We start from the raw sequence: 55,992 nt of genomic DNA on the forward strand, positions 1-55,992 counted from the left end.
CGACGAAGTCCTCGCCGGAGTCGTACACGGCGACGATCGCGTGGTGGTTGAGACCGGCCACCGACTGCGCCTCGCGCGTGAAGCGCGCCTTGGACACCGGGTCCTCGGCGAGGTCGGAGCGGAGCAGCTTGACGGCCACGGTGCGTCCGAGGCGGACGTCCTCGGCTGCGAACACCTCGGCCATGCCGCCCCGGCCGAGTCTGTGGGTCAGCCGGTACCGGCCGTCCCCGACCAGCCCGCCGTTCCCCCAGGACTCCGGCGCGTCCGACATACCGCTGCCAGCCGCCTCGGGGTCGGACGGGCCCTGAGCGCGCTGCTGCTGTGCCATCAGTCCTCGCCGTCGTTTCTGCCCGCGGTGCGCGCGGTGTTGTTACGGTCTCCGTCGGCCACGCTACAGCCTCCGCGCAAGCCTCCGGTCCGGGAAGGGGTGCCCGGACCGGCACGAGACGGACCGGCCATGAAACCTTCACTCCGTACTGTCGTGCAAATTCTGTGTTCCGGCCGTACGCCCGCTGTAACGCTTCCGCGACGCTTCTTTCGCGTACGGTCACGGAACGGGCACCGAGCTTGACGTGTCGGTGCCCTGGGGCAGACTTGGCCGGGAATGACGGTTTGGATCAACGACGAATCAGCGGCGGTCGGCGGCGCCCGCAGGCGCTACGGGGGACACGGAACATGAGCCAGGACGGCGCACAGGGCCAGTACACGGGGCGGGCGCTCGCCAGTGGCCGCTATCAGCTGCGCGACCTCCTCGGCCAGGGCGGCATGGCCTCGGTGCACCTCGCGTACGACAGCGTGCTCGACCGTCAGGTCGCCATCAAGACACTGCACACGGAGCTCGGTCGGGAACAGGCCTTCCGCGAGCGGTTCCGCCGTGAGGCCCAGTCCGTGGCCAAGCTCACGCACACCAACATCGTCTCCGTCTTCGACACCGGCGAGGACACCCTCGACGGCATGACGACCCCCTACATCGTCATGGAGTACGTCGAGGGCCGTCCGCTCGGCTCGGTCCTCGACGAGGACGTGCGGCAGCAGGGCGCGATGCCCGCCGACAAGGCCCTGAAGATCACCGCGGACGTGCTGGCCGCGCTGGAGATCAGCCACGAGATGGGCCTGGTCCACCGCGACATCAAGCCGGGCAACGTGATGATGACCAAGCGCGGCGTGGTCAAGGTCATGGACTTCGGCATCGCCCGGGCCATGCAGTCGGGTGTGACGTCGATGACGCAGACCGGCATGGTCGTCGGCACCCCGCAGTACCTCTCGCCCGAGCAGGCCCTCGGCCGCGGTGTGGACGCCCGCTCCGACCTGTACTCGGTCGGCATCATGCTGTTCCAGCTCGTCACCGGGCGGCTGCCGTTCGACGCCGACTCGCCGCTGGCCATCGCCTACGCGCACGTGCAGGAGGAGCCGCCGGTCGCGTCCTCGATCAACCGCTCGCTGCCCCCGGCCGTGGACGCGCTGATCGCCCGGGCGCTGAAGAAGAACCCCAACGAGCGCTTCCCGAGCGCCGAGGCCATGCGCGACGAGTGCCTGCGCGTGGCGGCGTCCGTCCAGAGCGCGCCGCCGAGCATCGTCCCGGGCACGCAGGCGCCGAGCGGCGCGGGTGTCGGCTCGGCCGTGTTCCCGCCGGTCGACCAGGCCACCCCGGCCCCCTCGGGCCAGGTTCAGACGCCGTACCAGCCGACCCCGCCCCCGAACCCGTACGGCACGCCCGCCCCGACGGGTCCGTCCCCGGCGTACGGCTATCCGCAGCAGGGCGGCTACCAGACGCCGTCCCCGGCCGCCTACTCCCCGCAGCCCGGCCCGTCGACTCCGCCGCCGTACAACCTGACCCCGCAGAACGCCCCGGCCTCCTCCGGCGGTGGCCGGACCAACCGACCGGTGATCATCGGCGCGATCATCGTGTCCGTCGTCGCGGTCGGCGGCCTCGTCACGGCGCTGCTGATGAACGGCGGCGGTGACGACGACAAGGGCGGTGGCGGCGGCGCGAGTGCCTCGGCCTCCGCGGAGAAGAAGCCCGGCTACCGCGGACCGGACACCTCGAAGACGATCGAGACCGAGGAGTGCACGGAGCCGCGGGAGTCCTACAACGACCCCGACAAGATCCAGATCCCGGACTTCAAGTTCAAGAACATCAAGTCCGTCAAGGCCTGTCTCCAGGCGGCGGGCTGGGAAGTGAACGAGAAGAAGGTCGACGAGAACACCTACGGCGACGGCACGGTGATGAACCAGTTCCCGTCCGCCGACACCGACGTCGACCCCAAGGAGATGCCCGAGATCGAGCTCAGCGTCTCGACGGGCAACCCGCCCTCCTGACCTCACCCGACGCGCGAGGGCCCGGCGGCTTCGGCCGCCGGGCCCTGTGGTCTTCGAGGCCGGTGGGCGTCTACAGGTAGGGGCCGCCGGACCGGCCGCCCGGGTGCTGCTCGTCGAGGCCGTCGCCGACGCCCGGCGGGAGGGCCCGGCGCATCTGCTCCAGCTGGGCGCGGGCCGCCATCTGCTGGGCGAACAGCGTCGTCTGGATCCCGTGGAAGAGCCCCTCCAGCCAGCCGACGAGCTGGGCCTGTGCGATGCGCAGCTCCGCGTCGCTCGGGGTCCCCTCGTCCGTGAAGGGCAGGGAGAGCCGCTCCAGCTCCTCGACCAGCTCGGGCGCCAGACCGTCCTCCAGCTCCTTCACCGAGCTGGCGTGGATGTCCTTGAGCCGGACCCGGCTCGCCTCGTCCAGAGGAGCCGCGCGCACTTCCTCAAGCAGCTGCTTGATCATGCTGCCGATCCGCATGACCTTCGCGGGCTGCTCCACCTGCTCCGTGACCGGGGTCTCGCGGGAGTCCTCGTCTGCGCTGCCGCCCCCGAGCGCCATGCCGTCCTGGCCCACGACCAGGATCTGCGGGTTCTCCGGCGACCTTTCGTTCCTCGGCATCTCCATGCCGCCATTCTCTCGCACGCCTGTACCTCACCTCCGTGGTGCCCCCACGCGAGGCTGATCCACCACGACGGAGGAGACGAGTTCGTCAGGCTTCGGGTTGCTCCCGCCCGGGCGGTTCCTCCTCGTGGGTGAGACGGAGCAGCCGGGCCTCGCAGTGGTCCAGCCAGCGGACCTCGGCCTCCGCGTGGAAGACGAGCTGCTCGAGGACCAGCAGCCGGGCCATCTCCCCGGGGTGTTCCGCCGCCCGGGCCAGGGCCTCCGCCCGCTGCCGCACATGGTCGTGCAGCGCCCGCGTCACGTGCCGGCGCTGGGCCTCGACGACCTCCCGTACGTCGACGCCGTCCGCGCCGAGCGCCATCACGAGTTTGATCGCCAGCTCGTCGCGCGGCGGGCCGGTCCGGCGCACCGGGCGGTCGTACCAGGCGCGCAGCTCGGCCCGGCCGGCCCCGGTGAGCGCGTACAGCGTCCGTCCGGCCGCGTCGACGTCGTCCCGGGCGACCATGCCGTCCCGTTCCAGGCGGCCCAGGGTCGTGTAGACCTGCCCGATGTTCAGCGGCCAGGTCCCGCCGGTGCGTCTCTCGAAGTCGGTGCGCAGCCGGGAGCCGTAGCGGGGTCCGGCCGCCAGGAGCGCCAGCAGCCCGTGACGTATCGACATAACGGGATTGTGCAGCGATTCCACCGGTCGGCCGAGCCCCGCGTGCCGCACTTTCGGAGCAGTGTGAGGCTGATTGCCTCGATATGACCGAACTTGCCGTTTCTGCCCTACCGGGCGCGGCGGGAGGGGGTCACCCACGTGACTCCATGGCTACGCGCACTGCGGGCGGCGGGACTGACGCTCGCCCTGGGGGCCGGCGCGGTCGTCTCACCCTACGGATCCGTCCCGTCCCACGGGGCCGTCCTCACGCACGAGCAGGAGGCGCGACGGGCGGGAGAGCCCGGGGCCGTCACGGCCGGGCCGTCGCTGCCCCGCCCCTCGGCCCGGGCCATGCTGTCCGCCCGGGCGGCGCCGACTCTCCCACCGGCTCCGGCGGCTTCGTCGGGCCCGGCCGCTTCCTCGGGCCCGTCGGCCCCGGCGGTCTCGCCGCCGCCGTCGGACCGGGCCGCTTCCTCGGGCCCTCCGGCCCGGGCGACGTCATCGGCCCGGGCGGTCTCTTCGGAGCGGGCGGCTTCGCCGGTCCCGTCGCCCCGGGCGGCCTCGTCGGCCTCGCCGGCCCTGGCGGCTCCCTCCGCGGCCGGTGAGCCCTCGCGGGCGGGCAGCAGGGCCGGGGAGGGCCGGGCGCGTCCGGGACGCCTCGAGGACGCGGGGGAGAAGCCGGGCCTCGCCGACGCCACGCCCCTTCCCGAGGCGCCCCTGGACCTCGCCCCGCCGCCGTCGGCCCCGGCGGAGCAGCCGGTACGGCAGGCCGCGACCGCCGAACGCCCCGCCGGCCCGGTCCTGCGCATCCTGCCCCTGGGCAGCGGGCTGGTGCTGATCGGCCTGGGCCTGGCCCTGGCGTTCGTGGCACTGCGGCTGCGGCGGGTGTAGGGACGAGCCCGCCCGAGCCGGGGCCGCCGCTCCGCCTCGCCGCGCCGCCGGGCCGGGCCCGGATCGATCCGGGTCCGGCCCGGCGGTGCGAACGTCAGGCCTCCTGGGGGCCGGTGACCAGCAGGACCTTGCCGATGTGGCCGCTCTCCTCCACGACCCGGTGCGCGGCGGCGGCCTCCCGCATCGGGAGTTCGCGGTCGACGACCGGGCGCAGGTGGCCGCCGGCGAACAGGGGCCAGACGTGTTCGCGTACGGCCGCGACGATGGCCGCCTTCTCCTCCAGGGGCCGGGCCCGCAGGGACGTCGCGCTGATGGCGGCGCGCTTGGCCAGCAGGGCGCCGATGTTGAGCTCGCCCTTCACACCGCCCTGCATGCCGATGATCGCGAGCCGGCCGTTGACGGCGAGGGCCCTGACGTTGCGCTCCAGGTACTTGGCGCCCATGTTGTCGAGGATGACGTCGGCACCGGCACCGTCCGTCGCCTTCCTGACCTCCTCGACGAAGTCCTGCTCGCGGTAGTTGACCAGGATGTCGGCACCCAGCTCGGCGCACCGCCGGAGCTTCTTCTCCGTACCGGCCGTCACGGCCACCCGCGCACCGACGGCCTTGGCCAGCTGGATGGCCATCGTGCCGATGCCGCTGGAGCCGCCGTGCACGAGGAGCGTCTCACCGGGGCGCAGGTGGGCGACCATGAAGACGTTGGACCAGACGGTGCAGGCCACCTCGGGCAGTGCCGCGGCCTGCGTCAGACCGACCCCCTCGGGGACGGGCAGCAGCTGCCCGGCCGGCACGGTCACCTTCTCGGCGTAACCGCCGCCGGAGAGCAGCGCGCACACCTCGTCGCCCACGTTCCAGCCGGAGACGCCGGTGCCGATCGCGGCGATCCGCCCGGAGCACTCCAGGCCGGGGTAGGGGGACGCGCCGGGCGGCGGTTCGTAGAAGCCCTGCCGTTGCAGGATGTCGGCCCGGTTGACGGCACCGGCCGCCACCTCGACCAGGACCTCGCCCTCGCCGGGTACGGGGTCCGGGACCTCGTCCCAGACCAGCGCCTCGGGCCCACCAGGTTCGGGAATCGTGATCGCATGCATGCAAAGGACCGTACCCGCCGGTCCCGTGACCGAGTCGGCTCCGTCCCCACGTCCCGCGCTCCTCCGCCCTGGGACCGGTCCCGCCGAAAACCCGTGTGCGCCACCGATGAGTTTGCGCGACCGTGAAGGTCTCCCCATGCGTAGCCCAAGCACGCGGAAGGACCCGAAGCATGAGCACGCAGACGTCCGGCCTGGCGATCGAGACCGCGGGCCTGGTGAAGACGTTCGGCGAGACGAGGGCCGTCGACGGAGTCGACCTGTCCGTGCCCGCGGGCACGGTTTACGGCGTCCTCGGCCCGAACGGCGCCGGCAAGACCACCACCGTGAAGATGCTCGCCACACTCCTGCGGCCGGACGGCGGCGAAGCCCATGTCTTCGGCCACGACATCGTCCGCGAGGCGGACGAGGTGCGCGGCCGGGTGAGCCTCACCGGCCAGTACGCGTCGGTGGACGAGGACCTCACCGGCACCGAGAACCTGGTCCTGCTTGGCCGGCTGCTCGGCCACCACAAGAAGGCCGCCCGCACCCGCGCCGCCCAGCTCCTGGAGGCCTTCGGACTCACTGAGGCCGCCTCGAAGCAGGTCAAGCACTACTCGGGCGGCATGCGGCGCCGTATCGACATCGCCGCGTCCATCCTCAACACCCCGGACCTGCTGTTCCTGGACGAGCCCACGACCGGCCTGGACCCGCGCAGCCGCAACCAGGTCTGGGACATCGTGCGGGCCGTCGTCGCCCAGGGCACCACCGTGCTGCTGACCACGCAGTACCTGGACGAGGCCGACCAGCTGGCGTCCCGGATCGCCGTCATCGACCGCGGCAAGGTGATCGCCGAGGGCACCAAGGGCGAGCTGAAGTCGTCCGTCGGCGCCGGATCCGTCCATCTGCGCCTGCGCGATCCCGAGCAGCGCGACCTCGCGGCCGAGCTGCTGCACCGCGCCCTCGGCGCGCGGGTGCAACCGGAGCCCGACCCGGTGGCCCTCACCGCCCGCCTCGGTACGGCGGCGAGCGACGACTCCGCCGCCGAGCAGGCCGCCCGCGCCCTGAACGAGCTGGCCCGCGCCGGGATCACCGTCGACAACTTCTCCCTGGGCCAGCCCAGCCTGGACGAGGTGTTCCTCGCCCTCACCGGCCACGACACGCACGACTCCGCCGAGCACTCCGACGACCCGAAGGACGAGGTGGCGGCATGAGCACCGCGACGCCCACCGAGAGCAAGGACCTCGCCCCGGTCAGCGCCGAGTCCCTCGCCGCGCTGCTCGTCTCGAAGGAGCGTCCGCCGCGGCCGAGCGCCTGGTCGGCGTCGATGACCTTCGGCTGGCGGGCGATCCTCAAGATCAAGCACGTGCCGGAGCAGCTCTTCGACGTCACGGCGTTCCCGATCATGATGGTGCTGATGTACACGTACCTGTTCGGCGGGGCGCTGGCCGGCTCGCCGAAGGAGTACATCCAGTTCCTGCTGCCGGGCATCCTCGTCATGTCGGTCGTGATGATCACGATGTACACGGGTGTCTCCGTGAACACCGACATCGAGAAGGGCGTGTTCGACCGGTTCCGCAGCCTGCCGATCTGGCGGCCCTCGACGATGGTCGGCTATCTGCTCGGTGACGCCCTGCGGTACACGATCGCGTCGGTCGTGATGCTCACCGTCGGCATCGTCCTGGGCTACCGGCCGGACGGCGGGGTCGCCGGTGTGCTCGCCGGGATCGCCCTGCTGGTGGCCTTCTCGTTCGCCTTCTCTTGGATCTGGACGATGTTCGGGCTGATGCTGCGCACCGAGAAGTCGGTGATGGGCGTCAGCATGATGGTGATCTTCCCGCTCACGTTCCTGTCCAACGTGTTCGTGGACCCGAAGACCATGCCGGGCTGGCTCCAGGCGTTCGTGAACAACAGCCCCATCACGCATCTGGCCTCGGCGGTGCGCGGGCTGATGGGCGGCGACTGGCCGGCCGACGAGGTCGCCTGGTCGCTGGGCTGGGCGGCGCTGTTCGTGCTGGTCTTCGGGCCGGTCACGATGCGGCTGTACAACCGGAAGTAGCCCACGCCGCCCGGACCACGGCTCTCGGGCCCACGGCTCCCGGGCCCACGGCTCCCGGCCCCACGGCTCCCGGGCCCACGGCTCCCGGCCCCACGTCTCTCGGGCTCAGGCTCCCGGGCCCGCGGCCGGCCGTCGCGCGCCTCAGGGGCGCGGGGCGGCCGGCCGTTCGCTCGGTTCGTCAGGTGTTGCGGGGCATCGGGGGCATCGGGCGGATGTCCGGGGCCACCTGGGTGGCGGGAGTCTTGCGGACGATCGTGATGAGCCGGTCGGTCAACTCCAGCCGCCCGACGGACGGATCGTCGTACCCGAGCACCCGGTGACCGCGTATGACGCTCACCACCAGGTCGGCGATCTCCCGCGGAGTCTTGCCCACCTCGGCCTTGACGACCGGCCGTTCGACGATGTCGAGGCCGCTGCCCTGCTGGATGAGGTCCTCCATCACCATGCCGGCCGACGGGCTGAGCACGGACAGGCCGAGCAGCCGGCCGGCGGCACTGGCGCTGGTGACCACCGCGTCGGCGCCCGACTGCTTGAGCAGCGGTGCGTTCTCCTCTTCCCGGACCGTGGCCACGATCTTCGCCCCGCGGTTGAGCTGGCGGGCCGTCAGCGCCACCAGGACCGCGGTGTCGTCGCGCTGGGTCGCGATGATGATCTGACGCGCCCGGTGCACCTCGGCCTGCTTCAGCACCTCGCTGCGGGTCGCGTCCCCGACGATTCCGGCGTAGCCCTCGGCGGTCGCGGCGTCGATGACCTTTGAGCTGGGGTCGACCACGACGACCTGCTCCTTCCTCAGACCCGTCGCGCAGACGGTCCGGATCGCCGACCTGCCCTTCGTGCCGAACCCGATGACGACGGTGTGATCGCGCAACGTGGACCTCCAGCGGGTCAGTCGCCACTCCTCCCGAGTGCGTTCGGTGAGGGCTTCGAGCGTGGTGCCGACCAGGATGATCAGGAACAGCACGCGCAGGGGCGTGACGACGAGAATGTTCGTGAGCCGGGCGCTGTCGCTGGCCGGGGTGATGTCACCGTAGCCGGTGGTGGAGAGCGTGACGGTCGCGTAGTAGAACGCGTCGAGGAGGCTGAGGCCACCGCCCGCGTTGTCGTTGTATCCGGCGCGGTCGGCATAGACGATCACCGCGGTCACGACGAGGACCAGCAGTGCCATGGACAGCCGCTTGACGACCTGGCGGATCGGGTGCTCCACCACTTTCCTCGGGAGTTTCACCCGGTAGGTCACCAGATGCTCGTCGGCCTGGCGGGCGATCGCGTCCTGGCCCGGAAGTTTCACGTGAAACACACCCCGACTCCTCCGGACGCCCAGGGCAGGTCGAGCAGTTCCGCCTCCTGACCCGGGCGGGCGCCGCCCGGGTGTACGACGGCCAGCGCGTCGGCCGCCGCGATGCCGCGGAGCATGGCGGGGCCGTTGTAGTGCAGCGGCACGGCCTCGTCGCCGCGCAGGACGACGGGGACGAGCCGGGTGTCGTGGGGGTGCCCGTGCACCGCGTCCCGCAGGGGCAGGGTGTACGGCTCCGGGGCCGGGCGGGCCGCGAGGATCCGCAGCAGCGGCTCGGCGAGCGTCAGCAGGCCGGAGACGGCGGCGAGCGGGTTGCCGGGCAGGCCCACGAGGTGCTGGGTCTCCCTGATGCGGGCCAGCAGCATCGGGTGGCCCGGGCGGACCTTGACGCCGTCGACGAGAAGTTCGGCGCCGATCCGGCTCAGGGTGGGGTGGACGTGGTCGAGGGGGCCCGCCGCGGTGCCGCCGGTGGTGAGGATGACGTCGGCGTCGGAGGCGCCGAGGGCCCGGTGCAGGGCGTCGGCGTCGTCGCGGATGCGCCGGACGGCGATGACCTCGGCGCCGAGCGCCCGCAGCCAGGGCGGCAGCATCGGGCCGAGCGCGTCCCGGATCAGCCCGTCGTGCGGCAGGCCCTGGGTGAGCAACTCGTCGCCCAGCACGAGGACTTCGACGCGAGCCCGGGGGACGGCGGTGACGGTGTCGTATCCGGCCGCCGCGGCCAGCCCGAGGACGGCCGGGGTGACGAGCGTGCCGGCGGCGAGGAGCTGGTCGCCGGTGCGGCACTCCTGGCCGCGCGGGCGGATGTCCTGGCCGGGGATGACGTCCTTGGTCGCGTGGAGGCGGCCCTTGTCGTCGGTGCGGCCGTGCTCGCTGCGAAGGACGGCGGTGGCGTCCGGGGGAATGCGGGCGCCGGTGGCGATCCGGACGGCCTCGCCGTCGGTCAGGGCCGGCGGCGCGGCGTGCCCGGCGAGCACGCCCTCGTCCCGCACGTGCCAGGGGGCGGGGCCGCAGACCGCCCAGCCGTCCATCGCGGAGGTGTCGAAGGAGGGCAGGTCGGTGAGCGCGTCGAGCGGGGCGGCCAGGGTCAGGCCCAGGGCGGTGTCGAGGGGCGCGGAGACGGGGGCACGGCGGGCGGCCCGGGCGGCGTCGCGGCCGGCGCGTTCGGCGAGGGCGCGTGCCTCGGGCCAGGGGGTGGCGCGGTGGTGGGGGTCTGGCCGGGCGGAGGAGCCGGGCCCGTGGGGGGCGGGAGCACCGTCCGTGCCGCCGCGGGCCGCGGGGTCGGGCAGGTGGTTGCCGTTGCTGTTCTTCACGAGGGCGAGCACCTCCTCGATGTCGAGGTCCTCGGCGTCCTCTCCGGCACGGGCGCCGTGCGGGGTCATCCGGCGTCCGGTCGGGTGTCGGGCGTGGCGTCGGGGGCCACGTCGCCCTGGGAGGCCTGCGGGGCGCTGCCGGACGGCTGGGCCTCGGAGGTGGTCTCCTCCTCCCAGCGCACGGCGAGGGCCGCGGCCTTGCGGGCGGCTTCGGCGACCGCCTCGGGGCCACCACCCGCCCGCGCGGCCGCGTAGCCGACGAGGAAGGTGGTCAGCGGGGCCGCGGGCCGGGCCACTCCGTGGGCGGCGTCGCGGGCGAGGTCGAGCAGGCCGCGGGTGTCGACATCGAGGTCGATGCCCAGTTCGTCCTTGACGGCGGAAATCCATTCATCCAACACGTGCCCATGCTCCCTGATACGTGCCCTGGCGGTGGCGATGTCGTCCCAGGTGTCGCAGTCGAAGGACGCGACGGGGTCGAAGACGCGGGTGAGGTTCAGCTCGGCGGTCAGACGCCGCAGGGGGAGACCGGCGAGGGCGCCGTGCCGGCCGGCGAGGCGCCCGAGCTCCTCGCGCAGGCGCGGCGCCCGGTAGGCGGCCACGAGCGGCTGGTCGCGGCCGCCGGAATCGGTCAGCAGCGCGCCGTCGCAGCCGCTCGCCCGCAGCGCGTCCAGCAGACGGCCGACGGTCCGCCGGCGGAGGAACGGCAGGTCGGCGGAGAGCACCACGACGTGCTCGGCCGTGGTGTGGCGCAGTCCGGCGTCCAGCGCGGCGAGCGGTCCGCCCCCGGGCGGGTCCTCCCGGGCCCAGGTCACGGGCCGTGCGGTCGGCCGTGGCGCGGCGACGACGACGGCGGTCCGGGCACCGCCGCACGCGGCGAGCACCCGGTCGAGCAGGGCCCTTCCGCCCACGCGCACACCGGGTTTGTCGGTGCCGCCCAGGCGCCGGGCGGCACCGCCGGCGAGCACGACGGCGTCGTACCCGGCGGAGTCCGCCCCTGGGGCGGGGCCGGTGCCGGCGCCGGGTTCACCGGGGGGCTCGTAGGCGGTCACCCCCCGAGTATGCGTGCCCCCGCGATCACAGGGAACGCGGGGGAAACCGCCACGATCACGGGTCCCGCCCGGCGAGCCGGACAGGAATCAGGGCGTCCGCACGGCGGTGGACCGAAGCCCGGCGGCCGGACGGGATCAGAGCGTCCGCAGCAGCACCGCCGGCTGTTCCACGCAGTCCGCCACGTAGCGCAGGAACCCGCCCGCCACACCGCCGTCGCACACCCGGTGGTCGAAGGTGAGGGACAGCTGGACGACCTGCCGCACCGCCAACTCGCCCTCGTGCACCCACGGCTTGGGGACGATGCGGCCGACGCCGAGCATGGCGGCCTCGGGGTGGTTGATGATCGGGGTGGAGCCGTCGACACCGAAGACGCCGTAGTTGTTCAACGTGAAGGTGCCGCCGGTGAGTTCGCCGGGGGTGAGGGTGCCCGTCCGGCCCGCCTCGGTCAGCCGGGCGAACTCCGCGGTCAGCGCCTCGGCGTCCCGCGCGTGCGCGTCCCGGACGACCGGGACGACGAGGCCCCTCTCGGTCTGCGCCGCGAAGCCCAGGTGCACGTGGTCGAACCGGACGATCTCCCTGGCCTGCGCGTCCACCGTGGAGTTGAGCTCGGGGAAGCGGGCGAGGGCGGCCGTGCAGATCCGGGCGAGCAGGGCCAGGAGGGAGATCTTCGGTCCGCCGGCCGCGTTCATGGCCGTGCGCGCCCGCATGAGCTCCGTGGCGTCGGCGTCCACCCAGCAGGTGGCGTCCGGGATCTCGCGACGGCTGCGCGCCAGCTTGTCGGCGACGGCGCCCCGGATGCCCTTGAGCGGGGTGCGGGTCTCGCCCGCGGCCACCGCGGAGGAGGTCACCGACGGCGGGGGCGCGGAGGGCTGCGGCTCCGCCGGGGGCGTCACGGTCAGGCCCGGCCCGGTGGCCCGCAGGGCGTACTCCACGTCCGCCCGCAGGATCAGCCCGTCCGGGCCGGACCCGGTCAGTTCGCGCAGGTCCAGGCCGTTCTGCCGCGCCAGCCGGCGCACCAGGGGCGAGATCACGGGGACGGGGCCGTCCTCCGTGGCGAGGCCGCCGCCCCGTCCGCCGGCCGTCGTGGCATGACCACCGGCCGCCCGGTCCCCCGTCGGCACCGGGCCCGCGGCTCGCGCGTCCCCCGCCCGGGCGGGGGACGCGGTGTGCGGGTTCACCTCGGTCGCAGCGCCTGCGGCCCGTCCGCCGACCGCCCCGGCGGCACCGGTCCGCCCGTTCACCGCACCGGCGGCACCGGTCTGTCCGGCGCTCGCGGACGTGCCGGGCACGAGCGGGTCCCGGCGGACCCGGCGGCGCCGCGCGGGTGCCTCGGAGGTGCCGTAGCCCACCAGCACGTTGCCCGAGCCCTCGGGACCGGTCCCCTCGGCGCCGGTGCCCCCGGCGCCGGAGGCGGGCCGCTCCCCCACGGCCACCGTGATCAGCGGTGCGCCGACGGGCAGTTCCGTGCCCTCCTCGCCGAAGCGGGCCGTGACCACACCGCCGTAGGGGCAGGGCACCTCGACCATCGCCTTGGCCGTCTCGACCTCGACGACCGGCTGGTCGATGGCGACCACGTCACCGACCTCGACCAGCCAGCGCACGATCTCCGCCTCGGTGAGCCCCTCACCGAGGTCGGGCAGCTTGAACTCCAGCACCTGTGCCATCAGCTCTCGGCCTCCCACTGAAGACGCCCCACGGCGTCCAGGATCCGGTCCACACCGGGCAGGTGGTGGCGCTCCAGCATCGGCGGCGGGTACGGCACGTCGAACCCGGCCACACGCAGCACAGGCGCCTCCAGGTGGTGGAAGCAGCGCTCGGTGACCCGGGAGGCGATCTCCCCGCCCGGGCCGCCGTAGGAGCTCGACTCGTGGACGACGACCGCGCGTCCCGTCCGCCGCACCGAGGCGCACACCGTCTCGTCGTCGAACGGCACCAGGGAGCGCAGATCGACGACCTCGAGGTCCCAGCCCTCGGCCCGGGCCGCCTCGGCGGCCTCCATGCAGACGGGCACGGACGGCCCGTAGGTGATGAGCGTGGCGCTGCGGCCGGGGCGCCGCACCACCGCGCGCCCGATGGGCTCGACGGGCGCCGGCTCCTCGGGGTTCCAGGAGTCCTTCGACCAGTACAGCCGCTTCGGCTCCAGGAAGACGACCGGGTCGTCGGAGGCGATGGACGCGCGCAGCAGCCCGTAGGCGTCGGCGACGGTGGCGGGGGTGACGACATGGAGCCCCGGGGTCGCCGTGTAGTACGCCTCGGAGGAGTCGCTGTGGTGCTCGACGCCGCCGATGCCGCCGCCGTAGGGGACGCGGATAGTGATCGGCAGGGGCATCGCGCCGCGGGTGCGGTTGCGCATCTTCGCCACGTGCGAGACGAGCTGCTCGAAGGCCGGGTAGGCGAACGCGTCGAACTGCATCTCCACCACCGGCCTCAGGCCGTACATGGCCATGCCGACGGCGGTGCCGAGGATGCCGGCCTCGGCGAGGGGGGTGTCGGTGCAGCGGTCCTCGCCGAACTCCTTGGCGAGTCCGTCGGTGACGCGGAAGACACCGCCGAGGGTGCCGACGTCCTCGCCCATGACGTGCACGGCGGGGTCGGCGGCCATGGCGTCGCGCAGCGCGCGCGTGAGGGCCTGCGCCATGGTGGCCGGCTTGACGGCGACGGTGGTCATCGGTGCGTGTCCTCCTCCGGCTCGGCCTCGGCCTCCAGCTCGGCCCGCAGCTGGTCCCGCTGCTCCAGCAACTGGGGCGTGGGCTCGGCGTAGACGTGGCCGAACAGGTCCATGGGGTCGAGGACCGGGTCCTGGTTCATCTGCTCGCGCAGGGCGGCGGCCATGGTCTCGGCGTCCTGGCGGGCGGCCTCGATGCCGGCCTCGTCGAGCAGGCCGCGCTCGGTCAGCTCGCGCTCCAGCAGCCGGATCGGGTCGTGCTCGCGCCAGGTCTCGACCTCGGCGTCGCCGCGGTAGCGGGTGGCGTCGTCGGCGTTGGTGTGGGCGTCGACGCGGTAGGTGATCGCCTCGACGAGCGTGGGGCCGCCGCCCGCGCGGGCGCGGCGCACGGCGTCGGAGAGCACCTCGTGCACGGCGGCGGCGTCGTTGCCGTCGACCAGGCGGCCGGGCATGCCGTAGCCGACGGCCTTGTGGGCCAGCGACGGGGCCGCGGTCTGCTTGGCGAGCGGGACGGAGATCGCGAAGCCGTTGTTCTGCACGAAGAAGACGACCGGGGCCTGCCAGACGGCGGCGAAGTTCAGCGCCTCGTGGAAGTCGCCCTCGCTGGTGCCGCCGTCACCGACCATGGCCAGCGCGACCACGTCGTCGCCCTTGAGGCGGGCGGCGTGCGCGAGGCCGACGGCGTGCGGCAACTGGGTGGCGAGCGGGGTGCACAGGGGGGCGACCCGCTGTTCTCGGGGGTCGTAGCCGGTGTGCCAGTCGCCGCGCAGGAGAGTGAGCGCCTGGACCGGGTCCACCCCGCGGGCGACCACGGCGAGGGTGTCGCGGTAGCTGGGGAAGAGCCAGTCCTGTTCCTTCAGCACGAGCGCGGCGGCGACCTCGCAGGCCTCCTGACCGGTGGTGGAGGGGTAGACCGCGAGACGGCCCTGCTTGGTGAGGGCGGTGGCCTGCGCGTTGTAGCGGCGGCCCTTCACCAGCTGGGCGTACAGCGTCCGCAGCAGCTCGGGATCGGCCTCGGCGGCCGCCTCGGTGCCGAGGACGCGGTACGGCTCCGCGTCGGGCAGCAGCGGCGCGGGATCCGTGCGCGGCTGCCAGGCGGGCGGCGGGGTCGGCCGGTAAGCGCCCCGCTGCTCCATGACCGTCATGACGGCACCTCCTCGTGGGAGCGGCATGTCAGGCGCGTCGGCTGTGACCCGCCTCACCTACCGATTGTTCGGTCGCCGGCACAATTTGGCTATGGGTGGCCCCAGGCTGTGGACAAACGGTTCTCCACAACCTGAGATGGACGCAGTACGTCCATGGCGGAAAGGCGGGGGCGGGTGGCATCTGAACAAATGGCCGACGGACAGGACGACAGCGGCGTGCTGCCGCCGGCGCGGCCCCTGGACGCCATCGATCAGGACATCCTGCGCATGCTCCAGGCGGACGGCCGCTCCTCGATACGGTCCGTCGCCGATCGGGTCCACGTCTCGCGCGCCAACGCCTACGCCCGCATCAACCGCCTCGTCGAGGACGGTGTCATCCGCGGCTTCGGCGCCCGCGTCAACCACGAGCGGGCGGGCCAGGGCACGTCCGCGTACATCACGCTGAAGATCGTCCAGAACTCCTGGCGCACCGTGCGCGAGGAGCTCAGACAGCTGCCCGGCGCCTCCCACATCGCCCTGGTGGGCGGGGACTTCGACGTGCTGCTGCTGGTCCACGTGTCCGACAACCGGGCGCTGCGCGAACTGGTGCTGACCCGGCTCCAGGCGATTCCGCAGGTGCTCAGCAGCCGCACGCTGCTGGTGTTCGAGGAGGAGGACCTGGAACCCCAGGGGTGAGGGCAGGAACGCGCCCGTCAGCTCGCGGCCACCGCGGCGCCGAGCAGCACCGCGAACGTCACCGGGAGCAGCGCGCATCCGAGCCCGGTGCCGGCCGCCGCGAGCCGCAGTCCGCGCAGGGACCGGCGGTGCGGCAGCACCCAGGCGAGCGCGAGCAGGCCGGCCGCCCAGAACAGCACGCCCGAGAAGGCGCCGGGGCCGTCCTGGGCGGCGAACCAGCGGTACTCCAGCACGAGGAGCGGCAGGCCGGGCAGGGTGGCCACGAGCGGGGCGCGCCACCAGGTCGGGTGGGCGGCGCGGGGAGGCGGCGTGTCATGTCCGGGCATGCGCCCCACCCCATCACCGCGGGGTGTCCGGGACATCGTCCCGCGTACTCATCCGCCCCCCGCACGGCTACTCACCGCCAGGGGGCCGGGGTCAGGCGGCTCTGCGCAGGCCCGCGAAGGCCAGCTGCACCACCGCGTCGGCCACCTCGCGCTCGCTCATGCCGCGGCCGTCCGGCCGGTACCACTCGACGATCGAGTTGATCATGCCGAAGACCAGCCGGGTCACCAGCCGGACCTCTATGTCCCCGCGTACGTCCCCCTCCGCCGCGGCCGCCTTGAGCAGGTCGGACACCCGGTGGTCGAAGTCGCGGCGCCGCTCCAGAGCCCACCGCTCGGTGTCGGTGTTGCCCCGCACCCGCAGCAGGAGGGTCACGTACGGCAGTTCGGTGATGAGCACCTCGACCATGCGCCGGACGACGTGCTCCAGGCGGTCGGCGGCGCGCCCCACGCGCGCGTGCTCCTCGTCGAGGATGCCGAAGAGACCGTCCAGGGCCCTGCTCACGGCCCGGCGCAGCAGCTCCTCCTTGCCGGCGACATGGTGGTAGATCGACGACTTGGAGATGCCGGCCGCCTTGGAGAGGTGCTCCATGGAGGTGCCGTCGTAGCCGCGCTCGATGAACACCTGGACGGCGACGGACAGCAGTGTGTCCGGGGTGTAGGTGTCGCGTTTGGCGGTGGTCATGAGGCGGTGCCCTCCCGCGGGTCGAAGGCGTGGGCGTGGCGGTACAGCGCCAGGGACGGCGCGTAGCGCCCCGAGGGGTCGCAGCGGTGGAGGTCGTCCAGGAGCGCGTAGGCCCAGGAGCGGCCCAGCCGGCGGCTCCACTCGAAGGGGCCCAGGGGGTAGTTGACGCCCAGGCGCATCGCGGTGTCGATGTCCTCCTCGGTGGCCACGCCCTTGGCGACCGCGTCGTGTGCCAGGTCGATGATCCGCGCGACCGTGCGGGCGATGATCATGCCGGGCACGTCGCCGATGAAGCTGACCTTCTTGCCCAGTGCCTGGAAGAGACCGGTGGCCTCGGCGAGGGTCTGTGCGGCGGTGTCCTGGGAGGCGGACAGGGCGATCCGGGTCGCCTTGCGGTAGTCCAGGGCCAGGTCGAAGTAGACGACGTCCCGGTACTCCACGGAGGTCTGCCCGTCGGCCAGGACGAGCCGCCCGCCGCCCGGGAGCAGCAGACAGGCCCCCTGGTCCTCGTCGTCGTCCTCGTCGCGGACCGGGATGCCCGCCTCGCGGATCAGGGCGAGCAGCTCGGCGGCCGGGCCCAGGTCACCGGCGACGACGTACGCGGGCGGCTGCCGCCGCTCGGCGGTGTCCGGTTCGGGGCGCTCGGCGCCGTCCCGGTGGTCGTACCAGCCCTGGCCGGTCTTGCGGCCCAGCCGGCCGGACTCGACCAGGCGCCGCTGGGCCAGGGACGGTGTGAAGCGCACGTCCTGGAAGAAGGCCTGCCAGACCGAGTGCGTGACGGACTCGTTGACGTCCTGGCCGATCAGGTCGGTCAGCTCGAACGCGCCCATCCTGAAGCCGCCCGACTCGCGCAGCACGGCGTCGATGGTGGCCGGGTCGGCGCCCTGCGCCTCGTACACCGCGAAGGCCTCGGCGTAGAAGGGCCGGGCGATGCGGTTGACGATGAAGCCCGGGGTGTCCGCGCAGGCGACCGGCGTCTTGCCCCAGGCGCGGGCGGTCTCGTACGCGCGCGTGGCGTGGGTGACGTCGGTGGCGAAGCCGGAGACCACCTCGACCAGCGGCAGCAGCGGCGCGGGGTTGAAGAAGTGCAGGCCGACGAACCGGCCGGGGACGCGCAGGGCGCCGCCGATGGCCGTGACGGACAGCGACGAGGTGTTGGTGGCGAGCAGGCAGTCGTCGGCGACGATGCCCTCCAGCTCGCGGAACAGCTCCTGCTTGACGTCCAGCCGCTCCAGGACCGCCTCGACGACCAGGGCGCAGTCGGCGAGCTCGGCGAGGTCCTCGGCGGGCAGCAGCCGGGCCCGGGCGGCGTCCCGATCGGCGCCGGTGAGCCGCTCCTTCTCCACGAGCCGGTCCAGACGGGCACCGATCGCGTCGGCCGCCTTCCGGGCCCGCCCGGGGACGGTGTCGTACAGCCGTACGGGATGGCCCGCGACCAGCGCGACCTGGGCGATTCCCTGGCCCATCGTGCCGGTGCCGACGACGGCCACCGGGCTGCTGAGGTCGAGTGCTGTCATGTGCGCGATCCTCCCGCACGGGGTTTTCCACAGATGCGGCGGACCCCCTTGAACCGACCGATCGTTCGGTTACTCTAGCTCTGTCCGAGTGTTCCTGCCCAGGTTTCTGCCCAGGTCATGAACTCGACGAGGAGTTCTTGAGACGAGGAGTTGGTCACCCATGACCGCCGCACTCTCGGCGCACGAGCTGATCGCCCGGCACCGGTCCACCCTCGACCAGGCGCTGGAAGCGATCCGCACGCGCGCCTACTGGTCCCCGCACCCCGAGCACCCCAAGGCCTACGGGGAGAACGGCAGCCTGGACGCGGCGGCGGGCAAGGCCGCCTTCGACGCCCTGCTCGGCTCCCGCCTCGACCTCGGCCAGCCGGGGACGGACGACTGGGTGGGCGGTGAGACGTCCCCGTACGGCGTCGACCTGGGCGTGACGTACCCGCACGCGGACCTCGACGTGCTGCTGCCCGCCATGAAGGCCGGGCAGCGGGCCTGGCGCGACGCGGGCGCCGAGCAGCGCGCGGTGGTCTGCCTGGAGATCCTCAAGCGCATCAGCGACCGGACGCACGAGTTCGCCCACGCGGTCATGCACACCTCCGGCCAGGCCTTCATGATGGCGTTCCAGGCGGGCGGGCCGCACGCCCAGGACCGCGGCCTGGAAGCGGTGGCATACGCGTACGTGGAGCAGACGCGCACCCCCGACCACGCCGAGTGGACCAAGCCGCAGGGCAAGCGCGACCCGCTGGCCATGACCAAGCAGTTCACGCCCGTCCCGCGCGGCATCGGCCTGGTGATCGGCTGCAACACCTTCCCGACGTGGAACGGCTACCCGGGCCTGTTCGCCTCCCTCGCCACCGGCAACGCGGTCCTGGTCAAGCCGCACCCGCGCGCGGTGCTGCCGCTCGCGCTCACCGTCCAGGTCGCCCGCGAGGTGCTCGCCGAGGCCGGTTTCGACCCGAACCTGGTGGCGCTGGCCGCCGAGCGCCCCGGCGAGGGCATCGCCAAGACCCTCGCCCTGCGCCCCGAGATCCGCATCATCGACTACACGGGCTCGACCGAGTTCGGCGACTGGCTGGAGGCCAACGCCCGCCAGGCGCAGGTCTACACGGAGAAGGCCGGCGTCAACACGGTCGTCGTGCACTCCACGTCCGACTACAAGGGCATGCTCTCCAACCTGGCGTTCTCGCTGTCCCTGTACAGCGGCCAGATGTGCACCACCCCGCAGAACCTGCTGGTCCCCCGCGAGGGCATCGCCACCGACCAGGGCCCCAAGTCCTACGACGAGGTGGTCGCCGACCTCGCCCGGTCGGTCGACGGGCTCCTCGGCGACGACGCCCGGGCCAACGCCCTGCTCGGCGCGATCGTCAACCCGGACGTGAAGTCCCGCCTGGAGTCCGCTGCGGGCCTCGGTGAAGTGGCCCTGGCCTCCCGGGAGATCACCAACCCGGACTTCCCGGGGGCGGTCGTCCGCACCCCGGTGATCGTCAAGCTGGACGGGGCCAAGCCGGACGACGAGGCCGCGTACATGAGCGAGTGCTTCGGGCCGGTGTCCTTCGCCGTCGCCGTCGACTCGGCGCCGGACGCGGTGGAGTTGCTGCGGCGCACCGTGCGGGACAAGGGCGCGATGACCGTCGGGGCCTACACCACGGACCCGGAGGTCGAGCAGGCCGTGCGGGAGGTCTGCCTGGAGGAGGCGGCGCAGCTGTCGCTGAACCTCACGGGCGGGGTGTACGTGAACCAGACGGCCGCGTTCTCCGACTTCCACGGCTCGGGCGGCAACCCGGCCGCGAGTGCGGCGCTGTGCGACGGGGCGTTCGTGGCCAACCGGTTCCGGGTGGTCGAGGTGCGGCGGGACGCCTAGCAGCTCGGGGGTTCACGTCATCGCGCGAGTGCCGGCCGTGTGGGGTTGCTCGCGCGGTTCCCCGCGCCCCTACCGTGGCGCCCCGCAACTCCAGTGGTACAGGGTCATCGCCACGCTCGTCGCCAGGTTGTAGCTGCTGACCTGGGGGCGCATCGGGAGGGACAGCAAGTGGTCGGCCCGCGCGCGTAGTTCCGTGGACAGGCCCGTACGTTCGGAGCCGAACGCGAGGACGGCGTCGTCCGGGAGCTCGACGCCCCGGAGGTCGTCGCCCTCCGGGTCCAGGGCGAACAGCGGGCCGGGCGGCAGCTCGTCGGGGGTCAGCCGCTCCACCGCCGTCGCGAAGTGCAGTCCCGCCCCGCCGCGCACGACCGTCGGGTGCCACGGGTCGACCGTCCCGGTCGTGACCACCCCGGTCGCCCCGAACCCGGCGGCCAGGCGGATCACCGCGCCCGCGTTGCCGAGGTTGCGCGGGTTGTCGAGGACCACGACCGGCGCCGTGCGGGGCAGGCGCGCCAGCCGTTCGAGGCTGGAGGCCCGCGACGGCCGCACGGCCAGGGCGGCCAGGGCGGTGGGGTGCGGGCGCGGCACGACAGACGCGTACGTCTCGTGCGGCACCTCCGCCAGCAGCGCGGCCAGCGCGTCCCGTACGTCCGGGGCCAGCTCGTCGGCGAGCGCGAGGGCGGCGGCCCGGTCCGCCGTGACCGCCACCGGCACCTCAGCGCCGAAACGCAGCGCGTGCTTGAGGGCGTGGAAGCCGTCGAGCAGGACGGTGTCGCCGGCATGCCGGTGCCAGACGGTCAGAGGGTCGGTCATGCCCCGAAGCCTACGTGCGCCGTCCCGGGGCTCTCGGCCGTGCGCTGCGGGGGAACCGGCGTACGCCCGCCTCGGCGCGGCAGCCGGTCCCACAGCCGCGCCGCCCTTCCGCCCAGGCGGCGCAGGAAGCCGGTCGGCAGGAACACCGCGTCCGCCGCGATCATCGCCAGCGAGAAGAACGGCAGCCCGAGGACCACGGCGATCACGGCGTGCTCGGTCATCATGACCGCCAGCAGGACGTTCTTCACCCGCCGGTTGAACAGGGTGAACGGGAAGGCGACCTGGACCAGGACCGTCCCGTAGGTCACCAGCATCACCAGGGTGCCGCTGACCGTCAGCAGGTCGGCCAGGGCGGGCCAGGGGGAGAAGTACTCCAGGTGCAGCGGGTAGTAGACCGCGGTGCCGTCCTGCCAGCGGGAGCCCTGGATCTTGTACCAGCCGGCCGTCGCGTAGATCAGGCACGCCTCGGCCATGATCACCAGCAGGGCGCCGTTGTGCACGACGGTGGCGACGACGTCCAGCAGGATCCGCGGCTCACCGGTCCGTGCCCGGCGCCCGGCCAGCCACCACAGGGCCTGCGCCGCCCACACCGTCCACAGCAGTGCCGGTATCAGCCAGTCGCCCTGCATCCGGCCGACCATGGTGACCGCGAGCAGCACGCACCCGAACACACCCCACAGGGCGGGTCCGGTGCGGTCCGTGACCCGCTCGCCCCGCGCGCGGGCCGCCCCCTGCCGCGCGGCCCGCCGGGCGTCCAGCGACCACACCTGGGCGCACCGCGTGAACACCAGGTAGATCGACATCAGATGCAGCACGTTGTCGCCGCCGTCGCCCATGAAGACGCTGCGGTTCTGGAGCGACAGCACACCCGCCATGAACAGCACCGACATGGTGCGGGTGCGCCAGCCCAGCATCAGCAGGGCACTGGACAGCACGGCCAGCGCGTAGACGATCTCGAACCAGACCCGGCCGTCCGACCACATCAGGACGGTGAAGGAGCCGTTGGAGCCGACCAGCTGCGCGGCGAGATCCCAGCTCCAGGGACCGTCGGGACCGTAGAGCTCGTGGCGGTGGGGGAACTCTCGGAGCAGGAACAGCAGCCAGGTGGCGGCGAAGCCGATACGGACGACAGCCGTCTGGTAGGGACCGAGGGCGGCCTCGGTGACCCGGGCGATGGCGCCCGAGACGGCCAGCGAGAAGCGGTTCACCGCACACCCTCCAGGGCCTCGTCCTGCGGCACCTTCCACCACGGCAGCTCCCGGTAGGACGGCGTCGTGGTCACCTTCTCCCGGCTCCACGCGGGCGGCGGCACGTTGCTGGTACGGGAGCGGACCTGCACGCGCTCGATGACACCGGCGCCCCCGGTCGTGGCCCGCACGGCGTCGTCGCGGTCCAGGCGCAGCACCGTGATCCGGCGCAGATACGACTCGGAGAGCGAGCCGCGCAGGCCCACCGGGCGGTCGTCGTTGTCGTGCGTGGCGACGAAGAAGTCCCAGGCGCGGCGCAGCTCGTTCTGCTGGGTGTGGCTGGGCAGCAGGTTGCCGTCGATGGCGTGGCCGTCCTCGGCGGACAGGTCGTACCAGCCGGTGGTCAGCGTCGCGCCGTCCGGCCCGCGGATCGCGGCCCGGACCTGGATGGAGATGTTCTGCTGGAGCGGGTTCGGCGCGAAGAGCTTCCAGTTCTGCTCGAACTCCGGATAGATCCAGTCGTCCACGGCCTCACCGTGCGCCCGGGTGACCGTGTTCGCCGGTGCGACGTGCAGGAACGTCATCCCGAGGTGCACACACACCCCGATGGCGACGACCGCGAGCGCCAGGGCGACCCCGATCCGGTAGGGGAGCGACAGCGCGGCGACGCCGGCCCGGCCGTCAGCGCCCGGGTACGACCCGCCCACCTCGGACGGCCCGACCCACTCGGACGATCCCGCCGGCTCCGTCGGACCCGTCGGACCCGTCGGACCCACCGGGTCGCAGGCCGAGGGCGGCACGGCAGGCCCGGGGGACCGCGCCGGTGCGCCCCGTTCCGCGGGCGGGGCCGGCCGGCCCGGCGCGTCCGGGCCGTGCCGGGCGTCCGAGCCCTCGTCGTACGCGTCCATTCCGCCCCGTTCCACGATCCCGGTCCGTCGTTCCGTCCGCCCGGCCGCGAGGGCGTCGCACCACCCGCGCACCCGCGCACCGGCGCGCGGCATCGGCACGGGAACGGTACTCAGGACGCCCACCCGGGCACAGCCCCTGTCGGCCGGTCCCGCCGTGGCCGTCACCACACCGATCACCACACCGCGCAGCCGAACGTACGGCGCGGGCGACCGCCCGGGAGCCCCGGTCCCCCTGGTCCACAGGGGACCCCCGCAGGTTATCCACAGGCAGGCCCGGCCGTTCGTCCACAGGAGTGACACCCTACGGCGCCCCCCGTACACCCATTCCCTTCTTCTAGAACCTGTTCTATCTTGACGCCCCGTCAGCTAACCGGGACCGACCGGAAGGACAGGCACCGTGGACTTCACCTTCACCGAGGAGCAGCAGGCGGCGGCCGAGGCGGCGAAGGGCGTGTTCGCCGGAGTGGCGCCCGACGCCGTGCCCAGCCCGGCCCTCACCGCGGGCGCCGTCGCCGAGACCTGTGACCGCGCCCTGTGGGCCAGGCTCGCCGACGCGGACCTGCTGAGCCTGCTGCTCGACCCGCGTCACGGCGGGGCCGGCCTGGACGCCATCGCCCTGTGCCTGGTGCTGCGGGAGTCGGCACGGGTGCTGGCCAGGGTGCCGCTGCTGGAGAGCTGCGCGGCGGCGGCCGCCGTCCAGGCCTACGGCGGTGAGGAGGCGAAGGAGACCCTGCTCGCCCGGGCCGGCCGGGGCGAGCTCGTCCTGACGGTGGCCGCCCACGGCCGCACCGGCCACGACCCGGCCGAGCAGGCCGTGACCGCCCGGCGGGACGGCGGGACGTGGGTGCTGGACGGGCTCCAGACGGCGGTGCCCTGGGCCTACGACGCCGCCGTCACGGTCGTCCCCGCGCACACCGCGTCGGGCCGCACCCTGCTGGCCCTGGTGCCGCGCGGGCTGACGGGCGCGGTCCTGGCCGAGCAGTTCTCCACCAGCGGTGAGCGCCTCGGTGAGCTGCGGCTGGAGTCGGCGCGGCTCACCGCCCGGGACGTGATCGACGCCGACGGGGCGTGGGAGTGGCTGCGGGACCTGCTGGCCACCGGGACGTGCGCGCTGGCGCTCGGGCTCGGGGAGCGCGTGCTGCGGATGACCGGGCAGTACACGAGCGAGCGGGAACAGTTCGGCTTCCCGATCGCCACCTTCCAGGCCGTCGCCGTGCAGGCCGCCGACCGCTACATCGACCTGCGTGCCATGGAGGCCACCCTGTGGCAGGCCGCGTGGCGGATCGCCTCCGGGGCAGCGGGCGACCTGCCCGCCGCGGCAGACGTGGCCGTCGCCAAGATCTGGGCGGCCGAGGGCGTCCGCCGGGTCGTGCAGACCGCGCAGCACCTGCACGGCGGGTTCGGCGCCGACGTCGACTACCCCCTGCACCGGTACCACGCCTGGGCCAAGCACCTGGAACTGTCGCTCGGCCCGGCGGCGGCACACGAAGAGGTGCTCGGCGACCTGCTGGCGGCCCACCCACCGGCCTGACGAGGCAGCTCCACCTGCCGGCGCGGCTCGACCGGGCAGCCCGCCGAGCAGGCAGGTCCACCTCACGCCTGACCCGACCGGGCAGGTCCACCCGAGCAGGCAGCTCTAGAGGACGAACCCCTGCTGCCCGTCGTCCGTGACGACGGGACGCCCCGCCGCCTCCCACACCTGCATGCCGCCCTCGACGTTCACGGCATCGACGCCCTGCTGGGCCAGATACATCGTGACCTGCGCGGAACGGCCACCGGAACGGCAGATCACATGGACCCGCCCGTCCTGCGGGGCGGCCTCGGTCAGCTCGCCGTAACGGGCGACGAACTCGCTGATGGGAATGTGCAGGGCCCCTTCGGCGTGACCGGCCTTCCACTCGTCGTCCTCCCGGACGTCCAGCAGGAAGTCGCCGTCCTTGAGGTCCGCGACCGCGACGGTGGGCACACCAGCTCCAAAACTCATGCGTCCGACGCTACCCGAACCGGCCCGGTGCGGTCGGGGCACGGCCCGGCCCCGCTCCGCGCCCGTCCTCAGCTCCCGCCCGCGCCCTCGTCGAGCAGCCCGGCCAGTTCCGTCTCGCGCTCGGCGACCTGGGCAAGCAGCCCCTGCCCGATCTCGTCCAGCAACCGGTCCGGGTCGTCCGGGGCCAGCTGGAGCATGTGGCCGATGGCGCTGTCCTCCAGCTCCCTGGCGAGCAGGGCGAGCAGTTCCTTGCGCTGGGCGAGCCATTCGAGGCGGGCGTAGAGCTCCTCGGCGGGGCTCGGGCCCCGCTCCAGCTCGGGCCCCTTGGCCCACTCCGCGGCGAGCTCGCGCAGCTCCGCCTCGTCGCCCCGGGCGTAGGCGGCGTTGACCCGCGTGATGAACTCCTCGCGCCGCCGGCGCTCCTTCTCTTCCTGGGCCAGGTCCGGGTGGGCCTTGCGGGCGAGGTCGCGGTAGAGCTTGCGGGCCTCCTCGCTGGGGCGGACCCGCTGCGGGGGCCGGACCGGCTGGTCCGTGAGCATGGCCGAGGCCTCCGGGAACAGACCGCTGCCGTCCATCCAGCCGTGCAGCAGTTCCTCGACGCCGGGGATCGGGGCGAGCCGCGCTCTGGCCTCCTCCGCCCGCTGCCGGTCCGCGGGGTCACCGCTGCGGGCGGCTCTGGCCTCCAGGATCCGGGCGTCCAGCTCCTCGAGCCGGGCGTACAGCGGGCCGAGCTTCTGCTCATGAAGCCGGGAGAAGTTCTCGACCTCGACGCGGAAGGTCTCCACCGCGATCTCGTACTCGATCAAGGCCTGCTCGGCGGCCCGCACGGCCCGCTCCAGCCGCGCCTCGGGCCGTGCGGCGTCGCCGCCATCCTGCTCAGCTTCCGGGGTCGTCACCCGACCAGCGTAGGTGACGAACCCTCCGGGGCCTCGCCCCCCGGGGAGAGGGCCGGCTTCCCCGCCCCCCGGCGCTGCCGGACGCCTGGGCGATACGGGCGCCCCGGACACCCGCAGCCCGGCAGCCGACCGGAACCCGGAATTCCGGGCCCACCCGGCGTCAGGGTCCGGGCCGCGTCCCCTACACCCCCATCTCGGCCGCGACCTTGCCGTTCTTCACCCCCGCCACCAGCTCCGCGTGATCCGCCTCGGTGCGGTCCGCGTAGGCCACCGCGAAGGCGGCCATCGCCTCGTCCAGCTCCTCGTTCTTCCCGCAGTAGCCGGCGATGAGCCGGGGGTCGGCGCTGTGCGCGTGCGCGCGGGCCAGGAGCGCGCCGGTCATGCGGCCGTAGTCGTCCAGCTGGTCGACGGCGAGGGCGGCCGGGTCGACGCTGCCCTTGCGGTTGCGGAACTGGCGGACCTGGAAGTGGAAGCCGTCGACGGTCGTCCAGCCCAGCAGGTTGTCGCTGACGACCTGCATCCGCTTCTGGCCCCGTACCACCCGCCGGCCCTCGTGACCGGCCTCGGGTGCCTCGAAACCGGCCGTCACCAGGTGCGGCACCAGCGCCGACGCCCGGGCCTCCTTCACCTGGAGCACCAGCGGCTCGCCCCGGTGGTCCAGGAGCAGCACGACGTAGGACCGGGTGCCGACACTGCCGGTGCCGACGACACGGAAGGCCACGTCCTGCACCGCGTACCGGGCGAGGAGCGGCAGGCGGTCCTCCTGGAGGGTGCCGACGTACTCCTCCAGGGACGCCGCCACGGCGGCGGCCTCCGCGTCGGGGACGCGCCGCAGCACCGGCGGGGCGTCGACGAATCGGCGTCCGCCGTCCTCGGTGGCCTCGGTCGACTTGGCGGCGAAGCGGCCGCTGGTGTTGTGCCGGGCCTTCTCGGAGACCCGTTCCAGCGTGCCGAGCAGATCATGGGCGTCCGTGTGGGAGACGAGCTCCTCGTCCGCGATGGCGTTCCACGCGTCCAGCACCGGCAGCCTGGCCAGCAGCCGCATGGTCCTGCGGTAGGCGCCGGCCGCGTCGAACGCCGCCTTGCGGCACTGGTCCTCGTCGGCACCCGCCACCCGGCCGGCGAGCACCAGGGAGGCCGCGAGGCGCTTGACGTCCCACTCCCAGGGGCCGAGCACCGTTTCGTCGAAGTCGTTGAGGTCGATGACCAGGCCGCCGCGCGCGTCTCCGTACAGGCCGAAGTTGGCCGCGTGGGCGTCGCCGCAGATCTGGGCCCGGATCCGTGTCATGGGCGTGCGCGCCAGGTCGTAGGCCATCAGGCCCGCGGCGCCGCGCAGGAACGCGAAGGGTGTGGCGGCCATGCGGCCGACCCGGATCGGGGTCAGTTCGGGCAGCCTGCCACGGCCCGACTCCTCGACCGCGCTCAGCGCGTCGGGCCGGGAGGCGTCGAGGTCGAGCGCGGCGTGCGCGCTGCGCGGGACCCGCTCGCGCAGGGCCTTGCCCTCACCCTTGGGTGATCCCTCGGCCGGCCATCGCGCGAAGCCGCGCACCCGGGGCAGCCTGCGCCGCTCCGCCTCCCCCGCTCCGGTCCCGCCCTCGTCCCGAGCCCCGGACCTGGTCATCCCGACCGCCTCCCCCGCACGCGCACGAACATCAACTCGTGCCGACGGTACAACCGGGTGGCCGAAACGCGTCAGACCCTGGGGACAACTCCACCGTTGTGGACAACCCGGTCCCGGTTCGCGCGGCGGCGGGTCATGCCCCCGAGGGCACGGAGGTCTCCACGGCCGCGGCCACGTCGTCCTCCCCCTGCTCCCCCTGCTCCCCCTGCTCCCGCTCCGTGCGCACCCGCGCCAGCACCCGCTCGGCCCGGTCCACCGCGATGTCGAGCCGGGCCAGCACCGCGGGCACGGTGATGCTGGGCAGGAAGTGCTCGAACAGCACGACGATCCGGCGCTCGAGATCCTGCCGCTGGCAGCGCAGCTGCGACAGCAGCTGCACCCCGGAGAAGCTGCCGACCAGCAACTCCGCGGTCTCCGCCACGTCGACGTGCTGGAGCAGCTCGCCCCGCGTCTTCGCCTCGGTCAGCAACTGCACGTTCTGGTCGATCCACATCCGGAAGGCGGGGGTGCGGTCGAGGTCCATGGCCCCCTGGTCGAGGGCGAGCCCCACGCTGGCCCGCACCAGCGGTTCGGACCGCAGCCGGCGGGCCATCACCAGCCCGGAGTCGACCAGTTCCTGGAGCTTGCTGGACTGCGGCGGGAGCGTGATCGCGAGCTGCTCCTCGAACACCCCCACCGCCAGCTCCTCCTTGGAGCCGAAGTGGAAGTACAGCGCGCCCTTGGTGACGCCGGCCCGTTGCAGGATCTCGCCGATGGTCGCCGAGGTGTAGCCGCGTTCGTCGAAGACGGCCGCAGCCGCCTCCAGGATGGTCCGCCGGGTGCGGATCGCGCGCTCCTGTCGCGCCATCGGGTGCCTCCTGATCTCCGTCGATCCTGTGAAGTCGCTGTGGGGCGAGGGCGCGAGAGCCGGTCCCGGCGGTGGTGGTCCACCCTTTGAAAAAAACCGGCTCGTCCGTATCTTAGTCAGGCGTCGACCGCGGCCAGACAGCCGATCCTGGGGGTTCTCATGCCGCAGACAGGGCCTTTAAGCGCACTCAGCGACGATCAGACCGGACGCGGGGGCCGTCGGGCAAACGCGACCGCTACGACCGTCGAGAACCCGCCACAGACGGCGGTGCCCCAGGGGATCGCGCCGCCGCGTCCCGCGCCCGGGGAGCCCGTGTCACGGGCCACCGCCGCCGGGAGACCGGCCGCGCCGGTCGTGGTCGTCGACGAACCGGCGCCGCCGTCCCCCGTCACCGAACACTGCGTCCCCCACTCCCACACCGCCGTCACCAAGGAACTGGCCCACCGCACCACAGAGACGGACGTCTTCCCCACCCGGTGGACCCGAATCTCCGACACCCGCTTCCGGTTCACCGCCCACTGGCCGGCCGCCCACCCGTTCTTCGGCCCCGTGGACGACCGGCACCAGGATCCGATGGTCGTGGGCGAAACGTTGCGGCAGGCCTCCATGGTGCTGGCGCACGCCGAGTTCGGAGCCCCGGCCGACACCCATTTCGTCATGTGGGACCTGACGGTCCGCCTCGACCCGGCCGCCCTGCTGCTGGCGGACGCCGCCGAACCGGTCGAGGTCGACGTCGTGTGCTCCGAGATCCGCCGCCGCGGCCGCGGGCTGGCCGGCATGCGCACCACGATGGAGTTCCGCCGGGCCGGACGGTTCGTCGCCCGCGGCACCGGCAGTACCGGCTGCACCTCCCCTGGCGCCTACCGCCGCCTGCGGGGGGACCGGTTGAACGCCCTGGACACGCCGGTGCCGCTGCTGCCCGGCACAGCGCCCCGGATCGTGGGACGCGCCCGCCCCGAGGACGTCGTCCTCGCCCCCGCCGACCGCCCCGGCGTCTGGCGGCTGCGCGTCGACACCGGCCACCCGGTCCTCTTCCCGCGGCCCAACGACCACGTCCCCGGCATGGTCCTGTTCGAGGCGGCCCGCCAGGCCGCGACGGCCGCGTCCGGCCTGCACCCCTTCCTGCCCACCACCATGACCGCCGGCTTCGCCCGGTACGCCGAACTGCACAGCCCCTGCGACGTCGAGACCGAGATCCTCCCCGGACGCCCCGGGGAGACGACCGTACGGGTGTCGGGCCGGCAGGACGGCGAGTCCGTCTTCACGGCCACCCTGACCGCCCCCCTGACCACCGCCCGGCCCGCGCCGGTACGGTCCCCGTCGTGACGGTCAAGCTTCTGATCACGGGCGCGAGCGGTTTCGTCGGCAGCCGTGTCGCCGCGGCGGCCCGGCGCCGGCCGGACGTCCACGTGCGCCTGCTGTCCCGGCACGCGCCGCCCGGTCCCGAGTACGTCCACGGCGACCTGTGCGCCCCGCCCTCGCTGCGCGGCGCCTGCGCCGACACCGACGTCCTGGTGCACTGCGCCGCCCAGGTCGGCGGCGCCGCCGAGACCGTCCGGGCGGTCAACGACCACGGCACCCGGGCCCTGGTCCAGGAGGCCGTGCGCGCCGGAGTGCGCCGGATCGTGTACGTCAGCACGGCCGCCGTCCTCGGCCGGGGCCCTTTCCGCGGCGTGCGTCCCGGGCAGGTGCCGGTCGCGCCCGCGTCGGCCACCAGCCGCACCCGCGCCGCCGCCGAGCGGTACGTCCTCGGCACGGGCGGCCTGGTGCTGCGCCCGCACCTCGTGTACGGAGAGGGTGACCGGTGGGTGGTCCCCGGGCTGGTGTGGCTGATGGAGGAGCTGTCGGCCACCCTCACCGGCTGCGAGGCCCTCCAGTCGATGATCGACGTGGACACCCTGGGCCGTGCGGTGGTGGCCGCGGCCCTCTCCCCGGCGCTCGGTGGCGGTGTGCACCACGTCGACCACCCCGAGCCGGTCCCGGTCGCGGACCTGCTGGCGTCGGTCTGCCGTGAGGTGGCCGAGCCCGGCGGCGGTGCGGCCGTGGACGTCGCCACCGCCCTCGGCCGGGCCGCCGGGTCACCGCTCGCCCTCCATCACCTCGGCATGCTCACCGTCGACCACTGGTTCGTGGACGAGACGTTCTGGAAGGACGCCGGCTGCGCGCCCGGCGAGGGATTCGCGGCCGCGTTCAGCCGCGCGGCGCCCTGGTACCGGGCGTTCCTCCAGAGCCGGGTTTCCTGACCGTCTCCGCTTCCCCGGGGCGCGGGTCCGCGTCCCGGCCGTGCAGCAGCACCGGCAGTTCCTCGTGGCCGGTGGAGATGATGGAGCGCAGCCGCTTCGGCGGACGCGCCGGGTCGGCCAGGGCCAGGCGCGGGAAGCGCGCGAACAGCGACCTCAGGGCGACGGTCGCCTCGGCCATGGCCAGCGGCCGCCCCAGGCAGTGGTGCACACCGTGGCCGAAGGAGATGTGCTCGCGGCTGGTGGCGCGGGTGACGTCGAACCGGTCGGCGTCCGGCCCGTGCCGCTCGGGGTCGCGTCCGGCACCGGCGAAGGAGACCACGAGCGGGTCGCCCTTGGGGATGGTCAGCCCCGGCTCGATCTCGATGTCCTCGACGGCGTAGCGCAGGCCCGACATCGCGCCCGGCGCCTCGAAGCGCAGCGACTCCTCCAGGGCGTCCTCCCAGCTCACCCGCCCGGTGCGGACGAGGTCGAGCTGGCCGGGGTGGGCGAGCAGGCTGTGCACGGTGTTGTCGATGAGGTTGACGGTCGTCTCGAAACCGGCGGTCAGCAGCAGGATCAGATTGTCCATCAACTCCTGTTCGCTGAGCTCGCCTTCGTCACGCGCGGCGATGAGCGCCGTCGTCAGGTCGTCCGCGGGGTGCTCGCGCTTGTGCTGGAGGAACGCGGTGAGCGTGCCGTACAGGTCGACGGCGTTGGCCTGGGCGTCCTCCAGGCTGATCGCCGTGTCGAAGAAGCGGTTGATGATGCGGTAGAGGGCCGCGCGCGGGCCGTCCTCGCCGGGCGGTACGCCGAACAGCTCGCACACCACCTCGTGCGGCACCGGCGCCGCGAACGCGGCCCGCAGGTCGACGACTTCGCCCTCCGGGACGCGCTCCAGGCCGTCCAGCGCCCGGTCGACGATCGCCTGGACGCGTGGCAGCAGCGCGTCCACGCGGCGCTTGGTGAAGGCGGCGGCCATCGGCTTGCGCAGCCGGGTGTGGTCGGAGCCGTAGGCGGTGACCATGTTGCGCACCGAGACCCAGATGGCCAGCGGCCAGGTGCGGGAGATGTCGCCGTTGATCCAGGCCGGCCAGTGCCGGTAGGCGTCCTTGCTCGACTCGGGACCGGCCAGGAGCCGCTTGTTCAGCTCCAGGCCGGTGATCCACCACACCCGGACACCGCCGGGCAGTTCGACCTCCACGGCCGGGCCCTGGGCACGGATCCGGGCGATCTCGCCGTAGAGGTCCTGACCGGACGGGTCGACCGACAGGAAGGGGCAGGCCCGCTGTGCCATGACTCATCGCTCCTTGGTCCAGAGGCTGGGGGACCATCCTGCGGTTCGCGGGCCGAAAAAACTTGGGATCCGGTTTGTTTTGGCCACGGCTTCACCCACCGTCGGCCAGGGGGCGTCCTACCGCACCACGAGCCCCCACTGGCCCGGCTCCGCCCGGGAGTCCGGGGCCGCCGCTTCACTCCCCGCCGGATTCAGCGTCCCGGCCAGCCGCGGTGCCGCCACGCACGGCAGCAGCAGCTGCCACACGTCGGTCAGCGAGGGCCGGGCGAGCCAGCCGCGGTCCTCCCGGGCCAGCACCTCGATGCCGGTCGTGGCGGCGACGACGACGGCCCCGGTGCGGTGCGGCGTCGCACCCGCGGCGAGTTCACCCCGGCGCTCCGCCTCGGCCAGCAGCCCGAGCACGCACTCCCGCCATTCGCGGCGCAGATCCCGCACCCGCCCGGCGACCCCCTCGGCGTTGAGCCGCAGTCCCGCCCGCACCACGACGTCCGCGCACAGCAGCCGGGCCACGTGGTGCGAGAGGTCCACGAGGCGTTGCAGGGCACAGCCGTCGCCCCCGCGGCCGCGGACCGCGACCGCGCGCAGGGCACAGGCCGCCGCGTGCTCGACGGCCTCGGCGACGGCGGCCTTGTTGGCGAAGTGGAAGTGCAGCGCGCCGGAGCTGACTCCGGCCCCCGCGCTGATCTCCGCCAGACTGGCCCGGACATAGCCCCGGTCCTCGAACTGCTCGGCCGCCGAACGGATCAGCGCGCGTCGGGTCCGGACGGCCCGGTCCTGTTTGGTCACCCGTGGCTCCCCTGCAGGGCTCTGATGGCGACGCAATGAAACCAACTCGCTGGTTTTTATACAACGCGTCGACTACGGGCCGCACGAGCGGACACGGGCCTAGGCCCGCAGATACGCCAGCACCGCCAGCACGCGGCGGTGGGTCGAGTCCGCCGGGGGCAGGTCCAGCTTGGTGAGGATGCCGGAGACGTGCTTGCCCACGGCCGCCTCCGAGACGACCAGTTCGCGGGCGATCGCGCTGTTGGAACGGCCCTCGGCGATCAGCGCCAGCACCTCCCGCTCACGCGGGGTGAGCCGCTCCAGCGGATCCCGGCGGCGGCGCAGCAGCTGCCGTACGACCTCCGGGTCGACGACCGTGCCGCCGTCCGCCACGTCGCCGAGCGCCTGAACGAACTCCTCGACCTGGCCGACGCGGTCCTTGAGCAGATAGCCGACGCCCGTGCCGTCGCCGGAGTCCAGCAGTTCGGCGGCGTACCGGCGTTGCACGTACTGGCTGAGGACCAGCACGGGCAGCCCGGGCCGCTCCTGGCGCAGCCGCACGGCCGCGTGCAGGCCCTCGTCCTGGAAGCCGGGCGGCATCCGCACATCCGTCACCACCACGTCCGGGTCGTGCTCCCCGACGGCCGCGACCAGCGCCTCGGCGTCCCCCACCGCCGCCACCACCTCGTGCCCGCAGCGCGTCAGCAGTCCGACGAGCCCGTCCCGCAGCAGCACGCTGTCCTCCGCCAGGACGACGCGCAGCGGCCGCTCAACTCGCAGGCTCACAAGGGATCTCCACACACAGCTGGGTCGGTCCGCCCGGCGGACTGGACAGGGAGAGTCTGCCATCGAGCACCGACACCCGGTCGGCGAGCCCGGTCAGCCCGCTGCCCTCCCCGGCCCGCGCTCCGCCGCGCCCGTCGTCGCGGATCCGCAGCAGCAGCCGCCCGTCGCGGTGCCCGCCGCTCACCTCGGCCCGGTTCGCGCCGCTGTGCCGGCCCACGTTGGCCAGCGCCTCGCACACCACGAAGTAGGCGGCGGCCTCCACCGCCGGGGAGAGCCGCCCGGGCAGCTCCAGATCGACGTCCACCGGCACGGCCGAACGGTCGGCGGCGTCGGCGACGGCGGCTTCGAGACCGTAGTCGGCGAGAACCTTGGGATGGATGCCGTGGATGAGCTCGCGCAGCTCCGCTAGGGCCGCGCCCGCCTCCTGGTGCGCCTTGGCGAGCTGGTCGGCGAGCGGACCGGGCGGGGCGTCGAGGCGGGCCAGCCCGAGCGTCATCGTCAGGGCGACGAGCCGCTGCTGCGCCCCGTCGTGCAGGTCGCGCTCGATGCGCCGCCGCTCCGCCTCGAAGGCGTCCACCAACCGCACCCGGGAGCGGGCCAGTTCGACCACCCGGGCCCCCAGGTCGGCCTCCCGGGGCGCGATCAGCAGCCGGGTCAGCCCGGCCCGGGCCCCGGCCACCACGCCCAGCAGATAGACGCCCAGGACGAGCAGAACCAGCCCGAGGGCGGCCCACCCGACGGCGGCCGGCCAGGTGGTGACCAGCCACACCTTAAGCACCTTCGCCTCACCGAGCACAGCCATCAGCACGGGGGTCGCCACCACGGACAGCGGCCCCAGCAGCAGCACGGCGAACGCGAGGGCGTCGACCGGCCACAACAGCCCCGCGAACAGCAGGGCGTGACCCAGCTCCCGCCAGGTGGCCCGCTCCCGCAACCGCGTCGACAGCCAGGCCCGCAGCCCCGGCTCCGTGGGCGCCCGGTGGGGATCGGGCGCCGGCTCCGCGTCGACCAGCCGCAGCCGCAGCCGCTCCACCGCCGCCACCGCAAGGCCCGCCAGGGCCGTCCCGAGCAGCAGCGGCAGCCCCACCAGGGCGAGCGCGAGCACCCCGCCGGCCACCGCCGACACCACGATCCCCACGAGCACGACGGCTCCGGTCACCGCGCCGGTGAGCAGGTAGGCGGCCGAGCGCCACGGCCACGCCGACAGCGGATAGCCGGGGCGGGACAGGGCCTGCCACACGTTGTGAGGACGCATGGGGATCACCGTAGAAGCGGGCCGCCGCCCCGGCCATGGGCTCAGGCGGAGACCCGGGGGTATGCCTGGCCCTACCCCAGGTCTAGGCCCCGCCGCAGTGCGCGGACCCGCCCCCGCCCGGTTTCGTGGAAGCACACCGACACCGGGGGGAACCCATGACACACGACGCCATTCGGCTGGACACGGTCACCAGGACCTACGGCTCCGTGACCGCGCTCGACGCGGTCTCCCTCACGTTCCCCTCCGGGACCTTCACCGCCGTCATGGGCCCGTCCGGCTCCGGCAAGTCGACGCTGCTCCAGTGCGCGGCCGGCCTGGACCGGCCCACCTCCGGCTCGGTCACCCTGGGCGGCACCGAGCTGACCGGGCTGAGCGAACGCCGCCTCACCCTGCTGCGGCGAGAGCGCGTCGGGTTCGTCTTCCAGGCGTTCAACCTGCTGCCCTCGCTGACCGCCGCGCAGAACGTGGCCCTGCCCATGCGCCTGGCCGGCCGCCGTGTCCCGGCGGACCGGATACGGCGGGCACTGGCACAGGTCGGCCTCGCGGACCGGGCCCGGCACCGGCCCTCGCAGCTCTCCGGCGGCCAGCAGCAACGCGTCGCCCTGGCCCGGGCGTTGATCATCCGGCCGGACGTGCTGTTCGGCGACGAACCGACCGGCGCCCTGGACACCCGGACCGGCCACGAGGTGCTGGAGCTGCTGCGCGACATGGTCGACCGGGAGGGCCAGACGGTCGTGATGGTCACGCACGACCCGGTGGCCGCCGCGTACGCCGACCGTGTGGTCTTCCTCGTCGACGGCCGCGTGACCGGGGAGCTGACCGGCGCCGACGCCGGCACCATCGCCACCCGCATGACCCGTCTGGAGGCCGTGCCGTGCTGAGCGTCACCCTGCGCACCCTGCGCACCCGTTGGGCCACCTTCACCGGCAGCTTCGTCGCGCTCGGCCTGGGCGTGGCCCTGCTCACCGTGATGGGCCTGGCCCTGGCCGCGACCACCACCGCGCCGGAGCGCGGCCCCGAACGCTTCGCGGCGGCGCCGGTCGTGGTCAAGGGCCAGGACACCCTGCGCGTCGCGACCCCGATCGGCACCAGGGAATCCCCCCTCGCCCACCCGCGCCCCGTACCGCCCGCCACCGTCGGGCGGCTGCGGCAGCTGGGCCCGGTCGTCGAGGACCGGGCGTTCCCCGTACGGGCGCGCGGCGGCCCCGCCGACCTGGTGGGCCACCCCTGGTCCACCGCCGCGTTCGCCCCCTACGACCTCACCGGCGGCCGGGCACCGCGCGCGGCCGACGAGGCCGTCGTCACCGGCGACTGGGCACGCCCGGGCCAACGGATCCGCACCGACCGGGGCCCCGTACGCGTCGTCGGCACCCTCGCGGCACGCGGTTTCGAGAACGCCGTGTTCTTCACGGACGCCCGCGCCGCCCGACTGGACCCGTCGACCGCCCAGTTGGTGGTGCGCGCCGACCCCGCGTCCGTACGGAAGGCCGTGGGCGGCAGCGCCTCGGTCCTCACCGGTGACGCGCGCCGCCTCGCCGACGCCGATCCCCACCGTGACCGTGAGGCGCTCACCGCGACGAACGCCCTGTTCGGCACCGCCGGCGGCGTCACCGCCTTCGTGTCGGTCTTCGTCGTCGCCTCGACCTTCGCCTTCGCGGTCGCCCAGCGCCGCAAGGAGTTCGCCCTGCTGCGCACCGCCGGGGCGACCCCGGCCCAGATCCGCCGGACCGTCCTGGCCGAGGCCCTCGCCGTCGGCGTCCTCGCCTCGGCCGCCGGCTGCGCGCTGGGCGCCCACGCGGCACCGCCGCTGGTGGCCCGGGTGGTCGACGAGGGTCTCGCCCCCGCCTGGTTCGCCCTAGGGGAGCACACCTGGCCGTATCACGCGGCCTTCTTGACGGGCCTGCTCGTCGCCCTGTGCGGAGCGATCGCGGCCTCCTGGCGGGCCGGGCGCATCGCCCCCACCGAGGCCCTGCGCGAAGCAGTCGTGGACAGCGCGCCGCTGACCCGGGGCCGCCTGCTGTGCGGCACGGTCCTGCTGCTCACGGCCGTCGCGCTGGCGGCCTGGTCCCTCACCGGCGACCCGTCCGACCTGCTGCACCGCAAGACCTACATCAGCCGCCCGATGCTCCTGATCACCGCGGCCGCCCTGCTCGCGCCCCTCGTGCTGCGGCCCCTGACGCGCCTGCTGACCTGTTTCCCGTCGGCCGTGGGCATGCTGGCCCGGGAGAACACCGCCACCGCAGTGCGCCGGACCGCCGCCCTCGCCGCCCCCGTCCTGGTCACGGTCGCGCTCGCCGGTTCACTCCTGGGCGCCACCGCGACCCTGAACGACGCGAAGACCACCGAGACGAGCGACCGCACCACCGCGGCCTTCGTCGTCACCCCCACGGCTGGAACGGGCTTCGACGCGGACACCCTGCGCAGACTGCGCGCGGTACCGCACACGCGGATCTCCCCGACGTCCTCGACGGCCGTCCACGTCCTGGAGGACGGCGTGGCCCTGATCCGCTCCGAGGCCCGCGCCGCCACCCCCGGCGCCCTGGCGGCCACCACCCGTCTGCAGCTCGCGGCGGGCCGGCTCGGCGACCTCGACGACGACTCGATCGTCGTCAACGAGGAGTGGCGGCGGCACCGGGTGGGAGACCGGGTCCGGGTCTGGCTCGGCGACGGCACACCCCGCACCCTCCGCGTCGCCGCCGTGATGACCACCGGCACCGGCGACAACGGCGTCTACGTCACCCCGCGCAACGCCCCCGGCGCCACCGTCGACCGCGTGGACGTGGCCCTCCGCGACGGCACGGCCCCGGCCGCCGTGGCCGCCGCCCTGCGCGAGGCGGTCGGCCCGGGAGACGGCCGGGTGCTCACCGGGGACGACTGGATCAGGTCCACCCGCCCGGAGACCGACCGCACCACCCGCCTCGGCCTCTTCCTGGTCCTCGGCATCGCCCTGCTCTACTCGGGCATCTCCGTGGTCAACACCACGGTCATGGCCGCCTCCGACCGCGCCCGCGACCTGGTCGTGCTGCGGCTGGCCGGAGCCACCCGGTGGCAGGTCCTGCGGCTGACCGGTACCGAGGCCCTGACGGCGGTCGCGGCCGGGGCGCTCCTCGGCCTGCTGGTCACCGGCGTCAACCTGGCCGGCCTGTGGGGCGCCCTCGCCCTGCTGTCGGTCCGGCCCACCATCGCCCTCCCCTGGCAGGCCCTCGCCACGACGGCGGCCCTCTGCGCCCTGCTGGCCGTGCTCTCCGCGACGGTCCCGGCCGCCCTCGCCCTGCGCCGCGCCCCGGCGGGCTCCGCGGGAACGCGCACATGAGCCACCCGGCCGGGCGGGGTCGCACCGCGCCGACGCGCACGACCGGCAGGGTCTCCGCACCGACGCGCGGGACCCGCCCGGCCGGGTCGATCTCATCATGAGACCGAACAGGGAACGGCCTTCTACAGTGAACCCATGAGACGGACGTCGTTCGGCACCTGGCCCTGCTCGATCGCCCGCACCGCCGACATCCTGGGCGACGCCTGGACCCTGCTGGTCCTGCGCGAGGTCTTCTACGGCGAAACCCGCTTCGACGGCTTCATCGGCACCCTCGGCATCGCCCGCAACACCCTCACCGACCGGCTGCGGCGCCTGGAGGCCGAGGGCCTGCTGCGGCGGCGCGCCTACCAGAGCGACCCGGTCCGCCACGAGTACCTGCCGACGGACAAGGGCCGCGACTTCTTCGGCGTCCTCGCCGCGATCAACGCCTGGGGCGACCGCTGGCTGGCCGGCGAGGAGGGAGCCCCGGTGGTCCTGCACCACACCTCGTGCGACCACGACACCGAGGCCCGGGTCGTCTGCTCCGCCTGCGGCGAGCCCCTGCGCCAGCGGGACATGTCCGTCCGCACCGGCCCGGGCTACCCCGCCCGCCTCCTGGACACCCCGGCCGTACGGGAACGCTTCGCCCCGGGGCGGACCCTGGGGGAAAGCCGGACCGACCAGGCCTGAGACCTTCCTCACACGGCACACGCGGCGGACAGCCCGAGACGACCACCACACCCCCAAAACGAAGAACGGGCGGCATCTGATCGATGCCGCCCGTTCCCACGGTGCGCGAGGGGGGAGTTGAACCCCCACGCCCTTGCGGGCACTGGAACCTGAATCCAGCGCGTCTGCCTATTCCGCCACCCGCGCATTGGGTGTGTCCTGGGCGTCTGCCCCTTGGGGCGGGCGCCTTCCGACACCCAGAACATTAGCACGCTGGAAGGGGTGGATTCACATCCCTTATCGCCGCTGGCGGACCCGCCGCCGAACCTTCGATGTCCCTGCCACGTATCAACGCGTACCGGTTCACGTATCAACCTCGTACCGGTACCCGCCGTCTCCGCAGGAGGGGGTCCGGGTCCACAGCCGGGTGCGGGACACTGGTCTCCGGCCGCCTCTACGATCCTTGTCAGGCATACGTGAGGCGGTTACGCGCAGCAGTAGCACCGGAGGAGTTCGAAGGGGAGCTCCACAGGGAACCTCGTCATGCGTCGACACCCGTCGGCGGGGCTGACAGGGGGAACCAGCCGATCGAGCGGCGCGTGGATACGATCAGTAAGCAGTACCAGGCAAGCGGCCCGCAGGGCAGTACACAGGACGGCAGTACGGAGGAGGTGCCCCATGGGAGTCCTGAAGAAGTTCGAGCAGCGTCTCGAAGGTCTGGTCAACGGCACCTTCGCCAAGGTGTTCAAGTCCGAGGTGCAGCCCGTGGAGATCGCGGGAGCTCTCCAGCGTGAGTGCGACAACAACGCCACCATCTGGAACCGCGACCGGACGGTCGTGCCCAACGACTTCATCGTCGAGCTGAGCACCCCGGACTTCGAGCGGCTCAGCCCCTACTCCGGCCAGCTCGGCGACGAACTCGCCGGCATGGTGCGCGACTACGCCAAGCAGCAGCGCTACACCTTCATGGGCCCGATCAAGGTGCACCTGGAGAAGGCGGACGACCTCGACACCGGCCTGTACCGGGTGCGCAGCCGTACGCTCGCCTCCTCCAGCAGCCAGCAGGGCGGCCCCGGGGGCGGCGCCGCCCCCGCCGCGCCGGGTTCACGCCCCGGCGGCTACGGCTACCCGCCGTCCGCCGCGCCCGGCGGCGCCCCGCCCATGCCCGCCTCGCCGCCCCCCGGCGGCCGCCCCGGCGGGTACGGCTACCCGCCCGCCGCGGGCGCCCAGCGGCCCACGGCCGCACCGGCCGCCGGCGGACGCACCCGCCACTGGATCGAGATCAACGGCACCCGCCACCAGATCTCCCGCGCGACGCTGGTGCTGGGCCGCAGCACCGACGCCGACGTGCGGATCGACGACCCCGGCGTCTCCCGCCGGCACTGCGAGATCCGGACCGGAACGCCCTCGACGATCCAGGATCTCGGATCCACCAACGGCATCGTGGTGGACGGGCAGCACACCACCCGCGCTACGCTCCGCGACGGCTCGCGGATCGTCGTGGGCAGCACCACCATCATTTACCGGCAAGCCGAAGGGTGAAGCGGGGGCAATGTCAGAGCTGACCCTCACGGTCATGCGGCTGGGTTTCCTGGCCGTACTGTGGCTGTTCGTGATCGTGGCCGTGCAGGTCATCCGCAGCGACCTTTTCGGTACGCGCGTCACCCAGCGCGGTTCGCGCCGCGAGGCGGGCCGCCAGCAGCAGGCCGCCGCCCGCCAGGCACCGCCGCCGCAGCGCCAGCAGCCCGCCGGCGGCCGGCGCGGCCGCAACGCTCCCACCAAGCTGGTCGTGACCGAGGGCACCCTCACCGGCACGACGGTCGCGCTCCAGGGCCAGACCATCACCCTGGGCCGGGCGCACGACTCCACGATCGTGCTGGACGACGACTACGCCTCCAGCCGCCATGCCAGGATCTACCCGGACCGCGACGGCCAGTGGATCGTCGAGGACCTCGGCTCCACCAACGGCACCTACCTGGACCGGTCCCGGCTGACGACTCCCACACCGATTGCGCTGGGCGCGCCGATCCGCATCGGCAAGACCGTCATCGAGCTGCGGAAGTAGTGCTACATCATGGATAGGCGCGAGCGGAGCGAGCACGCAGCGGCGGGCCCCACCCCGGCCCCCGGCGCGCTCCCGACCGGAGGGTGGGCAGTGTGGCTCGACACGACCGGCTGTACCCGGAGCCGACAGGCGAGGTGCGCATGAGTCTGTCACTGCGCTTCGCGGCCGGATCGCACAAGGGCATGATCCGGGAGGGCAACGAGGACTCCGGATACGCCGGCCCGCGCCTGCTCGCCATCGCCGACGGCATGGGCGGCGCGGCAGCCGGTGAGGTCGCCTCCTCCGAGGCCATCTCCACCATCGTCGCCCTCGACGACGACGTCCCCGGCTCCGACATCCTCACCTCGCTCGGCACCGCCGTGCAGCGCGCCAACGACCAGCTGCGCTCCATGGTCGAGGACGACCCCCAGCTGGAGGGCATGGGGACCACCCTCACCGCCCTGCTGTGGACGGGCCAGCGCCTCGGCCTGGTCCACGTCGGCGACTCGCGCGCCTACCTGCTGCGCGACGGCGTCCTCACGCAGATCACCCAGGACCACACCTGGGTGCAGCGCCTGGTCGACGAGGGCCGCATCACCGAGGAGGAGGCCACCACGCACCCGCAGCGCTCGCTGCTGATGCGCGCCCTCGGTTCCGGCGACCACGTCGAGCCCGACCTGTCGATCCGCGAGGTCCGCGCCGGCGACCGCTACCTGATCTGCTCCGACGGCCTGTCCGGGGTCGTGTCCCACCAGACCCTCGAGGACACCCTCGCCAGCTACCAGGGCCCCCAGGAGACCGTCCAGAACCTGATCGAGCTGGCGCTGCGCGGCGGCGGCCCGGACAACATCACGGTCATCATCGCCGACGTCCTCGACCTCGACACCGGCGACACCCTCGCGGGGCAGCTGTCCGACACCCCGGTCGTGGTCGGCGCCGTCGCCGAGAACCAGCACCAGCTGCACGACAACGGCATCATGCAGACCCCCGCGGGCCGTGCCTCCGGGCTCGGCCGCCGGGGTCACGGCCAGGGCGGCGGCGGCGAGTTCGGCCCGCCCGGCTCCGGCGACACCACCGGCTACATCCCGGCGTCCGGCTTCGACTACGGCGACGACGACTTCACCAAGCCCCGCAGGAAGGGCCGGTGGCTGAAGAGATCCCTGTACGGCATCCTCGCGCTGGCCGTCATCGGCGGCGGCCTGTACGGCGGTTACCGCTGGACGCAGACGCAGTACTACGTCGGCACCGAGGACGAGCACGTCGCGCTGTACCGGGGCATCAGCCAGGACCTGGCCTGGGTCTCACTCTCGAAGGTCGAGAAGGACCACCCCGAGATCGAACTCAAGTACCTGCCGCCCTACCAGCAGAAGCTGGTCGAGGCGACCATCCCCGAGGGCGGACTGAAGGACGCCCAGGCGAAGATCCAGGAACTGTCGGTGCAGGCCTCCGCGTGCAAGAAGCAGGCGCAGCGGCGCGAAGCCGAGAGCAAGAACAACTCCAAGACCGGCGAAGGCGAGGCCGGGGGCACCACGGGAACCACTCCCGCCTCCTTCACGTCCAAGGCCACACCGACGCCGAACCCGTCCAGCCCGTCGGGTTCACCGTCGGCACCGGAGAAGTCCACGCCCCCGACCACGACCGCACCCACTCCCAGCCCCGGCCCCAGCCTCTCTGAGGAAGAGCAGAAGGTCGTCTCGCTGTGCGGTAAGCAGTAGCCGTGAGAGGCCCTGTCACACGATGAGCGGTACGAATACGTCGCACTCGGCGACGCACCACACGTCCACGATCGGCGCCATCGGCGCGCCGAGCCGGCGCAACACCGAGCTCGCGCTGCTGGTGTTCGCCGTCGTCATCCCGGTGTTCGCCTACGCCAACGTCGGCCTGGCCCTCCACGACTCGGTGCCTCCCGGCCTGCTGAGCTACGGGCTCGGGCTCGGTCTGCTCGCGGGCGTCGGCCACCTCGTCGTCCGCAAGTTCGCGCCGTACGCGGACCCGCTGATGCTGCCGCTGGCCACCCTGCTGAACGGGCTGGGGCTGGTGGTCATCTGGCGGCTGGACCAGTCGGAGAAGCTCCAGGCGAGCAAGCAGTTCGTCGAGGCGGCTCCCCGGCAGCTGCTGTACTCCGCGATGGGCGTCGCCCTGCTGGTGGGCGTGCTGATCTTCCTCAAGGACCACCGCGTCCTGCAGCGCTACACCTACATCTCCATGGCCGCGGCCCTGCTCCTGCTGGTGATGCCGCTGATCCCCGGTCTCAGCGCCCCGACGTACGGCGCCAAGATCTGGATCAAGATCCCAGGCCTCGGCACACTCCAGCCCGGCGAGTTCGCGAAGATCGCCCTCGCGGTGTTCTTCGCCGGCTACCTCATGGTCAAGAGGGACGCCCTGGCCCTGGCCAGCCGCCGCTTCATGGGCCTGTACCTGCCGCGCGGCCGCGACCTGGGTCCGATCCTCGTCGTCTGGGTGATGTCGATCCTCATCCTGGTCTTCGAGACCGACCTCGGTACATCCCTGCTGTTCTTCGGGATGTTCATCATCATGCTGTACGTCGCCACCGAGCGGACCAGCTGGATCGTCTTCGGTCTGCTGATGTCCGCGGTCGGCGCGGTCGGCGTGGCGAGCTTCGAGCCGCACATCCAGACGCGTGTGCAGGCCTGGCTCGACCCGATGCACGAGTTCGAGCTCTCCCGCTCCGGCGTCCAGGACGGCATCGTCCACTCCGAACAGGCCATGCAGGCCCTGTGGGCCTTCGGCTCCGGCGGCACCCTCGGCACCGGTCTCGGGCAGGGCAACTCCGACCTCATCGGCTTCGCCGCCAACTCCGACTTCATCCTCGCCACCTTCGGCGAGGAGCTGGGCCTGGCCGGCGTCATGGCGATCATGCTGCTCTACGGCCTGATCGTCGAGCGGGGCGTGCGCACCGCCCTCGCGGCCCGCGACCCGTTCGGCAAGCTGCTGGCGATCGGCCTGTCCGGCGCCTTCGCCCTCCAGGTCTTCGTCGTGGCCGGCGGTGTGATGGGCCTCATCCCGCTGACCGGTATGACGCTGCCGTTCGTGGCGTACGGCGGTTCCTCCGTGATCGCCAACTGGGCGCTGATCGGCATCCTGCTGAGGATCAGCGACACCGCGCGCCGCCCGGCTCCCGCTCCCGCCGCCAACCCCGACGCCGAGATGACCCAGGTGGTCCGCCCGTCATGAACAAGCCCCTGCGCCGGATCGCGATCTTCTGCGGCCTGCTCGTTCTGGCCCTGCTGATCCGCGACAACTGGATCCAGTACGTCAAGGCCGACGAGCTGAGGACCGACAAGAACAACCGCCGCGTCACCATCGAGCGTTACGCCTCCCCCCGCGGCAACATCATCGTCGGCGGGAAGCCGGTCACCGGTTCCGCCGAGTCGTCGGGCAGCGACTTCAAGTTCAAGCGCACCTACAAGAACGGCCCGATGTGGGCGCCGGTCACCGGCTACGCCTCGCAGGCCTTCGGCGCCACCCAGCTCGAGTCCATCGAGGACGGCATCCTCACGGGCAACGACGACCGGCTGTTCTTCCGCAACACCCTCGACATGCTCACGGGCAAGAAGCAGCAGGGCGGCAACGTCGTCACCACGCTGAACGCCGCCGCGCAGAAGGCCGCGTACAGCGGCCTGAAGAAGCAGGGCGGCAAGGGCGCCGTCGTCGCCCTGGAGCCGTCGACGGGCAAGATCCTGGCCCTGGCCTCCTTCCCGTCGTACGACCCCTCGTCCTTCGCGGGGAACTCCACGACGACGGACACCGAGGCCTGGCAGAAGCTGCAGAAGAAGAACAACCCGGACGACCCGATGCTCAACCGGGCACTGCGCGAGACCTACCCGCCCGGCTCCACCTTCAAGGTGGTCACCGCGGCCGCGGCGCTGGAGGACGGGCTGTACACCAGCGCCGACGCCAAGACGGACTCGCCGGATCCCTGGATCATGAAGGGCACCACCACCAAGCTGCCCAACGAGGGCAACATCCCCTGCAAGGACGCCACCCTGCGGGTCGCCCTCCAGTACTCCTGCAACACCGTCTTCGGCAAGATCGGCTCGGACCTCGGCAACGACAAGATGCTGGACATGGCCAAGAAGTTCGGCTTCGACGAGGAGCAGTTCACGCCGGTCCGCGCCAACGCCTCGGTCTTCTCCGACAACATGAACCCCTCGCAGACCGCGCTGTCCTCGATCGGCCAGTACAACACCGCCGCGACCCCGCTGCAGATGGCCATGGTCGCCTCGGCCGTCGCCAACGACGGCAAGCTGATGAAGCCGTACATGGTCGACGCGCTCCAGTCGCCCGGTCTCGACCCGATCCAGAAGACGGACCCCGAGGAGCTGAGCCGGCCGCTGTCGGCGGAGAACGCCCAGATCCTCCAGTCGATGATGGAGACGGTCGTCGACAAGGGCACGGGCACCAACGCCAAGATCGACGGCGTCACAGTGGGCGGCAAGACCGGTACCGCCCAGCACGGCGTCGACAACAGCGAGAACCCCTACGCCTGGTTCATCTCCTACGCCAAGGGCGAGGACGGCAGCTCGCCGGTCGCCGTGGCGGTCGTCGTCGAGGACGACAACGCCGTCCGTGACGACATCTCCGGCGGCGGCCTCGCGGCACCGATCGCGAGGAACGTGATGGAGGCGGTCATCAACAGCAACAAGTGACCCCGATCACGTCTGCTTCACATCGGTGCACGTTGCGATACCGGTCCTGTATCGGCTGACGGGCTTGGCCAGGTCACACAGAACGAGCCGGGTACGGTAGGCCCGGACGGCAGCCTCGACCGTACAAGCGTGCCGGTCGGGACCGACGGAGAGGGCTGGTAGGTAGCTATGGAAGAGCCGCGTCGCCTCGGCGGCCGGTACGAACTGGGCCAGGTGCTCGGGCGTGGTGGCATGGCGGAGGTCTACCTCGCGCATGACACCCGCCTCGGACGCACCGTGGCGGTGAAGACGCTGCGCGCGGACCTCGCGCGTGACCCTTCCTTCCAGGCCCGGTTCCGCCGGGAGGCCCAGTCGGCCGCCTCGCTCAACCATCCCGCGATCGTCGCGGTCTACGACACGGGCGAGGACTACATCGACAACGTGTCGATCCCGTACATCGTCATGGAGTACGTGGACGGCTCGACCCTGCGTGAACTGCTGCACTCCGGCCGCAAGCTGCTGCCGGAGCGGTCCATGGAGATGACCATCGGCATCCTCCAGGCCCTTGAGTACTCCCACCGCGCCGGCATCGTCCACCGCGACATCAAGCCGGCGAACGTCATGCTGACGCGCAACGGCCAGGTCAAGGTCATGGACTTCGGCATCGCCCGCGCCATGGGCGACTCCGGCATGACGATGACGCAGACCTCCGCGGTCATCGGCACCGCCCAGTACCTCTCGCCGGAGCAGGCCAAGGGCGAGCAGGTCGACGCCCGCTCCGACCTGTACTCCACCGGCTGTCTGCTCTACGAACTGCTGACCGTGCGTCCGCCCTTCGTCGGCGACTCCCCGGTGGCCGTGGCCTACCAGCACGTCCGGGAGGAGCCGCAGGCCCCGTCGGTCTTCGACCCCGAGATCACGCCCGAGATGGACGCGATCGTGCTGAAGGCGCTCGTCAAGGACCCGGACTACCGCTACCAGTCGGCCGACGAGATGCGTGCCGACATCGAGGCCTGCCTCGACGGCCAGCCGGTCGCGGCCACGGCCGCGATGGGCTCGGTGGGTTACGGCGGCTACCCCGACGACCAGCCGACGACGGCCCTGCGCGCCGACTCCGGCGCGGGCGCCACCTCGATGCTGCCCCCGATGAACCCGGACGACGGCGGCTACGGCTACGACGACCGCCCCGACCGGCGCCGCGGCCAGCAGCGCAAGTCCAACACCTCCACCATCCTGCTGGTCGTGGCGGGCCTCCTGGTCCTGGTCGGCGCCATCCTGATCGGCCGGTGGGCGGTCAGCGGCGACGGAGGCGCGAGCAACGACACGGTCGAGGCACCCAACCTCGTCGGCGAGACGCTGAACGACGCCAGGCAACTGGCGAAGAACAGCGACCTCAAGCTGAGCACCACCAGCAAGCCCTGCGAGAACCAGAGCAAGGGCAAGGTCTGCTCCCAGAACCCCACGCCCAAGACGGAGGTCAACAAGGGCGAGACCATCTCCGTGGTCGTGTCGACGGGGGCGCCGAAGGTGACGGTGCCGGACGTCACGGGCCTGACCTATGAGAAGGCCAAGGACCTGCTCGAGGGCAAGGGCTTCGACGTCGACCAGAAGACCGAGGAGTCCGACCGCACCCCGGGCGTGGTCACCGACCAGGACCCGAAGGGCGACACGGAGCAGGAGAAGGGCTCCACGATCACCCTGACCGTCGCCAAGGAGGCGGAGAAGTCCACCGTCCCTGACGTGCTCGGCCGGGACTGCAACTCCGCCAAGCAGCAGATGCAGGCCAGCAACCTGGTCGGCAACTGCACCGAGGTGGAGACCGACGACGACAGCCAGGTCGGCAAGGTCATCCAGACCACGCCGCAGGCCGGCACCGCGGTCGACCCGAACTCGTCGGTCAACATCCAGATCGGCAAGAAGAAGCAGCAGCAGAAGGTCAAGGTCCCGCAGGTCGTCGGCCAGACGGTCGGCCAGGCCAAGCAGCTCCTGGCGCAGCAGGGCTTCACCAAGATCCAGTTCGCGAACGGCAGCGACCAGAGCGACAACGCCCTCGTCGCCGGCCAGAACCCGAACCCCAACCAGGAGGTCGACGACCCGGCAGGGACGACGATCACCCTCCAGACAGTCGGCTTCGGGAACAACAACGGCGGCAACGACAACGGCGGCGGCGGGAACGGCGGCATCTTCGGCGGCCTCACCGGCGGCAACGAGGACGACTGACCCACCCTCACCACACCGTCACACCACAGAGCCCCCGGCCCTCACGGCCGGGGGCTCTTGCCGCTTCACGGCCGACGACATCCCCGCAAGAACGTGCGTCGTTCGATCGTGTCTTCATATGTCCCGACTCGTTCACCGGGTGGGGTGGGGAGTCGGAACCCCGCCCCGGCCATACGAGCCGAAGGGCAGAACGTGATCAACGAAGCGGCCTTGCTGGAATCGCAGACCCTGCGCGGCAGCGTCCTCGACCGCACGGACGTACTCGACAGGGTCAAGGCACTGTCGCTGCTACCGGACGGGATGCACGTGACGACCGCGATGGTGGCGTCGTACTTCTCAGTGACGGTGGAAGTCATCCGTGCCCTCGTGCACGACCACCGTGCAGAGCTCGAAGCGAGCGGGTACCGAGTTCTGACAGGGACGGAACTGAGTTACTTCAAGCAACTCAGTGGAATCCAGTCACGCACCCGCTCCCTCGCTCTCTTCCCCCGGCGCGCCGTCCTCAACATCGCCATGCTGCTCCGGGACAGCGACGTCGCACGTCAGGTGCGTGTGTACCTCCTGGACATGGAGTACCTGGCGCGCACACAGCCTGTGGAAAACCCGGCCCCGACCGATGCCGCCTCCCTCGACGCCCGCATCGACCAGCGCATCACCCAAGTCCTGGGAACGACCGTCGTCCCCATGTTCAACGCCCTGATCGAAACCTCGGGCGAGCACCGGCGCGAACTCATCGCCCTGCGGGCAGGCGTCCAGCGCATCGAGAAGCGGCTCCGCCAGCACCACACCCGGCTGCAGCGGCTGGAAAGTCCCCGAGAGGACCGTCCCCTCGCCGGAGTCATGGCCGCCATGGACGCCATGAACGGGCGCGAGTTCGAAGAACACGTCGCCGGACTGCTGCGCCGCGACGGCTGCACCAACGTCTTCGTGCAAGGCGGCGGAAGGGACCGGGGTATCGACATCACCGCGCTCACGGCGGACGGGCGGCGCCTCGTCGTCCAGTGCAAGAGATTCGCGCCCCACCTTTCCATCACCAGCCCCGAAGTCCAGAAGTTCATCGGGGCGGCCAAGGTCCTGCACCACTCCGACCTGGCCCTGTTCGTGGCGACATGCCCCTTCACCCGCGACGCCCTCAACATCGCAGCCGACAGCGGCATCACCGCCGTACATCGTGGGCTGGTGGAGCAATGGAGCGCCGGGACGGCCCTGAGCATCCTGGAGTAGCGACCGGACCACGACGGAAGGCCCACAGACGAGGGCAATCAGCGCAGCTCCTGAGGCGGCGTACGCGCCTCGTCCACCTTCTCCACCCGCTCCAGCTCGCCCCACACCACATAGCGGTACGTGCTCGTGTACACCGGCGTGCAGGTCGTCAGCGTGATGTAGTGGCCCGGCTTCTTCTTGCCGGACTCCTTCGGGACCTGGGAGAGGACCTTGACGTTGAACTTCGAGGTCTCGGGAAGGATGTCGTAGACCTTGTAGACGAACCACTTGTCCTTCGTCTCGAAGACGATCGGGTCGCCCTTCCTGATCTTGTCGATGTTGTGGAACTTCGCGCCGTGACCGTCCCGGTGGGCGGCCAGGGAGAAGTTGCCCTCCTTGCCCGACATCGGCAGGGTCGCCTTGACGGGTTCGGTGTAGTAGCCGGCCACGCCGTCGTTGAGGATCTTGCTCGACGTGCCCTTCTCGACCAGCACCTCGCCGTCGCTCATCGCCGGCACGTGCAGGAAGCCGATGCCGTTCTTGGTGTCCAGCGCGCCGGGACCGCCCCGGCCGTGCGCCCAGCCGTCACGGACCTTGTCGGCCTGCTTGCCGGCCGCCCGGTCGGCGACCACGTTCGTCCACCACAGCGAGTAGACGACGAACAGCCCGAGGACCAGGCCCGCGGTGATGAGGAGTTCCCCGAAGAAGCTGACCGCCAGGGCGATCGGGCCGGGCCCGCGGCGCGCCGCGGGCGGCTGGGACGCCCCGCCGGTGTGCTTGTCGTGGTCGGTGTCGGTGGTCGCTGCCACAGGTCATCTGCCCTTAACTGACGAGCGCATCCGGCTTGCCCTTGCTGCGCGGCCGTTCCTCGACCATCTTGCCCCAGACGATCATCCGGTACTTGCTGGTGAACTCCGGCGTGCACGTGGTCAGCGTGATGTAGCGGCCGGGCTTGGTGAATCCGGAACCCGTGGGCACGGGATTCAGGACGCTCGTGTTGCTCGGTGACGTCACCGGCAGGATCGACGCCATCTTGTAGACGAAGTACTCGTCCTGCGTCTCCACGACGATCGGATCACCGGGAGCGAGCCTGTTGATGTACCGGAACGGTTCTCCGTGGGTGTTGCGGTGACCCGCCAGCCCGAAGTTCCCGCTCTTGTCACCGGGCATCGCGGTCTTCAGCGCACCCTCGGCGTAGTGCCCGACCATGCCCCGGTCGAGCACGCCCTTGCTGCTGGTGCCCTCGGCGATCGGGACCACCACGTCCAGCTTCGGGATGTGCAGGATGGCGAAGCCCTGCCCCGGCTCGAAGACACCCGGGTTGCGCTTGCCGCTCGCCCAGTCGTTCTGAAGGCTGCTCGCCTCCCGGCCGGCCTGGGCGTGAGCCCGGACGTTGGTCCACCACAGCTGGTAGGTGACGAACAGCAGCATCAGCACGCCGGTGGTGATGAACACCTCGCCTATCGCCCGGCTGGCGACGACCGCCGGGCCGGGCTTGCGCGCCCGGGCCTGACGCCGTGCCTCGACCCGCGACAGCGGCGCCCCCGACCGGCCCCCGGCAGCGGCCGGAGCGGGCGGGGTGTCCGACGTGCCCGGCGCCGCCCCGCCATGACGCCCCTGACGGCGCTTGGCGGCCTTTCTCCGGGCCGCGCGGCCCTCATGGGAGGATCCGTCCCGTCGTGAGGCGGAGGAAGCCGCAGAGCCCGTTGTGGAGGCACCTGTCCCCGGCGGAGGATCCGGTATCCGCAGCGCCACCGTCTCCTCGTCGGCGGGCGGCCGATACGGCTCGTCCGGCACGGGCCCGTACGACTCCGGCACGGGCTCGTACGACGCGTACGGCTGCTGCGGTCGCGGCTGCGAGTGCGGGGACACCCCGTACGACTCCCCGCCCGGCCACTCCTCGAACGCACCCCGCGCCCCGTACGACTGCTGCCCGTACGAGGTGTCGGACTCGCGCTCGGGGCGCAGCGCGGTCACGCCGAGGCCCTGCCCACCACCGGGGCGAGCCCGGCCGACCTCGCCACCGCGCCCTGGTCGCCGCACTCCACCAGCCAGTTGGCCAGCATCCGGTGCCCGTGCTCGGTCAGCACCGACTCGGGGTGGAACTGCACACCCTCGACCGGCAGTTCGCGGTGTCTCAGGCCCATCACGATGCCGTCGTGCGTACGGGCCGTGACCTCCAGCTCCGCCGGGACCGTGGCCGGCTCGGCGGCCAGCGAGTGGTAGCGCGTCGCCGTGAACGGCGACGGCAGACCCGCGAACACGCCCCCGCCGCCGTGCTCGACCAGCGAGGTCTTGCCGTGCAGCAGCTCGGGCGCCCGGTCCACCACACCGCCGTACGCCACCTGCATCGACTGCATACCGAGGCAGACGCCGAAGACCGGAACGCCCGTGTCGGCGCAGTGCCGGACCATGTCGACGCAGACCCCGGCCTGCTCCGGCGTGCCGGGGCCCGGGGAGAGCAGGACACCGTCGAAGCCGTCCTGGGCATGCGCCGTGGACACCTCGTCGTTGCGCAGGACCTCGCACTCGGCGCCCAGCTGGTACAGGTACTGGACCAGGTTGAAGACGAAGCTGTCGTAGTTGTCGACGACGAGAATGCGCGCGCTCACTGGTTGTCCACCGTCACATCGTTGAAGGGCAGCAGCGGTTCCGCCCACGGGAAGACGTACTGGAAGAGGACGTAGACCATGGCCACGACCAGGACGAGTGAGATCACTGCCTTGGCCCACGTGTTCCCCGGCAGATGCCGCCAGATCCAGCCGTACATGCCGTCCCTTCCGTCGTACCACGGCACCAGACCCACGCCGTACAGCCACCAGACTAACGGCGCAGCGCCTCTGGTTTCCCGGCCTCCACAGGCTGGGTGGAGTCCAGGTGCGCCCAGACGATCAGCCGATGACTGTGTCCCCATTCCGGTTCGCACGTGGTCAGCGTCAGATAGCGTCCCGAACGCGTGTACCCGGATGTACGTGGGACAGGGTCGATCACCTCGATGTCCGAGGGCACTGTTTTGTACGGGCCTTTGTCGATCCGATACGTGAACCAGGTCGTGCCGTCGGTCAGCACCACCGCGTCACCGCGCCTGAGCTCGGGAAAGTCCTTGAAGGGGTCGCCGTGGGTACGGCGGTGACCGGCGACCGCGAAGTTCCCCTCCTGCCCGAGCTGGGCGGTCTCGGCGTAGTGGCCGAGCCCCTTCTTCAGGATGCCGGTGGCGGTGCCTTCGAGCACGGGCTTGTTCCACGTGAAACCGAGCCGCGGGATGTACATGATCGCGAAAGGCCTGCCCCGGGCGTACGGCGCGGGCCGGCCCGGGCCCGCGGGGGAGCCGCCAGCCGGCGGGCGGGGCTTCGACCACTCCTTACGCAGCAGGTCGATCTGGTCGTCCATGGCGCCGTCGGCCCGGACACCGGTCCAGAAGAGCACGTAGACGACGAACAGCACGATCACACTGCCGACGGTGATGCAGAGTTCGCTGACGGTCCTGACGATCACGCGCACCGGCAGCTCCCCCGGCCTGGCCGCTACTCCACGGGCTTGGCGTAGTGCAGATCCACTGTGCCCGAGTACCCGGGCAGCGTCACCGGGCCGTTCTCCTCGACTTTCCAGCCGAGCCCGTAGACGTTGACGTAGACCATGTAGTTCTGGATCGCCGGGGAGGCCGCGAGCGCGTTCTTCAGCTTGTCGGGATCACCTACCGCCGTGATCTTGTACGGCGGCGAATAGACCCGGCCCTGGAGGATCAGGGTGTTGCCCACGCAGCGCACCGCGCTGGTGGAGATCAGCCGCTGGTCCATGACCTTGATGCCCTTGGCCCCGCCCTGCCACAGCGCGTTCACCACGGCCTGGAGATCCTGCTGGTGGATGACCAGGTAGTCGGGCTGCGGCTCGGGATAGCCGGGGAGCTTGGCGGTGGCGTCCGGCGGGGCGTCGTTGAGCGTGACGGTCACCGACTCGCCCTTGAGCTTCTGCGTGCCCGCGCGCTTCTCCAGAGCGGTGAGCTTGTCGTCCTCGGCCTTGGTACTGCCGTCGTCGCGCTCGGCCAGCGCCTCTATGTCCGTGCGCAGGGCACCGTTGCTCTCGTCCAGCTCGCCGTTCTCACGGCTGCGCTCGTGGATGAGGTCGGACAGCTTCAGCAGCGAGGTGTCCGTACGGATGTTCGTGCCCTTGGCCGTGTCGAAGCTGGTGAAGAAGATGAGCCCCGCGAGAGCGAAGACGGCCGCCGTGAGGATGCGCACCGGCCGGAAACGGCGCGCGCGCTCAGGGGTGGATCCCGTCCCGGGGGAGTCGGCAGAATTGCTCAACGTACCCTTATCTCCTTCGGCGCGGCGGAAGCACTACGCTAACGGACGCCCGGGGGAGCAATCGGAGTCCCCTCACGCTGCCCCGAGACCGACCAGTTACCTGCGCGGCCACGCAGCGCATCGACAGGAGAGACCCTCGTGCCGAAGTCACGTATCCGCAAGAAGGCCGACTACACGCCGCCGCCTGCGAAGCAGACGACCGCGATCAAGCTGACCAACCGTGCCTGGGTCGCGCCCGTCATGCTGGCCATGTTCCTCATCGGCCTGGCCTGGATCGTCGTCTTCTACGTCACCGACGGTTCGCTGCCCCTGGACTCGCTGGGCAACTGGAACATCGTGGTGGGCTTCGGCTTCATCGCCGCCGGATTCGGCGTCTCGACCCAGTGGAAGTAGCGGTCACCGGAAGGTGAACGCAGCTCTGCCCAGGGGTGTTCGCTGAGTTATCCACAGCAGTTTTCCACATGGGGATAATGAAGACGATCTGTGGATAACCCGTTGGACGTTGACGCCGGTATGACGGAAGTACCGGCACTCGAAAACCTGTTCGCCCCCTGCCTGACCTGCGGAAACCCAGGTCAGTGACAGGGGGCACATGCGTTCCCGCACAGCGTGCACAGGATCAGCCACACGCTGTGGACAACGCCTGCTCAGACGAGCTGCGCCGTCCTCAGAACGGTCACCAGAACGACCACGGCCAGGACGAGGGCGCAGGTGCCGTACTGGACCAGCGCGCGGCGTTCGCGCGGGGCGTGGACCATGGCGTAGCCCACGACGACACCGGCGACCAGGCCGCCGATGTGGGCCTGCCAGGAGATGTTGAAGCCCGGGCTGAAGGTGAAGATCAGGTTGATCGCCAGCAGGGCGATGATCGGCCGCATGTCGTAGTTGAGCCGGCGCATCAGCACGGCGGTGGCGCCGAAGAGGCCGAAGATCGCGCCGGAGGCACCCAGCGTGGCCGTGGTGGGGGAGGCCAGCAGGTAGGCCAGGGTGCTGCCGGCGAGCCCGGAGATGAAGTAGAGCGCGAGGTAGCGGACACGGCCGAGTGCCGCTTCGAGCGGGCCGCCGAGCCACCAGAGGCTGAGCATGTTGAACGCGATGTGCCAGATCTCCTGGTGGGTGAACATCGAGGTCACCATGCGGTACCACTCGCCTCCCGCCACACCCTGGGTGGGGGTGAAGGGCGCCGGCGGCCAGGCGCCGAGCAGGACGAGATCGCTCAGCAGTGCCTTGTCGGCCTGGACGGCGATGAACACGGCCAGGTTGATCCCGATGAGGATCTTGGTCAGCAGCCGGCGGTCGGCGGCGACGGAACCGCCCGCGATCGTCCGGGGCATGGCGGCCGTGGGCGGGTGTCCGGTGCCGGAGCCGGTGCGCACGCACTCGGGGCAGTGGAAGCCGACGGAGGCGTTGACCATGCACTCGGGGCAGATCGGGCGGTCGCAGCGGGTGCAGCGGATGCCCGTCTCGCGGTCCGGGTGGCGGTAGCACATGGGGACGCTGTGGGCGTCCTGCGGGCTGCCCGCAGCCTGGTCGTCCATGGTCTCCCCTAGGTCGTGTGAGATAAGCCCGCCCCGCTCATCCTTACGGATGAGCGGGGCGATTGGTTCCCTGCGGGAGCTTCGCGCTCAGCTGGTTCCCTGCGGGAGCTTCGCGCTCAGCGGGTCTCGATGACGACCGATTCGATGACCACGTCGTTCAGCGGGCGGTCCGTGCGCGGGTTGGTCTGGGTCGTGGCGATGGTGTCGACGACCTTCTGGCTGGCCGCGTCGGTGACCTCGCCGAAGATGGTGTGCTTGCGGTTCAGCCACGCCGTCGGGGAGACGGTGATGAAGAACTGCGAGCCGTTGGTGCCCGGGCCGGCGTTGGCCATCGCCAGCAGGTAGGGCTTGTCGAAGCGCAGGTCCGGGTGGAACTCGTCTTCGAACTGGTAGCCGGGGCCGCCGGTGCCGTTGCCCAGCGGGTCACCGCCCTGGATCATGAAGCCACTGATCACCCGGTGGAAGACCGTGCCGTCGTAGAGCTTGTCCGTGGACTTCTGTCCCGTCTCCGGGTGGGTCCACTCCCGCTCGCCCTGGGCGAGCTCGACGAAGTTCTTGACCGTCTTGGGCGCGTGGTTCGGCAGGAGCCGGACTTCGATGTCGCCGTGATTGGTCTTCAGGGTGGCGTAGAGCTGCTCGGCCACGATCTGCCTTCCGTTGTCTTTCTGTGACTCCCTGATCCTCGCACGGTCGGGCCCGCGCGTCGTCCGGCCTCGGTGCGACGGGGGGAAACCCTCGGCGGTGCGGGCAGAAAACCAGTCGAGTAGTCCCGGGGCGGGGGCGCTCGGCGGCGATCCGTGGCATTGTCGACGACAAGCTCCTGTTACCCCCTATTCATCCGCTATCGCACGTGATCGGCACTGGATGCCGGTTCGCGTGACCCGGATGCTCGTCGGCGCATGCCTGGTCGTGCACCGGGAGGCATGATCCGTAAAAGGGTGGAAAGTCGAAATACCGTACGCCACCGAGGAGGAGGAACCCGTGACCCGCATCGACAGCGTGCGCGCCGCGACTGGTTCGGCGAAGGACAGCGTGCTGCACGCCGCGGAAGTGGTGGCGCCCTACGCCGACACGGCCAAGGACAGGGCCGCCCACTACGCACACGAGGCACGCGTACGGCTGGCGCCCAAGGTGACGCAGGCCGCAGGGCAGGCACGCGTCCAGTACGGCACTCTTGTGCAGCCGTATCTGGAGCAGGCCCGCACGCATGTGCCGCCGAAGGTCGACCAGGCCGCCCAGGACGCCGCCGAACGCACCCGCAAGGCCGCCCGTCAGGCGGCGGAGTACTCCAGGCCGAGGATCGAGCAGGCGATGGCCGCGGCCGTGCCGGTGACGACCGAGGCCGCCGCCCGGAGTGCGGCCGCCCTGGCCGCGCTGCGTGGTCAGGTGACGTCCAAGGAGAT

The 55,992-nt window shown here is 72.2% G+C and carries 53 protein-coding genes and 1 tRNA gene (2 of these 54 only partly in view); 21 read left to right on the forward strand and 33 right to left on the reverse strand.

The window, feature by feature from the left end; genetic code table 11:
* Nucleotides 1-328, reverse strand: the start of a protein-coding gene (locus AC0665_RS15335) for a protein kinase domain-containing protein (RefSeq protein WP_468408146.1). It extends 1,262 nt beyond the left edge of the window; 328 of the gene's 1,590 nt are visible here — the first part of the coding sequence; it begins with the start codon at nt 326-328; its stop codon lies beyond the left edge, outside the window.
* 347 nt (nt 329-675) lie between these two features.
* Here AC0665_RS15335 and AC0665_RS15340 point away from each other — a divergent pair, with 347 nt between their 5' ends.
* Nucleotides 676-2,319 carry a protein kinase domain-containing protein gene (locus AC0665_RS15340; RefSeq protein WP_478603121.1) on the forward strand — a complete coding sequence of 548 codons (1,644 nt, stop codon included), beginning with the start codon at nt 676-678 and terminating at the stop codon, nt 2,317-2,319.
* 70 nt (nt 2,320-2,389) lie between these two features.
* Here the strand turns inward: AC0665_RS15340 and AC0665_RS15345 are convergent, their stop codons facing one another.
* Nucleotides 2,390-2,929, reverse strand: a complete 540-nt coding sequence (locus AC0665_RS15345) for a bacterial proteasome activator family protein (RefSeq protein WP_363121380.1) — start codon at nt 2,927-2,929, stop codon at nt 2,390-2,392.
* An 85-nt stretch (nt 2,930-3,014) separates the two neighbouring features.
* Nucleotides 3,015-3,584 carry a PadR family transcriptional regulator gene (locus AC0665_RS15350; RefSeq protein WP_468634633.1) on the reverse strand — a complete coding sequence of 190 codons (570 nt, stop codon included), beginning with the start codon at nt 3,582-3,584 and terminating at the stop codon, nt 3,015-3,017.
* A 138-nt stretch (nt 3,585-3,722) separates the two neighbouring features.
* Between AC0665_RS15350 and AC0665_RS15355 the strand changes: the two genes are divergently transcribed.
* Complete coding sequence (locus tag AC0665_RS15355; RefSeq protein WP_478603119.1) at nt 3,723-4,454, forward strand: hypothetical protein; 732 nt, start codon at nt 3,723-3,725, stop codon at nt 4,452-4,454.
* A 94-nt stretch (nt 4,455-4,548) separates the two neighbouring features.
* Here AC0665_RS15355 and AC0665_RS15360 read toward each other — a convergent pair whose 3' ends face one another.
* Nucleotides 4,549-5,541 (reverse strand): NAD(P)H-quinone oxidoreductase, encoded by a 993-nt coding sequence (locus AC0665_RS15360; RefSeq protein ID WP_478705156.1) that lies wholly within the window; start codon nt 5,539-5,541, stop codon nt 4,549-4,551.
* Between the two features lie 170 nt (nt 5,542-5,711).
* On the opposite strand from AC0665_RS15360, the gene AC0665_RS15365 reads away from it, so the two are divergent.
* Nucleotides 5,712-6,731, forward strand: a complete 1,020-nt coding sequence (locus tag AC0665_RS15365; RefSeq protein ID WP_468408136.1) for an ATP-binding cassette domain-containing protein — start codon at nt 5,712-5,714, stop codon at nt 6,729-6,731.
* Nucleotides 6,728-7,576 (forward strand): ABC transporter permease, encoded by an 849-nt coding sequence (locus AC0665_RS15370; protein WP_478705157.1) that lies wholly within the window; start codon nt 6,728-6,730, stop codon nt 7,574-7,576. Before AC0665_RS15365 ends, AC0665_RS15370 begins: the two co-directional genes overlap by 4 nt.
* Before the next feature lie 178 nt (nt 7,577-7,754).
* Here the strand turns inward: AC0665_RS15370 and AC0665_RS15375 are convergent, their stop codons facing one another.
* The 6 genes from AC0665_RS15375 to pdhA all read right to left on the reverse strand — a co-directional run bounded on the left by AC0665_RS15375 (nt 7,755) and on the right by pdhA (nt 15,040).
* A complete protein-coding gene (locus AC0665_RS15375; protein WP_478603116.1) occupies nt 7,755-8,864 on the reverse strand; it encodes a potassium channel family protein in 1,110 nt (369 codons plus the stop codon).
* Nucleotides 8,861-10,249, reverse strand: coding sequence for a molybdopterin molybdotransferase MoeA (locus AC0665_RS15380; RefSeq protein ID WP_478603114.1), 1,389 nt, complete (start codon nt 10,247-10,249; stop codon nt 8,861-8,863). The genes AC0665_RS15375 and AC0665_RS15380 overlap by 4 nt, the downstream gene beginning before the upstream one ends.
* Nucleotides 10,246-11,229 (reverse strand): NTP transferase domain-containing protein, encoded by a 984-nt coding sequence (locus AC0665_RS15385; protein ID WP_478705158.1) that lies wholly within the window; start codon nt 11,227-11,229, stop codon nt 10,246-10,248. The genes AC0665_RS15380 and AC0665_RS15385 overlap by 4 nt, the downstream gene beginning before the upstream one ends.
* A 135-nt stretch (nt 11,230-11,364) precedes the next feature.
* Entirely contained in the window at nt 11,365-12,894 is a 1,530-nt protein-coding gene (locus AC0665_RS15390; RefSeq protein ID WP_478705159.1) for a dihydrolipoamide acetyltransferase family protein, read from the reverse strand.
* The gene (locus AC0665_RS15395; protein ID WP_363121390.1) at nt 12,894-13,898 is read right to left on the reverse strand and encodes an alpha-ketoacid dehydrogenase subunit beta; all 1,005 of its coding nucleotides are present in this window, start codon (nt 13,896-13,898) and stop codon (nt 12,894-12,896) included. The genes AC0665_RS15390 and AC0665_RS15395 overlap by 1 nt, the downstream gene beginning before the upstream one ends.
* Nucleotides 13,895-15,040, reverse strand: coding sequence for a pyruvate dehydrogenase (acetyl-transferring) E1 component subunit alpha (pdhA, locus tag AC0665_RS15400; protein ID WP_478705160.1), 1,146 nt, complete (start codon nt 15,038-15,040; stop codon nt 13,895-13,897). The genes AC0665_RS15395 and pdhA overlap by 4 nt, the downstream gene beginning before the upstream one ends.
* A gap of 189 nt (nt 15,041-15,229) precedes the next feature.
* Between pdhA and AC0665_RS15405 the strand changes: the two genes are divergently transcribed.
* A complete protein-coding gene (locus AC0665_RS15405) occupies nt 15,230-15,715 on the forward strand; it encodes an Lrp/AsnC family transcriptional regulator (RefSeq protein WP_468408759.1) in 486 nt (161 codons plus the stop codon).
* Nucleotides 15,716-15,732: 17 nt separating this feature from the next.
* Here AC0665_RS15405 and AC0665_RS15410 read toward each other — a convergent pair whose 3' ends face one another.
* The 3 genes from AC0665_RS15410 to AC0665_RS15420 all read right to left on the reverse strand — a co-directional run bounded on the left by AC0665_RS15410 (nt 15,733) and on the right by AC0665_RS15420 (nt 18,240).
* Entirely contained in the window at nt 15,733-16,041 is a 309-nt protein-coding gene (locus AC0665_RS15410; RefSeq protein WP_478705161.1) for a hypothetical protein, read from the reverse strand.
* 91 nt (nt 16,042-16,132) lie between these two features.
* Nucleotides 16,133-16,723 carry a TetR/AcrR family transcriptional regulator gene (locus AC0665_RS15415; protein ID WP_363121394.1) on the reverse strand — a complete coding sequence of 197 codons (591 nt, stop codon included), beginning with the start codon at nt 16,721-16,723 and terminating at the stop codon, nt 16,133-16,135.
* Nucleotides 16,720-18,240, reverse strand: a complete 1,521-nt coding sequence (locus tag AC0665_RS15420) for a 3-hydroxyacyl-CoA dehydrogenase (protein ID WP_478705162.1) — start codon at nt 18,238-18,240, stop codon at nt 16,720-16,722. The genes AC0665_RS15415 and AC0665_RS15420 overlap by 4 nt, the downstream gene beginning before the upstream one ends.
* 160 nt (nt 18,241-18,400) lie before the next feature.
* Here AC0665_RS15420 and paaN point away from each other — a divergent pair, with 160 nt between their 5' ends.
* A complete protein-coding gene (gene paaN / locus AC0665_RS15425; protein WP_478705163.1) occupies nt 18,401-20,092 on the forward strand; it encodes a phenylacetic acid degradation protein PaaN in 1,692 nt (563 codons plus the stop codon).
* A 69-nt stretch (nt 20,093-20,161) separates the two neighbouring features.
* On the opposite strand, the gene AC0665_RS15430 is transcribed toward paaN, so the two are convergent.
* Genes AC0665_RS15430 through AC0665_RS15440 form a run of 3 tightly spaced genes read right to left on the reverse strand, consistent with a single transcriptional unit; the run spans nt 20,162 to nt 23,000 of the window.
* Nucleotides 20,162-20,905 carry a TrmH family RNA methyltransferase gene (locus tag AC0665_RS15430; protein WP_478705164.1) on the reverse strand — a complete coding sequence of 248 codons (744 nt, stop codon included), beginning with the start codon at nt 20,903-20,905 and terminating at the stop codon, nt 20,162-20,164.
* Nucleotides 20,902-22,113, reverse strand: coding sequence for an HTTM domain-containing protein (locus AC0665_RS15435; protein ID WP_478603099.1), 1,212 nt, complete (start codon nt 22,111-22,113; stop codon nt 20,902-20,904). Before AC0665_RS15435 ends, AC0665_RS15430 begins: the two co-directional genes overlap by 4 nt.
* Complete coding sequence (locus AC0665_RS15440) at nt 22,110-23,000, reverse strand: DUF5819 family protein (protein WP_478705251.1); 891 nt, start codon at nt 22,998-23,000, stop codon at nt 22,110-22,112. Before AC0665_RS15440 ends, AC0665_RS15435 begins: the two co-directional genes overlap by 4 nt.
* Before the next feature lie 397 nt (nt 23,001-23,397).
* On the opposite strand from AC0665_RS15440, the gene AC0665_RS15445 reads away from it, so the two are divergent.
* Nucleotides 23,398-24,531 carry an acyl-CoA dehydrogenase family protein gene (locus AC0665_RS15445; protein WP_478705165.1) on the forward strand — a complete coding sequence of 378 codons (1,134 nt, stop codon included), beginning with the start codon at nt 23,398-23,400 and terminating at the stop codon, nt 24,529-24,531.
* Between the two features lie 105 nt (nt 24,532-24,636).
* Here the strand turns inward: AC0665_RS15445 and AC0665_RS15450 are convergent, their stop codons facing one another.
* The 4 genes from AC0665_RS15450 to AC0665_RS15465 form a co-directional block, all read right to left on the reverse strand.
* Complete coding sequence (locus AC0665_RS15450; protein WP_363121498.1) at nt 24,637-24,966, reverse strand: rhodanese-like domain-containing protein; 330 nt, start codon at nt 24,964-24,966, stop codon at nt 24,637-24,639.
* 86 nt (nt 24,967-25,052) lie between these two features.
* Nucleotides 25,053-25,880, reverse strand: coding sequence for a hypothetical protein (locus tag AC0665_RS15455; RefSeq protein ID WP_468408111.1), 828 nt, complete (start codon nt 25,878-25,880; stop codon nt 25,053-25,055).
* Between the two features lie 181 nt (nt 25,881-26,061).
* Nucleotides 26,062-27,501, reverse strand: coding sequence for a DUF2252 domain-containing protein (locus tag AC0665_RS15460; RefSeq protein WP_468634601.1), 1,440 nt, complete (start codon nt 27,499-27,501; stop codon nt 26,062-26,064).
* Between the two features lie 133 nt (nt 27,502-27,634).
* Nucleotides 27,635-28,348 (reverse strand): ScbR family autoregulator-binding transcription factor, encoded by a 714-nt coding sequence (locus AC0665_RS15465; protein WP_468634599.1) that lies wholly within the window; start codon nt 28,346-28,348, stop codon nt 27,635-27,637.
* A 312-nt stretch (nt 28,349-28,660) separates the two neighbouring features.
* Between AC0665_RS15465 and AC0665_RS15470 the strand changes: the two genes are divergently transcribed.
* Nucleotides 28,661-29,674, forward strand: coding sequence for a ScbA/BarX family gamma-butyrolactone biosynthesis protein (locus tag AC0665_RS15470; RefSeq protein WP_478705166.1), 1,014 nt, complete (start codon nt 28,661-28,663; stop codon nt 29,672-29,674).
* Entirely contained in the window at nt 29,671-30,591 is a 921-nt protein-coding gene (locus tag AC0665_RS15475) for an NAD-dependent epimerase/dehydratase family protein (RefSeq protein ID WP_478705167.1), read from the forward strand. Before AC0665_RS15470 ends, AC0665_RS15475 begins: the two co-directional genes overlap by 4 nt.
* Here the strand turns inward: AC0665_RS15475 and AC0665_RS15480 are convergent.
* From AC0665_RS15480 to AC0665_RS15495, 4 genes are all read right to left on the reverse strand, one after another.
* A complete protein-coding gene (locus tag AC0665_RS15480) occupies nt 30,539-31,864 on the reverse strand; it encodes a cytochrome P450 family protein (protein ID WP_468408101.1) in 1,326 nt (441 codons plus the stop codon). The two genes, AC0665_RS15475 and AC0665_RS15480, sit on opposite strands and share 53 nt — an antisense overlap.
* A gap of 117 nt (nt 31,865-31,981) precedes the next feature.
* The gene (locus tag AC0665_RS15485; protein WP_468408099.1) at nt 31,982-32,650 is read right to left on the reverse strand and encodes a ScbR family autoregulator-binding transcription factor; all 669 of its coding nucleotides are present in this window, start codon (nt 32,648-32,650) and stop codon (nt 31,982-31,984) included.
* A gap of 99 nt (nt 32,651-32,749) precedes the next feature.
* Nucleotides 32,750-33,409: a response regulator gene (locus AC0665_RS15490; RefSeq protein ID WP_478705252.1), complete on the reverse strand. Its 660-nt coding sequence runs from the start codon at nt 33,407-33,409 to the stop codon at nt 32,750-32,752.
* Entirely contained in the window at nt 33,399-34,670 is a 1,272-nt protein-coding gene (locus tag AC0665_RS15495; protein WP_478508413.1) for a sensor histidine kinase, read from the reverse strand. Before AC0665_RS15495 ends, AC0665_RS15490 begins: the two co-directional genes overlap by 11 nt.
* Nucleotides 34,671-34,825: 155 nt before the next feature.
* Here AC0665_RS15495 and AC0665_RS15500 point away from each other — a divergent pair, with 155 nt between their 5' ends.
* The 3 genes from AC0665_RS15500 to AC0665_RS15510 all read left to right on the forward strand — a co-directional run bounded on the left by AC0665_RS15500 (nt 34,826) and on the right by AC0665_RS15510 (nt 38,652).
* Complete coding sequence (locus AC0665_RS15500; RefSeq protein ID WP_478705168.1) at nt 34,826-35,551, forward strand: ABC transporter ATP-binding protein; 726 nt, start codon at nt 34,826-34,828, stop codon at nt 35,549-35,551.
* Entirely contained in the window at nt 35,545-37,983 is a 2,439-nt protein-coding gene (locus AC0665_RS15505; RefSeq protein ID WP_478705169.1) for an ABC transporter permease, read from the forward strand. The genes AC0665_RS15500 and AC0665_RS15505 overlap by 7 nt, the downstream gene beginning before the upstream one ends.
* A 135-nt stretch (nt 37,984-38,118) precedes the next feature.
* Nucleotides 38,119-38,652 (forward strand): winged helix-turn-helix transcriptional regulator, encoded by a 534-nt coding sequence (locus AC0665_RS15510; protein WP_468408091.1) that lies wholly within the window; start codon nt 38,119-38,121, stop codon nt 38,650-38,652.
* 102 nt (nt 38,653-38,754) lie between these two features.
* Here the strand turns inward: AC0665_RS15510 and AC0665_RS15515 are convergent.
* A tRNA-Leu gene (locus AC0665_RS15515) sits at nt 38,755-38,838 on the reverse strand.
* 471 nt (nt 38,839-39,309) lie between these two features.
* Between AC0665_RS15515 and AC0665_RS15520 the strand changes: the two genes are divergently transcribed.
* The 7 genes from AC0665_RS15520 (at nt 39,310) to AC0665_RS15550 (ending at nt 48,768) form a co-directional block, all read left to right on the forward strand.
* Entirely contained in the window at nt 39,310-40,173 is an 864-nt protein-coding gene (locus AC0665_RS15520; RefSeq protein ID WP_478603084.1) for an FhaA domain-containing protein, read from the forward strand.
* A 10-nt stretch (nt 40,174-40,183) separates the two neighbouring features.
* Complete coding sequence (locus tag AC0665_RS15525) at nt 40,184-40,696, forward strand: FHA domain-containing protein FhaB/FipA (RefSeq protein ID WP_097217959.1); 513 nt, start codon at nt 40,184-40,186, stop codon at nt 40,694-40,696.
* Between the two features lie 140 nt (nt 40,697-40,836).
* A complete protein-coding gene (locus AC0665_RS15530; RefSeq protein WP_363121413.1) occupies nt 40,837-42,390 on the forward strand; it encodes a Stp1/IreP family PP2C-type Ser/Thr phosphatase in 1,554 nt (517 codons plus the stop codon).
* A gap of 22 nt (nt 42,391-42,412) precedes the next feature.
* Nucleotides 42,413-43,870, forward strand: a complete 1,458-nt coding sequence (locus tag AC0665_RS15535) for an FtsW/RodA/SpoVE family cell cycle protein (RefSeq protein ID WP_478603079.1) — start codon at nt 42,413-42,415, stop codon at nt 43,868-43,870.
* Nucleotides 43,867-45,345 (forward strand): peptidoglycan D,D-transpeptidase FtsI family protein, encoded by a 1,479-nt coding sequence (locus tag AC0665_RS15540; RefSeq protein WP_478603077.1) that lies wholly within the window; start codon nt 43,867-43,869, stop codon nt 45,343-45,345. Before AC0665_RS15535 ends, AC0665_RS15540 begins: the two co-directional genes overlap by 4 nt.
* Before the next feature lie 168 nt (nt 45,346-45,513).
* On the forward strand, nt 45,514-47,544 hold the full coding sequence (gene pknB, locus AC0665_RS15545; protein ID WP_468408081.1) for a Stk1 family PASTA domain-containing Ser/Thr kinase: 2,031 nt from the start codon (nt 45,514-45,516) through the stop codon (nt 47,542-47,544).
* Nucleotides 47,545-47,736: 192 nt separating this feature from the next.
* On the forward strand, nt 47,737-48,768 hold the full coding sequence (locus AC0665_RS15550; RefSeq protein WP_478705170.1) for a restriction endonuclease: 1,032 nt from the start codon (nt 47,737-47,739) through the stop codon (nt 48,766-48,768).
* Between the two features lie 38 nt (nt 48,769-48,806).
* Here the strand turns inward: AC0665_RS15550 and AC0665_RS15555 are convergent, their stop codons facing one another.
* Genes AC0665_RS15555 through AC0665_RS15580 form a run of 6 tightly spaced genes read right to left on the reverse strand, consistent with a single transcriptional unit; the run spans nt 48,807 to nt 53,051 of the window.
* Nucleotides 48,807-49,556 carry a class E sortase gene (locus tag AC0665_RS15555; RefSeq protein WP_478705171.1) on the reverse strand — a complete coding sequence of 250 codons (750 nt, stop codon included), beginning with the start codon at nt 49,554-49,556 and terminating at the stop codon, nt 48,807-48,809.
* A gap of 13 nt (nt 49,557-49,569) precedes the next feature.
* The gene (locus AC0665_RS15560) at nt 49,570-50,724 is read right to left on the reverse strand and encodes a class E sortase (RefSeq protein ID WP_478705172.1); all 1,155 of its coding nucleotides are present in this window, start codon (nt 50,722-50,724) and stop codon (nt 49,570-49,572) included.
* The gene (locus tag AC0665_RS15565; RefSeq protein WP_306927411.1) at nt 50,721-51,359 is read right to left on the reverse strand and encodes an aminodeoxychorismate/anthranilate synthase component II; all 639 of its coding nucleotides are present in this window, start codon (nt 51,357-51,359) and stop codon (nt 50,721-50,723) included. The genes AC0665_RS15560 and AC0665_RS15565 overlap by 4 nt, the downstream gene beginning before the upstream one ends.
* On the reverse strand, nt 51,356-51,553 hold the full coding sequence (locus tag AC0665_RS15570; RefSeq protein WP_363121420.1) for a hypothetical protein: 198 nt from the start codon (nt 51,551-51,553) through the stop codon (nt 51,356-51,358). The genes AC0665_RS15565 and AC0665_RS15570 overlap by 4 nt, the downstream gene beginning before the upstream one ends.
* Before the next feature lie 17 nt (nt 51,554-51,570).
* A complete protein-coding gene (locus AC0665_RS15575; RefSeq protein ID WP_468408073.1) occupies nt 51,571-52,248 on the reverse strand; it encodes a class E sortase in 678 nt (225 codons plus the stop codon).
* Nucleotides 52,249-52,271: 23 nt separating this feature from the next.
* On the reverse strand, nt 52,272-53,051 hold the full coding sequence (locus AC0665_RS15580) for a DUF881 domain-containing protein (RefSeq protein ID WP_468408071.1): 780 nt from the start codon (nt 53,049-53,051) through the stop codon (nt 52,272-52,274).
* A 138-nt stretch (nt 53,052-53,189) separates the two neighbouring features.
* Between AC0665_RS15580 and crgA the strand changes: the two genes are divergently transcribed.
* Nucleotides 53,190-53,444 carry a cell division protein CrgA gene (gene crgA, locus AC0665_RS15585; protein ID WP_363121423.1) on the forward strand — a complete coding sequence of 85 codons (255 nt, stop codon included), beginning with the start codon at nt 53,190-53,192 and terminating at the stop codon, nt 53,442-53,444.
* A 254-nt stretch (nt 53,445-53,698) separates the two neighbouring features.
* Here the strand turns inward: crgA and AC0665_RS15590 are convergent, their stop codons facing one another.
* Together AC0665_RS15590 and AC0665_RS15595 are read right to left on the reverse strand one after the other, a co-directional pair.
* Nucleotides 53,699-54,589 carry a rhomboid family intramembrane serine protease gene (locus tag AC0665_RS15590; RefSeq protein ID WP_478508423.1) on the reverse strand — a complete coding sequence of 297 codons (891 nt, stop codon included), beginning with the start codon at nt 54,587-54,589 and terminating at the stop codon, nt 53,699-53,701.
* Between the two features lie 116 nt (nt 54,590-54,705).
* The gene (locus tag AC0665_RS15595; RefSeq protein WP_033309915.1) at nt 54,706-55,233 is read right to left on the reverse strand and encodes a peptidylprolyl isomerase; all 528 of its coding nucleotides are present in this window, start codon (nt 55,231-55,233) and stop codon (nt 54,706-54,708) included.
* A 337-nt stretch (nt 55,234-55,570) separates the two neighbouring features.
* On the opposite strand from AC0665_RS15595, the gene AC0665_RS15600 reads away from it, so the two are divergent.
* Nucleotides 55,571-55,992: the 5' portion of a DUF5324 family protein gene (locus tag AC0665_RS15600; protein WP_468408065.1), read on the forward strand. The gene runs 280 nt beyond the window's last position; 422 of the gene's 702 nt are visible here — the first part of the coding sequence; its start codon is at nt 55,571-55,573; its stop codon lies off the right edge, out of view.

Source organism: Streptomyces sp. NPDC043685 (assembly GCF_056436585.1).

What these genes read in the sequence shown, in the direction of transcription:
- pdhA (WP_478705160.1), bottom strand. Translation starts at nt 15,040, where the DNA reads ATGACGGTCATGGAGCAGCGGGGCGCTTACCGGCCGACCCCGCCGCCC.
- AC0665_RS15510 (WP_468408091.1), top strand. Translation starts at nt 38,119, where the DNA reads ATGAGACGGACGTCGTTCGGCACCTGGCCCTGCTCGATCGCCCGCACC.
- AC0665_RS15460 (WP_468634601.1), bottom strand. Translation starts at nt 27,501, where the DNA reads ATGACCAGGTCCGGGGCTCGGGACGAGGGCGGGACCGGAGCGGGGGAG.
- AC0665_RS15380 (WP_478603114.1), bottom strand. Translation starts at nt 10,249, where the DNA reads ATGACCCCGCACGGCGCCCGTGCCGGAGAGGACGCCGAGGACCTCGAC.
- AC0665_RS15520 (WP_478603084.1), top strand. Translation starts at nt 39,310, where the DNA reads ATGGGAGTCCTGAAGAAGTTCGAGCAGCGTCTCGAAGGTCTGGTCAAC.
- AC0665_RS15480 (WP_468408101.1), bottom strand. Translation starts at nt 31,864, where the DNA reads ATGGCACAGCGGGCCTGCCCCTTCCTGTCGGTCGACCCGTCCGGTCAG.
- AC0665_RS15500 (WP_478705168.1), top strand. Translation starts at nt 34,826, where the DNA reads ATGACACACGACGCCATTCGGCTGGACACGGTCACCAGGACCTACGGC.
- AC0665_RS15430 (WP_478705164.1), bottom strand. Translation starts at nt 20,905, where the DNA reads ATGACCGACCCTCTGACCGTCTGGCACCGGCATGCCGGCGACACCGTC.
- AC0665_RS15525 (WP_097217959.1), top strand. Translation starts at nt 40,184, where the DNA reads ATGTCAGAGCTGACCCTCACGGTCATGCGGCTGGGTTTCCTGGCCGTA.
- AC0665_RS15440 (WP_478705251.1), bottom strand. Translation starts at nt 23,000, where the DNA reads ATGGACGCGTACGACGAGGGCTCGGACGCCCGGCACGGCCCGGACGCG.
- AC0665_RS15370 (WP_478705157.1), top strand. Translation starts at nt 6,728, where the DNA reads ATGAGCACCGCGACGCCCACCGAGAGCAAGGACCTCGCCCCGGTCAGC.
- AC0665_RS15415 (WP_363121394.1), bottom strand. Translation starts at nt 16,723, where the DNA reads ATGACCACCGCCAAACGCGACACCTACACCCCGGACACACTGCTGTCC.
- AC0665_RS15420 (WP_478705162.1), bottom strand. Translation starts at nt 18,240, where the DNA reads ATGACAGCACTCGACCTCAGCAGCCCGGTGGCCGTCGTCGGCACCGGC.
- AC0665_RS15350 (WP_468634633.1), bottom strand. Translation starts at nt 3,584, where the DNA reads ATGTCGATACGTCACGGGCTGCTGGCGCTCCTGGCGGCCGGACCCCGC.
- AC0665_RS15495 (WP_478508413.1), bottom strand. Translation starts at nt 34,670, where the DNA reads ATGCGTCCTCACAACGTGTGGCAGGCCCTGTCCCGCCCCGGCTATCCG.
- AC0665_RS15535 (WP_478603079.1), top strand. Translation starts at nt 42,413, where the DNA reads ATGAGCGGTACGAATACGTCGCACTCGGCGACGCACCACACGTCCACG.
- AC0665_RS15405 (WP_468408759.1), top strand. Translation starts at nt 15,230, where the DNA reads ATGGCCGACGGACAGGACGACAGCGGCGTGCTGCCGCCGGCGCGGCCC.
- AC0665_RS15360 (WP_478705156.1), bottom strand. Translation starts at nt 5,541, where the DNA reads ATGCATGCGATCACGATTCCCGAACCTGGTGGGCCCGAGGCGCTGGTC.
- AC0665_RS15345 (WP_363121380.1), bottom strand. Translation starts at nt 2,929, where the DNA reads ATGGAGATGCCGAGGAACGAAAGGTCGCCGGAGAACCCGCAGATCCTG.
- AC0665_RS15340 (WP_478603121.1), top strand. Translation starts at nt 676, where the DNA reads ATGAGCCAGGACGGCGCACAGGGCCAGTACACGGGGCGGGCGCTCGCC.
- AC0665_RS15465 (WP_468634599.1), bottom strand. Translation starts at nt 28,348, where the DNA reads ATGGCGCGACAGGAGCGCGCGATCCGCACCCGGCGGACCATCCTGGAG.
- AC0665_RS15395 (WP_363121390.1), bottom strand. Translation starts at nt 13,898, where the DNA reads ATGACCACCGTCGCCGTCAAGCCGGCCACCATGGCGCAGGCCCTCACG.
- AC0665_RS15530 (WP_363121413.1), top strand. Translation starts at nt 40,837, where the DNA reads ATGAGTCTGTCACTGCGCTTCGCGGCCGGATCGCACAAGGGCATGATC.
- AC0665_RS15540 (WP_478603077.1), top strand. Translation starts at nt 43,867, where the DNA reads ATGAACAAGCCCCTGCGCCGGATCGCGATCTTCTGCGGCCTGCTCGTT.
- AC0665_RS15590 (WP_478508423.1), bottom strand. Translation starts at nt 54,589, where the DNA reads ATGGACGACCAGGCTGCGGGCAGCCCGCAGGACGCCCACAGCGTCCCC.
- pknB (WP_468408081.1), top strand. Translation starts at nt 45,514, where the DNA reads ATGGAAGAGCCGCGTCGCCTCGGCGGCCGGTACGAACTGGGCCAGGTG.
- AC0665_RS15410 (WP_478705161.1), bottom strand. Translation starts at nt 16,041, where the DNA reads ATGCCCGGACATGACACGCCGCCTCCCCGCGCCGCCCACCCGACCTGG.
- AC0665_RS15365 (WP_468408136.1), top strand. Translation starts at nt 5,712, where the DNA reads ATGAGCACGCAGACGTCCGGCCTGGCGATCGAGACCGCGGGCCTGGTG.
- AC0665_RS15390 (WP_478705159.1), bottom strand. Translation starts at nt 12,894, where the DNA reads ATGGCACAGGTGCTGGAGTTCAAGCTGCCCGACCTCGGTGAGGGGCTC.
- paaN (WP_478705163.1), top strand. Translation starts at nt 18,401, where the DNA reads ATGACCGCCGCACTCTCGGCGCACGAGCTGATCGCCCGGCACCGGTCC.